The 56,400-nt window shown below is 69.9% G+C and carries 51 protein-coding genes (1 of these 51 running past the window's edge); 21 read left to right on the top strand and 30 right to left on the bottom strand.

The annotated features are described in order from the left end of the window. Positions 1-47 precede the first annotated feature (47 nt). Positions 48-746 carry a YceI family protein gene (locus tag AC07NB_RS13070; protein WP_494571380.1) on the top strand — a complete coding sequence of 233 codons (699 nt, stop codon included), beginning with the start codon at positions 48-50 and terminating at the stop codon, positions 744-746. 105 nt (positions 747-851) lie between these two features. Continuing rightward, a complete protein-coding gene (locus AC07NB_RS13065; RefSeq protein WP_494571381.1) occupies positions 852-2,228 on the top strand; it encodes a cytochrome b/b6 domain-containing protein in 1,377 nt (458 codons plus the stop codon). Here the strand turns inward: AC07NB_RS13065 and AC07NB_RS13060 are convergent. The 4 genes from AC07NB_RS13060 to AC07NB_RS13045 form a co-directional block, all read right to left on the bottom strand. Then, complete coding sequence (locus AC07NB_RS13060) at positions 2,225-3,091, bottom strand: nucleotidyl transferase AbiEii/AbiGii toxin family protein (RefSeq protein WP_494571382.1); 867 nt, start codon at positions 3,089-3,091, stop codon at positions 2,225-2,227. The genes AC07NB_RS13065 and AC07NB_RS13060 overlap by 4 nt on opposite strands. After that, positions 3,085-4,164, bottom strand: a complete 1,080-nt coding sequence (locus AC07NB_RS13055) for a helix-turn-helix domain-containing protein (protein ID WP_494571383.1) — start codon at positions 4,162-4,164, stop codon at positions 3,085-3,087. The genes AC07NB_RS13060 and AC07NB_RS13055 overlap by 7 nt, the downstream gene beginning before the upstream one ends. 80 nt (positions 4,165-4,244) lie before the next feature. Further along, positions 4,245-4,970: a hypothetical protein gene (locus AC07NB_RS13050; protein ID WP_494571384.1), complete on the bottom strand. Its 726-nt coding sequence runs from the start codon at positions 4,968-4,970 to the stop codon at positions 4,245-4,247. Beyond that, positions 4,967-5,476 carry an RNA polymerase sigma factor gene (locus AC07NB_RS13045; protein WP_291840686.1) on the bottom strand — a complete coding sequence of 170 codons (510 nt, stop codon included), beginning with the start codon at positions 5,474-5,476 and terminating at the stop codon, positions 4,967-4,969. Before AC07NB_RS13045 ends, AC07NB_RS13050 begins: the two co-directional genes overlap by 4 nt. A gap of 98 nt (positions 5,477-5,574) precedes the next feature. Between AC07NB_RS13045 and AC07NB_RS13040 the strand changes: the two genes are divergently transcribed. Further along, a complete protein-coding gene (locus AC07NB_RS13040) occupies positions 5,575-6,882 on the top strand; it encodes a S8 family serine peptidase (protein ID WP_494571386.1) in 1,308 nt (435 codons plus the stop codon). 92 nt (positions 6,883-6,974) lie between these two features. Further along, complete coding sequence (locus tag AC07NB_RS13035; RefSeq protein ID WP_494571387.1) at positions 6,975-7,616, top strand: hypothetical protein; 642 nt, start codon at positions 6,975-6,977, stop codon at positions 7,614-7,616. Between the two features lie 74 nt (positions 7,617-7,690). On the opposite strand, the gene AC07NB_RS13030 is transcribed toward AC07NB_RS13035, so the two are convergent. Next, entirely contained in the window at positions 7,691-8,698 is a 1,008-nt protein-coding gene (locus AC07NB_RS13030) for a helix-turn-helix domain-containing protein (protein ID WP_494571388.1), read from the bottom strand. Between the two features lie 181 nt (positions 8,699-8,879). Between AC07NB_RS13030 and AC07NB_RS13025 the strand changes: the two genes are divergently transcribed. Continuing rightward, on the top strand, positions 8,880-9,704 hold the full coding sequence (locus tag AC07NB_RS13025) for a DUF2306 domain-containing protein (protein ID WP_494571389.1): 825 nt from the start codon (positions 8,880-8,882) through the stop codon (positions 9,702-9,704). A 7-nt stretch (positions 9,705-9,711) separates the two neighbouring features. On the opposite strand, the gene AC07NB_RS13020 is transcribed toward AC07NB_RS13025, so the two are convergent. Then, positions 9,712-10,599 (bottom strand): hypothetical protein, encoded by an 888-nt coding sequence (locus AC07NB_RS13020; protein WP_494571390.1) that lies wholly within the window; start codon positions 10,597-10,599, stop codon positions 9,712-9,714. A 150-nt stretch (positions 10,600-10,749) separates the two neighbouring features. On the opposite strand from AC07NB_RS13020, the gene AC07NB_RS13015 reads away from it, so the two are divergent. Continuing rightward, complete coding sequence (locus AC07NB_RS13015) at positions 10,750-13,098, top strand: GH92 family glycosyl hydrolase (protein ID WP_494571391.1); 2,349 nt, start codon at positions 10,750-10,752, stop codon at positions 13,096-13,098. Positions 13,099-13,194: 96 nt separating this feature from the next. Then, positions 13,195-14,817 carry a sensor histidine kinase gene (locus AC07NB_RS13010; RefSeq protein WP_494571392.1) on the top strand — a complete coding sequence of 541 codons (1,623 nt, stop codon included), beginning with the start codon at positions 13,195-13,197 and terminating at the stop codon, positions 14,815-14,817. Here AC07NB_RS13010 and AC07NB_RS13005 read toward each other — a convergent pair. Further along, positions 14,814-16,217 carry a glycoside hydrolase family 47 protein gene (locus AC07NB_RS13005; protein WP_494571393.1) on the bottom strand — a complete coding sequence of 468 codons (1,404 nt, stop codon included), beginning with the start codon at positions 16,215-16,217 and terminating at the stop codon, positions 14,814-14,816. The two genes, AC07NB_RS13010 and AC07NB_RS13005, sit on opposite strands and share 4 nt — an antisense overlap. A gap of 37 nt (positions 16,218-16,254) precedes the next feature. Then, positions 16,255-16,713: an acyl-CoA thioesterase gene (locus tag AC07NB_RS13000; protein WP_494571394.1), complete on the bottom strand. Its 459-nt coding sequence runs from the start codon at positions 16,711-16,713 to the stop codon at positions 16,255-16,257. A gap of 225 nt (positions 16,714-16,938) precedes the next feature. Here AC07NB_RS13000 and AC07NB_RS12995 point away from each other — a divergent pair, with 225 nt between their 5' ends. Beyond that, entirely contained in the window at positions 16,939-17,199 is a 261-nt protein-coding gene (locus AC07NB_RS12995) for a DUF2798 domain-containing protein (RefSeq protein WP_494571395.1), read from the top strand. Here the strand turns inward: AC07NB_RS12995 and AC07NB_RS12990 are convergent. The 4 genes from AC07NB_RS12990 to AC07NB_RS12975 form a co-directional block, all read right to left on the bottom strand. After that, positions 17,196-17,945 carry a proteasome-type protease gene (locus AC07NB_RS12990; RefSeq protein WP_291833375.1) on the bottom strand — a complete coding sequence of 250 codons (750 nt, stop codon included), beginning with the start codon at positions 17,943-17,945 and terminating at the stop codon, positions 17,196-17,198. The two genes, AC07NB_RS12995 and AC07NB_RS12990, sit on opposite strands and share 4 nt — an antisense overlap. A gap of 73 nt (positions 17,946-18,018) precedes the next feature. Next, the gene (locus AC07NB_RS12985; RefSeq protein WP_291833378.1) at positions 18,019-18,843 is read right to left on the bottom strand and encodes a transglutaminase family protein; all 825 of its coding nucleotides are present in this window, start codon (positions 18,841-18,843) and stop codon (positions 18,019-18,021) included. Beyond that, a complete protein-coding gene (locus AC07NB_RS12980) occupies positions 18,843-19,775 on the bottom strand; it encodes an alpha-E domain-containing protein (protein ID WP_291833381.1) in 933 nt (310 codons plus the stop codon). The genes AC07NB_RS12985 and AC07NB_RS12980 overlap by 1 nt, the downstream gene beginning before the upstream one ends. After that, positions 19,775-21,187 carry a circularly permuted type 2 ATP-grasp protein gene (locus AC07NB_RS12975; RefSeq protein WP_494571396.1) on the bottom strand — a complete coding sequence of 471 codons (1,413 nt, stop codon included), beginning with the start codon at positions 21,185-21,187 and terminating at the stop codon, positions 19,775-19,777. The genes AC07NB_RS12980 and AC07NB_RS12975 overlap by 1 nt, the downstream gene beginning before the upstream one ends. 247 nt (positions 21,188-21,434) lie before the next feature. On the opposite strand from AC07NB_RS12975, the gene AC07NB_RS12970 reads away from it, so the two are divergent. Beyond that, on the top strand, positions 21,435-23,948 hold the full coding sequence (locus AC07NB_RS12970) for a TonB-dependent receptor (RefSeq protein ID WP_494571397.1): 2,514 nt from the start codon (positions 21,435-21,437) through the stop codon (positions 23,946-23,948). Between the two features lie 10 nt (positions 23,949-23,958). Further along, the gene (locus AC07NB_RS12965; RefSeq protein ID WP_494571398.1) at positions 23,959-25,635 is read left to right on the top strand and encodes an alkaline phosphatase D family protein; all 1,677 of its coding nucleotides are present in this window, start codon (positions 23,959-23,961) and stop codon (positions 25,633-25,635) included. Positions 25,636-25,639: 4 nt separating this feature from the next. Here the strand turns inward: AC07NB_RS12965 and AC07NB_RS12960 are convergent, their stop codons facing one another. Continuing rightward, the gene (locus AC07NB_RS12960) at positions 25,640-26,536 is read right to left on the bottom strand and encodes an AraC family transcriptional regulator (RefSeq protein ID WP_492312632.1); all 897 of its coding nucleotides are present in this window, start codon (positions 26,534-26,536) and stop codon (positions 25,640-25,642) included. A gap of 94 nt (positions 26,537-26,630) precedes the next feature. On the opposite strand from AC07NB_RS12960, the gene AC07NB_RS12955 reads away from it, so the two are divergent. Next, positions 26,631-27,371 (top strand): SDR family oxidoreductase, encoded by a 741-nt coding sequence (locus AC07NB_RS12955; protein WP_492312631.1) that lies wholly within the window; start codon positions 26,631-26,633, stop codon positions 27,369-27,371. Positions 27,372-27,511: 140 nt separating this feature from the next. On the opposite strand, the gene AC07NB_RS12950 is transcribed toward AC07NB_RS12955, so the two are convergent. From AC07NB_RS12950 to AC07NB_RS12920, 7 genes are all read right to left on the bottom strand, one after another. Continuing rightward, positions 27,512-29,965 (bottom strand): alpha/beta hydrolase family protein, encoded by a 2,454-nt coding sequence (locus AC07NB_RS12950; RefSeq protein ID WP_494571399.1) that lies wholly within the window; start codon positions 29,963-29,965, stop codon positions 27,512-27,514. A gap of 76 nt (positions 29,966-30,041) precedes the next feature. Continuing rightward, positions 30,042-30,560, bottom strand: coding sequence for a hypothetical protein (locus AC07NB_RS12945; protein WP_494571400.1), 519 nt, complete (start codon positions 30,558-30,560; stop codon positions 30,042-30,044). A 15-nt stretch (positions 30,561-30,575) separates the two neighbouring features. After that, entirely contained in the window at positions 30,576-31,991 is a 1,416-nt protein-coding gene (locus tag AC07NB_RS12940) for an MBOAT family O-acyltransferase (RefSeq protein WP_494571401.1), read from the bottom strand. Further along, complete coding sequence (locus AC07NB_RS12935) at positions 31,991-33,253, bottom strand: GDSL-type esterase/lipase family protein (protein ID WP_494571402.1); 1,263 nt, start codon at positions 33,251-33,253, stop codon at positions 31,991-31,993. The genes AC07NB_RS12940 and AC07NB_RS12935 overlap by 1 nt, the downstream gene beginning before the upstream one ends. A gap of 2 nt (positions 33,254-33,255) precedes the next feature. Beyond that, positions 33,256-34,134 carry an SGNH/GDSL hydrolase family protein gene (locus AC07NB_RS12930; RefSeq protein ID WP_494571403.1) on the bottom strand — a complete coding sequence of 293 codons (879 nt, stop codon included), beginning with the start codon at positions 34,132-34,134 and terminating at the stop codon, positions 33,256-33,258. 108 nt (positions 34,135-34,242) lie between these two features. Further along, positions 34,243-34,656 (bottom strand): DUF2177 family protein, encoded by a 414-nt coding sequence (locus AC07NB_RS12925; RefSeq protein WP_291840520.1) that lies wholly within the window; start codon positions 34,654-34,656, stop codon positions 34,243-34,245. Positions 34,657-34,669: 13 nt separating this feature from the next. Further along, positions 34,670-35,695, bottom strand: a complete 1,026-nt coding sequence (locus AC07NB_RS12920) for an SAM-dependent methyltransferase (protein WP_494571404.1) — start codon at positions 35,693-35,695, stop codon at positions 34,670-34,672. Positions 35,696-36,311: 616 nt separating this feature from the next. On the opposite strand from AC07NB_RS12920, the gene AC07NB_RS12915 reads away from it, so the two are divergent. The 4 genes from AC07NB_RS12915 to AC07NB_RS12900 are packed head-to-tail and all read left to right on the top strand — an operon-like array spanning position 36,312 to position 39,018. Continuing rightward, the gene (locus AC07NB_RS12915; RefSeq protein WP_291840513.1) at positions 36,312-37,016 is read left to right on the top strand and encodes a CoA transferase subunit A; all 705 of its coding nucleotides are present in this window, start codon (positions 36,312-36,314) and stop codon (positions 37,014-37,016) included. 29 nt (positions 37,017-37,045) lie between these two features. Next, entirely contained in the window at positions 37,046-37,420 is a 375-nt protein-coding gene (locus AC07NB_RS12910) for a four helix bundle protein (RefSeq protein WP_291840511.1), read from the top strand. 47 nt (positions 37,421-37,467) lie between these two features. After that, positions 37,468-38,121, top strand: coding sequence for a 3-oxoacid CoA-transferase subunit B (locus AC07NB_RS12905; RefSeq protein ID WP_494571405.1), 654 nt, complete (start codon positions 37,468-37,470; stop codon positions 38,119-38,121). 51 nt (positions 38,122-38,172) lie between these two features. After that, entirely contained in the window at positions 38,173-39,018 is an 846-nt protein-coding gene (locus AC07NB_RS12900; RefSeq protein WP_494571406.1) for a hypothetical protein, read from the top strand. Here the strand turns inward: AC07NB_RS12900 and AC07NB_RS12895 are convergent. Both AC07NB_RS12895 and AC07NB_RS12890 read right to left on the bottom strand, forming a co-directional pair. After that, positions 39,015-39,371: a VOC family protein gene (locus tag AC07NB_RS12895; RefSeq protein WP_291838432.1), complete on the bottom strand. Its 357-nt coding sequence runs from the start codon at positions 39,369-39,371 to the stop codon at positions 39,015-39,017. The two genes, AC07NB_RS12900 and AC07NB_RS12895, sit on opposite strands and share 4 nt — an antisense overlap. Continuing rightward, entirely contained in the window at positions 39,368-39,997 is a 630-nt protein-coding gene (locus AC07NB_RS12890) for a hypothetical protein (protein WP_494571407.1), read from the bottom strand. The genes AC07NB_RS12895 and AC07NB_RS12890 overlap by 4 nt, the downstream gene beginning before the upstream one ends. Positions 39,998-40,147: 150 nt before the next feature. On the opposite strand from AC07NB_RS12890, the gene AC07NB_RS12885 reads away from it, so the two are divergent. Next, on the top strand, positions 40,148-40,666 hold the full coding sequence (locus AC07NB_RS12885) for a TetR/AcrR family transcriptional regulator (protein WP_492312619.1): 519 nt from the start codon (positions 40,148-40,150) through the stop codon (positions 40,664-40,666). Here the strand turns inward: AC07NB_RS12885 and AC07NB_RS12880 are convergent. The 8 genes from AC07NB_RS12880 to flgK form a co-directional block, all read right to left on the bottom strand. Beyond that, positions 40,663-41,283 carry an ABC-type transport auxiliary lipoprotein family protein gene (locus AC07NB_RS12880; protein WP_494571408.1) on the bottom strand — a complete coding sequence of 207 codons (621 nt, stop codon included), beginning with the start codon at positions 41,281-41,283 and terminating at the stop codon, positions 40,663-40,665. The two genes, AC07NB_RS12885 and AC07NB_RS12880, sit on opposite strands and share 4 nt — an antisense overlap. Further along, positions 41,280-42,218, bottom strand: a complete 939-nt coding sequence (locus AC07NB_RS12875; protein WP_291838421.1) for an MlaD family protein — start codon at positions 42,216-42,218, stop codon at positions 41,280-41,282. The genes AC07NB_RS12880 and AC07NB_RS12875 overlap by 4 nt, the downstream gene beginning before the upstream one ends. Before the next feature lie 13 nt (positions 42,219-42,231). Then, positions 42,232-43,017, bottom strand: coding sequence for an ABC transporter ATP-binding protein (locus AC07NB_RS12870; RefSeq protein ID WP_291838419.1), 786 nt, complete (start codon positions 43,015-43,017; stop codon positions 42,232-42,234). Then, the gene (locus AC07NB_RS12865; protein ID WP_291838416.1) at positions 43,014-44,129 is read right to left on the bottom strand and encodes an ABC transporter permease; all 1,116 of its coding nucleotides are present in this window, start codon (positions 44,127-44,129) and stop codon (positions 43,014-43,016) included. Before AC07NB_RS12865 ends, AC07NB_RS12870 begins: the two co-directional genes overlap by 4 nt. 118 nt (positions 44,130-44,247) lie before the next feature. Continuing rightward, on the bottom strand, positions 44,248-45,681 hold the full coding sequence (locus tag AC07NB_RS12860; RefSeq protein ID WP_494571409.1) for a UdgX family uracil-DNA binding protein: 1,434 nt from the start codon (positions 45,679-45,681) through the stop codon (positions 44,248-44,250). Further along, a complete protein-coding gene (locus AC07NB_RS12855; RefSeq protein WP_494571410.1) occupies positions 45,681-46,922 on the bottom strand; it encodes a putative DNA modification/repair radical SAM protein in 1,242 nt (413 codons plus the stop codon). The genes AC07NB_RS12860 and AC07NB_RS12855 overlap by 1 nt, the downstream gene beginning before the upstream one ends. A gap of 64 nt (positions 46,923-46,986) precedes the next feature. Continuing rightward, positions 46,987-47,913, bottom strand: a complete 927-nt coding sequence (locus tag AC07NB_RS12850) for a flagellin (RefSeq protein WP_291838958.1) — start codon at positions 47,911-47,913, stop codon at positions 46,987-46,989. After that, positions 47,913-50,030: a flagellar hook-associated protein FlgK gene (gene flgK / locus AC07NB_RS12845; RefSeq protein ID WP_291838961.1), complete on the bottom strand. Its 2,118-nt coding sequence runs from the start codon at positions 50,028-50,030 to the stop codon at positions 47,913-47,915. The genes AC07NB_RS12850 and flgK overlap by 1 nt, the downstream gene beginning before the upstream one ends. A 392-nt stretch (positions 50,031-50,422) precedes the next feature. On the opposite strand from flgK, the gene AC07NB_RS12840 reads away from it, so the two are divergent. From AC07NB_RS12840 to mnmA, 5 genes are all read left to right on the top strand, one after another. After that, positions 50,423-52,372 carry a flagellar hook-length control protein FliK gene (locus tag AC07NB_RS12840; RefSeq protein WP_494571411.1) on the top strand — a complete coding sequence of 650 codons (1,950 nt, stop codon included), beginning with the start codon at positions 50,423-50,425 and terminating at the stop codon, positions 52,370-52,372. A 3-nt stretch (positions 52,373-52,375) separates the two neighbouring features. Further along, on the top strand, positions 52,376-53,098 hold the full coding sequence (locus tag AC07NB_RS12835) for a flagellar hook assembly protein FlgD (protein WP_291838966.1): 723 nt from the start codon (positions 52,376-52,378) through the stop codon (positions 53,096-53,098). A 47-nt stretch (positions 53,099-53,145) separates the two neighbouring features. After that, positions 53,146-54,924 carry a flagellar hook protein FlgE gene (gene flgE / locus AC07NB_RS12830; RefSeq protein ID WP_494571412.1) on the top strand — a complete coding sequence of 593 codons (1,779 nt, stop codon included), beginning with the start codon at positions 53,146-53,148 and terminating at the stop codon, positions 54,922-54,924. 163 nt (positions 54,925-55,087) lie between these two features. Next, entirely contained in the window at positions 55,088-55,372 is a 285-nt protein-coding gene (gene sciP, locus AC07NB_RS12825; RefSeq protein ID WP_291840167.1) for a CtrA inhibitor SciP, read from the top strand. Positions 55,373-55,480: 108 nt separating this feature from the next. After that, positions 55,481-56,400, top strand: the 5' portion of a protein-coding gene (mnmA, locus tag AC07NB_RS12820) for a tRNA 2-thiouridine(34) synthase MnmA (RefSeq protein WP_494572581.1). 295 nt of this gene lie beyond the right edge of the window; the window shows 920 of its 1,215 coding nt (coding positions 1-920); the start codon lies at positions 55,481-55,483; its stop codon lies off the right edge, out of view.

Below are 56,400 nucleotides of genomic sequence, written 5' to 3'. Positions count from 1 at the left end.
TTTCAGAGCCGGTCCCGGCCGAGCCGCTTTCCGAGGTCTCCTCCCCCATGAAGATCCAACACCTGCTGGCCATTTCGGCCTTCGCCCTGCTGGCGGCCTGCGGCCAGGCCGCCGCCCCCGCCGCGGACGCCGTCGACGCCGCCGCCACGGCGCCGGTCGAGCTGAAGGTCCCCGCCGGAGTCTACGCCCTGGACCCGACCCACGCCTCGCTGGAATGGTCGATCACCCACATGGGCCTGTCGAACTACACGGCCCGGTTCAACACCCTGGACGCCCGGCTGACCCTGGATCCGGCCAACCTGGCCAACTCCAGCGTGACGGCGACCATCGATCCGACCTCGGTCGACGCCCACTACGCGGGCGATTATCGCGCCACCCACGCCCAGACGGGCTTCCGCAGCTGGAGCGAGGACATCGCGCGCAACGCCGCCTTCCTGAACGCCGACGTCCACAAGGACATCCGCTTCAGCTCGACCAAGGTCGAGCCCACCGGGCCGCGCACGGCGAATGTGACCGGCGACCTGTCCTTCCTGGGCCAGACCAGGCCGGTGACGCTGAAGGTCACCTTCGTCGGCGACCTGGCGCGCCATCCGATGGCCGGCCGTCCGGCGATCGGCTTCGCCGCCGAGGGCGTGTTCAAGCGTTCGGACTTCGGCATGGCGACCGGACCGCTGGGCGACGACGCCACGATCCGCTTCAACGGAGAGTTCCTCCAGGAAGCGCCCGCCGCCGCTCCGGCGCAGTAGGCCGCGGACGACAGCCGGGGCGGGTTCCGACGGGACCCGCCCCTTCTTCCATCACCTCCATCGCCCATCACCCGCGCCGTCGTTCGCGCCTGGGGACCCTTCGCCATGACCGCCCGCTACACGACCGTCGCCATCGCGCTGCACTGGCTGACCGCGCTCGCCATCCTGGCCATGATCCCCATGGGATGGTGGATGAGCGAGGCGATCGCCCATCCGGACAGCCAGGCGACGGCCTATCGCGTCTTCCAGCTGCACAAGTCGATCGGCTTCACGATCCTGGCGCTGACCTTGGTCCGTATCGTCTGGCGGCTGACCCACCGGACGCCGCCGCTGCCCGAGGGGATGAAGGGCTGGGAAGCCTTCCTGGCGCGGTCGACCCAGTTCGCCTTCTACGGCCTGCTGCTGGCCCTGCCGCTGACCGGCTGGCTCTACGTCTCGACGGGATGGGCCGTGGGCCTGGACCGGGCGCTCAACGTGGCGACGTCCTGGTTCGGCCTGCTGCCCGTGGCGCACCTGCCCGGCGTCGAGGCGCTGGCGGAGGGCGCACGCCGGACGCTGGCCTTCCAGGCCATGGGGGCGCACAGCCTGATGGCCTGGGGCGCCGTCGTTCTCGTCGCCCTGCACGCGGGCGCGGCGCTGAAGCATCATTTCGTCGACCGCGATCACGTCCTGCGCGACATGCTGCCCCGCTGGCGGGACCGCGCCGCCCGGACCGAACCGGTCGGGCCGGATGAGGCGGCGATCCCGGTCGAACCCGACGCGGCGGAGAACCCGTTGGTCGAAGAGGCGCCGGCGCCTGTCACGCCGCCCAAGCGGCGCGGCGGCGTCGGCGCGCCGATGATCGCCGGCCTGGCGCTGGCGGCGGCGATCGGCGTCGTCGGCTGGACCTCCGCCCGGCCGGCGCCGATGACCGCCACGGCTCCCGCCGAGACGGCGGCGGCCAGGGCGGCGGCGCCCGATGCGGCGATCATCCCGGGGACGGCCCAGACCTGGACGCTCGATCGGGCGGACTCGTCCATTCGGTTCGGCGGGACCCATGCCGGAGCGGCCTTCAACGGACGCTTCGAGGATTGGGAGGGCCGGATCTGGTTCGATCCCGCTGACCTGGCCGGATCCCGCGCGGTGGTCACGGTGCGCACCGGCTCGGCGCGTACGGGCGACGCGACGCAGGAAGGATCGCTGCAGGACGCTGAATGGTTCGACCCGGCCGGCTTCCCCACGGCGCGGTTCGAGGCGACCGTCTTCCGGGCCTTGGGCGGCGACCGCTACGAGGCGCAGGGAACGCTGCGCATCAAGGACCGGGCCGTGCCGACGATCCTGCCGTTCACCTTCCGGGAAACGGCCGGTCGGGCCGTCGTCGAAGGGACCCTGACGCTGGACCGCACGGCCTTCGACCTGGGCCTGGCCTCGGACGCCGCCGGCGACTGGGTGTCCAAGGCGATCACGGTGACGGTCTCGGTCCACGCCCGACGCGAGGACTAGCGCAACCCGATCGCCTTCAGGAAAGCCGCGACCTGCCCGAAGGCGTCCGTCTGCCACTCGTCCTCGTCGCGGTCGTCGAGAATCCCCTCCTCCGCCGCGAACCGTCGGACAGCGTAGGGGCCGGTATACTCCCGGCTCTGAAACTTCGCCGCGATGCCCGCGAAGCCTTTCAACGCTGTCTCGCTCGACATCAGCGGCCGGCAAGCGGTGGCGAGTGCATCGATGCCGCCGGGGTAGTGCCGGATGCAATAATAGATGTCGTAGGCGTCCTTGTCCTTGTCCCGCCCGACCAGGGCGTAGCCCTTCATCGCAAGCAGGGCCGGGATGGACGCCACGGCGAGCTCGACTTGATTCAGCCCTCCTCTCGGCATCTCCGCCTCAAGCAGAATCTTGTCGGCGAACTTCAACGCGAGATCGCCGCCGCTGGCGGGAATGACCGCGAACTCCGGAACCAGCTGCGGCCGGTTCTTTTTGACGACCGCGTGTTCGGGCATCAGGAAGTCGATCAGAATCCTGACCGGCGGGCCGCCGTCCTGTGAGGGGACGTCCCGCGCCAGCTGATACACCTCGCCGTCGGCCGGTTGCTGATAGCCGGCGGCCAACAGCGTATCGATCAGCCCCTTGTACTGGCCGCCGGCCAGCGCTTCGGCGTCAAGCGCCAGGTCGATGTCGATGGAGCCGATGTGCGCCGTCACGGGGTCGGGGATCTGGAGCCAGGGTACGTTGCCGCCGACGACCACGAACTTGCCGCGATAATCGCCGAGCACCTGACCCAGTTCCACCAGGACCCGTTTCACCGCCTCGGTCGTGCGCGAGCCATAGAGGTGGGGCGCCGGCTTGGCGGCCGTGACGCCGTTCACCACGGCAGGATCTCCCTGCGCAGATGGTCGGCGGCCTCGCGATCTCGCTCCCCGCCCCTGGAAAGGTCGAGGTAGGTCTGAAGCGGACTGGTCGCGCGAACGCCCAGGCGAACCTCTTCGGCGTCCAGAAGCGGGCCGCTCTCGTCAAGCACGGTGATCCAGACGTTGCCCCCCTTGGCGGCGGGCTGGAGGTCCAGCGCGTCAACCAGGATCGGCAAGGCGACAGGGTCGGCGTAGAGCTCCACATTCGAGGCCCGCAGCCAGGGCGCCCACCAGTTCGCCGCTGAACGCCCGCACAGCGCCGCCGCCGGGCCCGCCCTCTCGACGGCAAGCTCCACCGCCCGTTCGAGCGCGCCGTCATGGAGTACGGTGTAGAAGCCTTGCCGACGTCCCTGCGGGGGCTCGTTGGCGGAAAGCCAGGCGTCCACAAGAAGATCGGGATGGCGAACCACGAATCCGTCCGGCGTCTCTTCGATCCAGTCACGCTCCATCAGGGCGGTCTTCAGCTTGTGGACCTGACCGATGCTGACCTGGGTCGCCTCGGCGATCTCGCTCAGACGGCGCGCCGTCTGATCTCGTTTCAACAGATAGCGCAGCACCCGCGCGGATTTCGGCTTGAACAGGGATTTCAGATCCCGGGTCTCGGCTTGCGGCGTCGTCGCCACCTGGCGATCGACGTAGAGGCCGGGAAGGACCAGCCGGCAGTTGCCGAGCAGATCGACGTAGTTGACGTCATAGTCCCTGCACATCTCCCGAACCTGTGGCGAAACGTAGGGGGCGACGAAGACCAGCGCCTCGAACCGATCTTGCCCGCGCCCATGACGACTTTGGTAGCTGATCAGCTGATGAATCGCCTGGTTGGCCGATTTCGGCGTGCCGGAGCTCTTGACCTCGCAGAGCAGACGATAGGGCTGAGCGTCCTTCTCGAAGCGCACCACGAAATCGATGCCGCGATCCCGCGACAGGGGCTCGCGCTCGATGTCCCGGATATCGAGATCCGGAATCTGCTGGAGGAGAAGACTGACGGCGCCGATGCCGTCCTCTTCCATTTTCACAAGATCGACCTCTTTCAACATACGGTGAAAGTATATTTTCTAGTGAAAATGTCAAGGCGTTTTCACTCAATGGCCGACTTTCACCAATCAGTGAAAGCAGCTCAGCGCCAGCCGGCGTCGCGGGCCTCGGCCTCGGCCACAGCGTCCAGGACGTCTCCGGCCAGGCTGGCGTCGACAGCGGCGAGGACCGCGGCGGGCGTGTCGGCCCCGGCGGTCCTGATCTCGCCGGACCCGGCCGCCGAGGGCGCCAGCGCGCGGATCGACCAGGCGTCGTTCGCGCGGCAGGCCAGGCCCGCCACGCCGGCGTCACCGGCCCGGAAGGTGCGGCACCAGCGGCCGTCCCCGTCGCGGAAGGTCAGGACGACGGCGCGCCCCTCGCCGTCGGCGCCTTCCGACGCCAGCCGGCGATCCAGCACCCGGACCAGGCCCGCGTCGGCGATTTCTCCGCCGGGCGCGAGCACGAAGCCGTCGTTCCGGCCGTCCAGCAGCGGGCCGATCATCAGGCCGCCGATGAAGGTCGCCGCGGCCAGCCCGCCCCACAGCGCCGCCCGCCGTGGCGCGAAGGCCTCGCCGATGGCGCGGGTGAACCGCGTCCAGGGCGCCGTCACAGGCTCAGAGCCCGCGATCAGCCGCGCCAGCGCCTGATCGCGAGGATCCGGCTGGACGGCGAAGGCCTCTCGCGCCGCCGCCCTCAGGGCGCGCATGCGGGCTAGCCGCGCCGCCAGTTCGGGGTCGTTCAGGGCCTCGGCGTCGATCCGCTCGCCCGCCTCAACGCTCAGCTCCCCGTCGATGCGCCGCATCAGGATTTCGTCGTCATAGCGGGTCATCCCGTCACTCCTTGCGCGGACAGGGTCTGGATCAGGGCCTGCCGCCCGCGCACCAGGCGGCTGGTCAGGGTGCCGGCGGGCACGCCCAGGACCTCGGCCGCCTCGGCGTAGGACAGGCCTTCGACGAGGACCAGGGCCACGGCGTGTTTCTGGTCGTCGGGCAGGGCGTGGATCGCGTCGCGGACCGCTAGGGCGTCGACGCGCAGGCTTTCGTCCGCCAGGGCGGCGTCCGGGACGCGCGCGGTGGCGTCGTCCTCCGGCGTGACCACGCGGCCCCACCGCAGGTTCGAGCGGCCCTCGTCGATGGCGATCCGTCTCATGATGGTGAAGGTCCAGCTGTCGAGTCGGGTCCCGACCCGGAATTTCGACCGCGCCGCCAGCGCGCGCTCGACGGTCTGCTGGACGAGATCCTGCGCGTCCGCATCACGGGGCCGCAACACCCGCGCAAATCGGCGCAGGCGCGGAAGAAGCTCAACCAGCCCCGTCTGAAAGTCGTCCAAATGCATTCCTCGTCCATACGGGATGAAACGACCGGACCCAGACGTTTCATCCATGCCATACACAAGGCGGATCACCGTCGGATGCAAGAACGGAGTGGTTGTCGGTGTCGCTGAGAACGATCCTCGCAGGATGGACGGCGCTGCTGATCCTGGCGGTCGGCACGCCCGCCGCCGCCCAGCTCGGCCCGCTGCAGGCGCCCCAGCTGCCGGGCCTCCCCTCGCCGCTCGGCGACCGGCTGCCGGGGGTCGCGGACGTGGACGCCCTGGGGCGACAGGCGATCGACCGGGCGCTGCAGGCGCCGTCGCGGCTGGCCGACCTGGTGCGGCGTTCGGACGGCGCCCTTCAGACCGATCCCCAGGGCTGGCCGGTGGTGGCGGCGCAGATCGTCGCCGTCGACCTGTCCGATGCGGCCCGGGCCGAGGCGGTGCGCGCCGGTTTCACCGTGATCCGGGAGGACCGTCTGGAGGCGCTGGATCTGTCGGTCGTCGTTCTGGCTCCGCCCGCGCGATGGCCGCTGGCCCGCGCCGTGGCCCGGCTGCGAGCGCTGGCCCCCGACGCGGACGTGAGCTTCAACCACATCTATTCGCCCGCCGGGAGCGAGACGGCTGCGCCGGGGTCGAACGCCCCCGCGCCGCCCGGTCCGCAGGCGGGCGGGGCCAGGCTGGGCCTGATCGACACGGGGGTGGAGGCGACCCATCCGGCCCTCGCCGGATCGCGGATCAGCCAGCGCGGCTTCGCCGGCCCGCCCCGGCTGGGCGCGCACGGCACGGCGGTGGCGTCCCTGATGGTGGGGCGCAGCGGCGCATTCTCCGGGGCCGATCCCGGCGCCGACCTGCTGGTGGCGGACATCTATGGCGGTCAGGCGGCGGGCGGGTCTTCCACGGGGCTCGCCCAGGCGCTCGCCTGGATGGTCGAGCAGCGCGCGCAGGTCGTGAACGTCAGCCTCGTCGGCCCGCGCAATGCACTGGTCGAACGCGCGGTCGCGCGCGCCCAGGCGCGAGGCGTGACGATCGTCGCCGCCGCCGGGAACGACGGACCGGCCGCCGCCGCCCTCTATCCAGCCGCCTATGACGGCGTGGTCGGGGTCGGGGCGGTCAGCGGCCGGAACCGGATCCTGCCCGAGACCGGCCGGGGTCCGCAGGTCGATTTCGTCGCGCCCGGCGCCGACATGGCCGCCGCCGGCCCGGCGGGCGGCTGGACCAGGGTGCGCGGATCGTCGTTCGCCGCGCCCCTGGTGGCGGGACTGCTGGCGCGCCGGGGCGGAGGGTCCTCGGCGGTCGAGGCCCTGGCGCGGTCGGCGACCGACATGGGCGCTCCGGGCCGCGACCCGGTCTACGGCCATGGTCTGGTCGGCGCGGATCTGCGGGTCGCGCCCGGCGCGGTCGGCGCGCGCGGACAGCTCAGCCGCTAGAAGTTTTTTGAAACGCCCGGGATGAAACCGGCCGGCCCTGTCGTTGGACCCTGCGAGGGCGATCACGCCCGCGATCTGCAGGAGATACGATCATGAAGAAGACCCTGATGATGGCGACCGTCGCGTTCGGCCTGGCCCTGGCCGGCGCATCGCAGGCCCAGGTCCTGGGCGGTTCCGGCGGTCTGACCGGCGGTCTGGGCGGCCAGGTTGGAGGCCTGGGCGGCTCGCTGGGCGGCCAGGGGTCGCTGACGGGCGGCCTGGGCGGCTCTCTCGACAGCGGAATGGTTCGCGACCGCGCGACCGACACCCTGTCGCGGACGGAACGCCGCGCCGAACGGGCCAGGGCCCGCGCCGACGCCGCCGCAGAGCGGACTCGCGCCCGCGCCGCGGCCGCCGCCGACCGCACCCGTGATACGGCGTCCGGCGCCGTCGGAACCGTGGGGTCTACCGCGGCCGGCGCCTATGGCTCGGCCCAAAGCACGACCCAGGGCGCGGCGTCCGGCGCCGCCGGATCGGCGCAGGGACAGGGCTCCGGCATGCTGGGCGGCGCCGCGTCCGCCCGCGACGGCTCCGTGAACGGATCGGCGTCCGGTTCGGCCGACGGTTCGGCCCGCCCCGCTCGTCGCCGCGCCGACGGCGCCGCCGGCGTGAGCGGATCGGTTTCGGCGAACCGCAACGGGGCCTCGGCTTCGGTCGGCGCCAACGCCGGCGGCGGCGCGGGCCGCGACGACTGATCTGCTCTTCGCCGGAAGCCGCTGAACCCCGTCGGCCCTCGGCCGGCGGGGTTTCGTTCGCCTGCTGACAGCCCTCAGGCCTGCGCGCCCGCGGCCTCTTCGTTCGACTTGCGGAAAGCGCGGGGCGTCATCCCGACCTCGTCCCGGAAGGCGCGATTGAAGGGGCCCAGCGAGCCGAACCCGCAGTCGAAGGCGATTTCGAGGATCGATCCCCGATAGGCGGGGTCGGCGAGCAGGGCCTTCGCCCGCCGGATCCGGTGATGGTTGATCAGCCGGTTGAAGTTGGGAAAGCCCAGGCCGGCGATGCACTGGGACACCCGGTATTCCGGCTCCCCCAGCCGCGCCGCGACGGCGGCGATCCGGAGGTCCGGCTCGGTGTGCAGCTCTTCCTCGCGGAGCAGGCGCTGAAGGCGTTCGGCCAGCCGCAGGTCCTCGGTCGTCGCGACCCGCCGGGCGGTTCGCCCGTGGCTGTCCCGCTCCAGCGGATGGGTCAGCCGGAACCAGACCGCGGCTCCGCACGCCCACAGTCCGGCGAAAGCGCAGGCGGCCTTGATCAGCTCGATCCGGTCGGCCTCCGCTTGGCCGCCCCCCGCGCTGCGCAGCCCCAGGATCGAGACGGCGACCAGCAGGGTGTAGACCGCCAGGAAGACGATCCGGAACCGCGTCTCGGACGTCGGAAGCCCGGGCCGGCGGCGGCTGAACGGCTCGACGAAGGTCAGCAGCAGGGCGGCGGACCCGCACAGCACATAGCCGTTCTCGGCGATCCCGGCGGCGGCGCTCCCGTTCGGCAGGAGGATGGCCGCCGCGCCGGAAAGCTGGATGATCACGGCCACCACCCGCGGCCAGCGGGCGTCGTGCGGCTCGGCATCGAACAGGGCGCGCGTCAGCAGCCAGGCCCATCCGCAGGCCCCCACGCCGCCGACGGCAAAGACCGTCCCGGCGCCGCCGTCGAACAGCCGGCCCAGCACATAGCTCACGAAGGACAGGGCCGTGATCACGGCGTGGACGTGAAGCCGGTCCAGCGACCGCCACGACGACAGCAACCTGCCCCCCGGCGCGCTCTGCACTGTCAGCGTGGACATCCCGGCCCTTCCGAAACTCGCGGGATTGATGACCTGAAGCGACGGCCCCGTCCAGCGGCTCTGTCCAGCGGGGCCGGTCCCGACGAAACAGGTTCTGGCCGAATTCCAAATCGGCGAGACGCCGTCCGCCCACGCCGCGAGCCTGCCGACGACCTCATGCGAGGCGTCATCGGGAGAGCCTATGTCGAACACCCCTTCATCCACGCCGGTCCGGAACGCGGCCGCGAAACTGCTGCGCTGGTCCGGCGCCCTCTGGTTCCTGGTCGCCGCCGTCGGTCAGATCGCCTTCATCGGCTTCATCCTGGTCTTCTACGGCGTCCGCACCGCGACCGGGAATTTCGCGGGCTGGAACGACAAGCCCCTGATCGACGGCTATGTCGAGGGCGACCACACCGGCAATCTCGTCTTCGCCGCCCACGTCCTGCTGGCCTCCGTCGTGACGCTCGCCGGCCTGATGCAACTGGTCCCGCAGATCCGCAGCCGCCTCCCGGCCCTGCACCGCTGGACCGGGCGGTGCTTCCTGGTGATCGGCGGCTTCATGGCCCTGAGCGGCGTCTGGCTGGCGGTCGTGCGCGGCACCTATCTGTCGACCATTTCCGCCGTCGCCATCCTGATCAACGGCCTGCTGATCCTGGTGTTCGGGGCCGTGGCCTGGCGTCACGCCGTCAAGCGGCGCTTCGAGACGCACCGCCGCTGGGCCATGCGCACCTTCATGGTGGTCAGCGGGGTCTGGTTCCTGCGAGTCGGGCTGATGGGCTGGGTCGTGGTCAACAAGGGGCCCGTCGGCATGACCAAGGACATGTCCGGCCCCGCCGACATCGTGCTCACCTTCGGCAGCTACCTGATCCCGCTGGCCCTGCTGGAGATCTATTTCGCCGCCTCCCGGACCGCCAATCCGGTCATGAAGACAGCCGCCGCCCTGCTGCTGGTCGCCGCCACGGCCTATACGGCGATCGGCGTTTTCGGCGCGATCGCCTTCATGTGGGCGCCCTATATGACCGGCTGAGCCGCCGTCACTCCGGCCGGGCCGCGGCCTGCTGGTCCCGCAACATCAGCTGGCCCACCTCGCCCGTCTGCTGGTTCAGCAGCTTGCGGTTCAGCTCGGCGTCATAGAGCGACTTCAGATAGGAGGCGTCCCATCCGGTCAGGCCCTCGACCTGACGGCCCGGTTCGAACAGGTTCAGCACGGTGTCGAAGGCTGCCGTCTCCGCCTCCGGATCAATCTGGGCCATCGCCACCATGCCGATGTAGTCGCCCAATTGCTGGAAGTTGAGGCCGGACGCGCGCGGCAGATCGACCACGATGAAGGCGCTGCGCAGATTATTGCGCAGGGTGGTCCGCAACCGGCTGTTCTCCTGCGGAATGACCGGCGCCCCGGGGTCCCCCGGCATTCGCACGGCGATCTGTCCGTCATCCGTCACCGGGATGCTGACGTGCCACCAGCGCACCGGCGCGCCCCCCTCCTGAAAGCGTTGCAGTTGGAACCCGCTTCGCGAGGCGCCGGCGTATCCGGGGCGGAAGGCCAGCGGGGCCGCCTCCACGAGGGCGCGCGCCATGGCGTCGCCGTCGTCGCTGGCCACGACCAGGATATTGGCCTTGCAGCCGGGCTCCCCGACCTCCAGCCCCGCCTCAAGCGCGACCGCCGACACCCGGTCGACGATGATCTGCGCCGCGTCGCGCCGAAGATTGGCGACCCCGACGCAGACCTTCCTGTGCCACCGGGCCGGCGCCCGACCGATCGGCGCAGCGATGACGCCTTCGACGAAGCTGTCGACCGTCTCCCGCAGGGTCCGGCTCTCGACGACGACCTCGTCTAGGGTCGTGGCCGGAGGATCCTGGACCGCGTCCTGCGGCGGCAGGCCCAGGGCCAGCGCGGCGGCGAAGGCGGTGACGAAGGCCATGTTCGGTGTCCAGCGTTCAGCGAGCGAGAATTTGGCAGTAAACAACCGGCGCGATCATCACGCCAGTCCTCTCGCGCACGCCCGCATCCGCCTTCCCTCGCCCGGCCAACCTGCCTAGGTTCGGCGGATCACTGGGCGGAGGGCTTCGGCATGAGATGGATCGGTCATCACACCATCCTGGCGGCGGTGTTCGCGACCCTGGCCCTGTCCGGCTGCGCCACCGCGCAGGAGGCGCCGACCGCGCCGCCGACGGCCTATGAGGCGGTCGATCCCTTCATCGGAACGGCGGGCAAGGGCCATACCTTCCCCGGCGCCGTCGCACCGTTCGGCATGGTGCAGCTGAGCCCGGACACCGACTTCCGGCCCTTCCGCCAGTCCTACGACTGGGCCGCGGGCTACCGCTACGACGACCCGACCATCCTCGGTTTCTCGCACACCCATTTCTCGGGCACCGGCCACTCGGATCTCGGCGACGTGCTGCTCACCCCGATCTCGGGCGAGGTGCGCTGGGATGCGGGCGATCCGGCCCAGCCCGGCTCGGGCTACCGCTCGCGCTACAACAAGGCCTCCGAAGTCGCCGACCCCGGCTACTACGCCGTCAGCCTGACCGATTCCGGCGTCCGCGCCGAGCTGACCGCCGGCGTCCGCGTCGGCCTGCACCGCTACAGCTTCCCGCGCGCCCAGCCGGCCCGCATCCTGCTCGACTTCCGCCCGTCCATCTACGACTACCCGGGCAAGGTGCTGTGGTCGCGCATCCGGGTGCGTCCGGACGGCACGGTCACCGGCTTCCGCGAGACGCGCGGCTGGGCCCCCGGCCGCCAGCTCTATTTCGCCATGCGCTTCTCGCGCCCCATGGTCGGCTACCAGCTGCAGAACCGCGAGGAGAACATCCCCTACAACGGCTTCCGCCAGCCGGGCCGCGCCATGGACGACCGCGCCCAGGTCCAGGGCCGCGCGCTGGAGGCCGCCTTCGACTTCGGCTCCATCGCCGGACCGCTGCTGGTCAAGGTCGCGGTCTCCTCGGTCGATGAAGACGGCGCCATCCGCAACCTCGACAGCGAGGGCGGCGACTTCGACTTCAACGGCGTTCGCGCCCGCACCCGCACCGCCTGGGAAGAGGCGCTGGGCGCCGTCGACATCGAGGCCGCGCCCGAGATGCGCGCCAGCCTCTACACCGCCCTCTACCACTCGCTGATCGCGCCGTCGGTGCACGGCGACGCCGACGGCCGCTGGCGGGGGCCGGACAACGCCGTCCACCAGTCCGAATTCACCGTCCACTCGACCTTCAGCCTGTGGGACACCTTCCGCGCCCAGCACCCGCTGCTGACCCTGGTCCAGCCCGACACCCGCAACGCGGCCATGATCAACTCCCTGATCGCGGCGCAGAAGGTCAGCCCCTACGGCATCCTGCCGGTCTGGTCGTTCGCGGGCCAGGAGACCTGGACCATGATCGGCTACCACGCCGTCCCGGTCATCGCCGACGCCTACCTGAAGGGCGTCGAGGGCGTCGACGGAGAGGCGGCGCTGAACGCCATGGTGGCCAGCGCCAGCTACCGGCCCTACGGCGGGCTGGGCGACTACATGGACCTGGGCTGGGTGCCCATCGACCGCGAGCCCGAGGCGGCGTCCAAGACGGTCGAATACGCCTATGACGACTGGACCATCGCCCGCATGGCCGAGCGCCTCGGCCGCACGGATGTCCAGCGGACGTTCGACCGCCGCGCCGGCTTCTGGCGCAACACCTTCGACGCCGAGACGGGCTTCGTCCGCGCCCGTCTGGCCGACGGCAGCTTCCGCACGCCCTTCGACCCGACCGCCATCAACTACGGCTCGGACTACACCGAGGGCAACGCCTGGCAGTATTCGTGGTTCGTGCCGCAGGACATGGCCGGACTGGTCACCGCCCTGGGCGGCGATCAGGCGGCGATCACCCGGCTGGACGCCATGTTCGACCACGACAACACCGGGCTGGACTACTCCCACGCAGAGGACATCGCCGGCCTGATCGGCCAGTACATCCACGGCAACGAGCCCAGCCACCACTCGGCCTACGCCTATGTCTTCGCCGGCGCTCCCTGGCGGACGCAGGCGCGGCTCAAGCAGATCATCGACAGCCAGTACCACTCGCGGCCCGACGGCCTGGCGGGCAATGACGACGTGGGCCAGATGTCGGCCTGGCTGATGTTCACGGCGCTGGGCTTCTATCCGGTCACCCCGGCCTCGGGCCAGTACGTCATCGGCCGCCCCTTCGTGTCGCGCGCCGCCCTCAACCTGCCCAACGGTCGCCGCTTCGTCATCTCGACCGAGGGCCTCTCGGACGAGAACCTCTACGTCCAGTCGGTCAGCCTGAACGGCCGCCCGCTGGACCGCACCTGGATCGGCCACGACGAGATCCAGGCCGGAGGCGAGCTCCACTTCGTCATGGGGACCGAGCCGAACCTGACATGGGGGACGACGGCGTCGGAGCGGCCGTATTCGATGAGCGCCCCCGGACGCTGATCCGTCACACAGGGCTAACCCCGCGTTCACCCTCGCCGTTCATAACGCCGCCGTCGATGGTCGCGCGTACAGGCGGCCAGGTGTGGAGTGTGCCTGTTGCGTAGCCGGACGTGGACGACCTTTCGGGTCGCGATCCTCCTTGTGGCCCTGGCCAGTCTGGGGATGCTGGCGGTGCTGGCCGTGGTCGGTTCGGCCATCGACGCCCACCAGCGCGAGAAGGAACAGCATCTGGTCGAGCTGAGGGTCGCCGGCGCGCTGAAGGGCGTCACCGCCGACCTGACCGCCGGCACCATCTGGGACGAGGCGGTCCTGCGTCTGGTCGCCCATGACGCGGACTGGATCGACCATCACCTCGGCGCCTTCTTCGCGGTCCAGAGCGGCCACGCCGCGACCGTGGCCTATGACGACAAGGGCCGCCTGATCCGCGTCAGCCTCGCGGGCAAGGCGGCGGGCGCCGACCCGGCCCAGCCCTTCGCCCACGCCGCCGCGCCCCTCGTCACTGACGTCCGTAACCGCGCGGCCGTCCGGGACCGGTCCGCCGTGGACATGAAGGCCGTCCGCCTGCGCAGCGGCGTGATCGGCGTCGAGGGCCGGACCTGGCTCGCCGCGGCCTCGACCGTCGTGCGCCATACCGACGGGGGCCCGGTCCCCGCCGCGGATCCCATCATCGTCTCCTTCAAGCCCTTCGAGACGGTGGTGGAGCCGCTGGGAACCGAACTCGGCCTCAAGCAGGCCGCCTATCGCCCCGGCGCCGGCGCCCCGGCCCTGCGCGGCCACCAGACCGCCGTGGCGATCCGCGACATCGAGGGCCGGACCCTGGGCTGGATCGTCTGGACGCACGAGGCGCCGGGCGCCCGCATCCTGCGCGAGGCCGGCCCCCTGATGCTGATCCTGCTGGTCGCCACCCTGCTGGCCGCCGCCCTGCTGTTCCGCCGCGTCGCCGACGACGTGCGTCGCCTCAGCGAGAGCGAACAGGCCCTCGCTCAGGCTCTGGAGAAGGCCGAGGCGGGCAGCGCCGCCAAGTCCCGCTTCCTGTCCAACATCAGCCACGAGCTGCGCACGCCGCTGAACGGCGTTCTGGGCATGGCGCAGGTGATCGAGGACGACCTGCTGACCCCGCAGCAGCGCGACCGCATGGCCGTGCTCAAGGAGGCGGGCAAGGCCCAGCTGCGGCTGATCGAGAACCTGCTGGTCGCCATGCGGCTGCAGAACGAGGCGGTGGCCCTGCACCCCCGCCCCTTCAGTCCCGACCAGCTGCTGCGCCAGATGGCCACGGACTATCGCGGCGGCGCGACCGCCAAGGGGCTGAAGTTCAGGATCGAGGCCAAGGCTCCGACGTCCCGGCTCGGCGACGAGGGCCAGATCGCCCGCCTGGTCGAACCGCTCATCGACAACGCGGTCCGCTTCACCACCGACGGAACCGTCACCGTTCGCGCCCGCGAAACCCACAACGCCCTGATCTTTGAGATCGAAGACACCGGCCCCGGCATGGCGCCCGAGGTCGTCGCCGACCTGTTCACCGCCTTCAGCCAGGCCGACGAGTCCTCCACCCGCTCCACCGACGGCGCCGGCCTCGGCCTGGCCATCAGCCACGGCCTGACCACCGTCATGGGCGGCCGCCTTCAGGTCGAGAGCGAGCCCGGCAAGGGCAGCCTGTTCCGGGTCACCCTGCCGCTGCCGCATGCGGACGAGGCGGCGAACGACGAGGCGCAGGCCTAGGCCTTCACAAACCCGCGCAGCACGTTCGCCTCGGTGCTCAGCTGCAGCCGGTTCAGGTCCACCCGCTTCGGCTCGGCGAACAGGATGAAGTAGTATTTCATCTGCTCGGACCACCAGTAGCCGGGGCAGTTGTCGCCCTGCTCCATCGGCCGCGTCGTGATGTCCTTCAGCGAGGTGTAGCCATAGGCCGCCTTCGAGGTGGCCTTCATGTTGCGGTAGTGGATGGCCGTCAGCGCGCGGTAACGGTCGTCCCGGTCGCCCAGCCACAGGTTCAGGCAGGCGTCGGCGAACTCGGGCCGCAGGCCGGTGCCCTTGCCGCGCGGCGTGCGGGTGCGGACATCCGTCGATTCCGGGATGATGACGTACTGCTCCTGCATCTCGGTGTAGGTGGCCAGGAAGTCGTCCCCCGCCGCCTTCTGACCCACCTGCCCCAGCAGCCCGGCCAGATAGGCGCCCAGCACCGTCTGCGAATACGCGGTCGTCTCGGCGGTCTCATAGTCCACCATCGGGAACCACAGGCGGCCATCGAACCGCTTGCCCTGGTGGGCGACCATGGCCCCCATGCACTCCTCGGCCCAGCGCTTCATGTCTGTGTCGCCGAACAGCTCCCAGCTGTCCCACAGGTATTCGTAGAAACTGTCCGCATAGACGTCGATCGAGGCGTTGCGGCTGATGAACAGCCCCGTCTCGGCGTGGATGTTGGCGGCCATCAGCCCCTTGTCGGAACGCATGTCCAGCGCGTGCTTCATCGCCCGCTTGGCCGCCGCATAGTAGCGGCTGTCGCCGGTCAGCTGGCTGAGAACCCCGAACTCGGTCGCATAGGTTCCGATCTCGGCCAGGTTGGTCTCCGGGTCGCGCACCGCCCCGGTCTTCAGGTTCACATAGCGGTACGGCAGGCCGTGCGGCGAGGCGTCGAAGGCCTTCATCAGCCGGTCGGCCAGGTCCTTGGCCTTGTCCAGCAGCACCGGATCGCCGCACGCCAGGTAGGCCGACACCAGCCCCCCGACCAGACGGATGTTGGTCTCGAACACCTGCGAATAGTCATCGATGTCGAAGTTCAGGCTCGCCTTCACCCAGTCGACGCCGGCCTGGAACTCCTCGTCCAGTTCCATGATCCACAGGGTGTCCAGCGCCTCGACCAGCGACAGGCCCAGGTCATGGCCCTCGATGAAGAAGGACCGCGCCGTGCCGGAAACCGGATTGATCTCGTCCCGGCCCCACGCCTTGTCGACATAGTGGTCCCAGGCCCATTTGAACTCGGCCTTCACATCGGCGCCCAGGGCGGCCCAGTCCTCGGACCGCCATCCGGATTGCGCGTTCGCGGGCAGGCCGCTCAGGCCGGCCAGGGCGGAGCCGCCCATCAGGGTCAGGGCGTAACGGCGATTCAGCGACTGGATCATGCCCCACCCTATCGCGGGCGGCGGGCGTCGCAACCGCTCAGCCGCGGAGGATCCGCCCCTCCAGGCCCCGCACCGCCGCGATGAAGGCCTCCGGGACGGGCACGGCCTTACGCGACCCGTCCAGCGCCACGCACACATAGGTCAGGCCGACATCGGCCAGCAGTTCGTCGTCCCGGAAGATCCCCACCCGCGGCTGGAACGAGCTGCGTCCGAACCGCTCGATCCGCGCGCCCAGCCGCAGCATCTCGTCGCAACGGGCCGACGCCCGGAAGTCCAGCTTCGCCCCGGCCGCGAACATGTCGATCCCCAGCCCCGTCGTCCCCTCATGCCCCGGCAGGCCGATCGCCCGGAAATACTCGGCCATCGCGACGTCGGCGTAGACGAGGTAGTTCGGATTGAAGACCACCCCCTGCATGTCCACCTCTGCCCAGCGCACGCGCAGGGGCTCGAAGAAGACGAAATCGGCGGGAGTCGAGGGGGTGTCGAAGGCGGGCATGGCGACAGGCTAGGCGGCTTCAGACCGTTAACGCAAGCAGGCCGCGCCGGACTCCGCCGCCGCCACTTGCGATTCGTTCGCACATACTCTAGACACCGCCCCGTTGCCTCCGGGCGGCCGTAAGCGTCTCACGTCAGACAACGCATCCCTCCCGGTCGCGGCCGGGGCAGCCGGACCTCCGGCGGATGCGACATGGCCGACGACCCTTTCCAACAGAGACGCTCAATGCACCCTTCCATCATCGTCTTCCGCCACCTGCCGGCGCGCTACAACGCTGTCGTCCAGCCCCTGGTCCTGTCGGTCATCATGAGCGGCGTGGTCTCGGCCATAACGACACTGCGCGGCCTCGGCCTGTCGCCGGCGTTCCCGGCGACATGGCTGCCCTCGTGGGGCCTGTCCTGGGTCGTGGCCTTCCCGGTCCTGCTGGCCATCCTGCCGGTCGTTCGCCGCATCGTCGGCTTGATGGTCGAACCCGGCGGCCGCTAGGGATTCGCGGCCATCATCCACGGCGGTTCCGGCATGGCCGCGCGGGCCTGGGCCTGGGCCCGGGTCCAGCGGTCATGCAGATCCTCGAAATAGGGATCGTCCACCTCGATCCGGCGCTCGTCGCCGCTGATCATGCCGCGGCGCAGGGTCAGCATGTCGAAGGGCGCGCCGACGCCGACATTGCTGCGCATCGTGGTCGAGAACGAGATCAGCCCCAGCTTCACCGCCTCGGCCAGCGGCGTGCTCCCGCGCAGGCCGCTGACCAGGATGGGCTTGCCGTATTTGGCCTCGCCGATCTGCATGAAGGGGGTGTCGGGCCCGCACTCGATGAAATTGCCCTGGCTGTAGATCAGATACAGCTGCATCGGCCCGCCGGCGATCTGGCCGCCCAGCAGCATCGAGGCCGAGGTGTTCAGGCTGTCCGCCTCCAGCGCCGGGGCGATCGACTGACGCACGTTGCGCAGCGCGTGGCCCAGCAGTTGGGCGCAGCGGAACAGCGACGGGGCGTTCTCCAGCGTCTCGGGCTCTTCGCCGACGTTCAGGTGGACGCCCTCGCGGACCATGGCCAGCGCCGTCTGGGTCACCGACAGATTGCCCGCCGTGGCCACGGCCAGCACGCGCTCGCCCGGATGATCGACGACATGCAGCTTGCGATAGGACGAGATGTTGTCGACGCCCGCATTGGTGCGGGTGTCGGCGATCATCGCCAGCCCCTCATCAACCAGCAGGCCCACGCAGTAGGTCATTGGACGTGTCGTATCCCGCGAACGTCAGAATTCGCCTGACCGTAACAGATTCCCGCGACGTACGACCCCACGGCTACGCCTGCTGTTGGCCCTGTTGCATGTCCGCATCACGTACGGTCAGGCGGACCGCAAGCGTCTCTCCGCTCCCGCCGTAGCTGGCCCCGCGCACCGGGGCGGCGCCCAGATAGTCCAGGCCGGTGGCGATGCGGACGTAGCGCTCGGTCGGGCAGACGCCGTTGGCCGGATCGAAGCCGACCCAGCCCAGCCCCTCGATCCAGGCCTCGGCCCAGGCGTGGGCGGCCTCCTGATCGGCCCGGTCGCGCCGCGCCAGATGGCCCGAGACATAGCGGGCGGGCACGCCCATCTGGCGGGCGCAGGCGATGAAGACGTGGGCGTGGTCCTGGCAGACCCCCCGCCCCAGGGCCAGGACCTCGCTGGCGGTGTTCGTCGGCGTGGTCACTCCGACCTCGAACGCCACCGATCCATTGATGGCGGCCATCAGCCGGTGCATCCGGTCCAGCGGCGGATGGGCCTGGAACTCGGACGCGAAGACCGAGATCAGCTTGTCCCGTTTCGTCAGGTCCGTATCGCGCAGGAAGACCAGCGGCGACAGCCTCTCCTGGTCCGGCGGGATCACGCCCGCCGTGTCGCTGGTCACCACCTCGCCGGTCACCCGGATCGTCAGGCTCTTGGTCGGCTGCTCGGTATAGAGGGCGTGGACGATGTTGCCGAAGGCGTCCTCGGAGCGGCGCAGGCGGGCGTCCACGTCCGTCTCCACCTGCCAGTCGCGCACCGTCTGCGCCTCGCTGGAGCGCGGCGTCAGGCGCAGGGTCTGGATGATGAACCGGGCCGCCCGGTCGTAGGCGTAGGTCGTGGCGTGGTCGATCCGGATGCGCATCAGCTCAGGTACTGTTCGGTGATGGCCTGCCCCAGCCGACCGTTCTCGGCGAGGAAGCTCTGGATGTATTCGTGCAGGCCGGCCTGGAAGATGGTCTCGATCTTCGAGGTCTCGAAGGCCCGCATCCGCTCCGCCGCCAGCCGCTGGGCCGGACCGCGCCGGCCGTAGTCGCTGGCCAGCCGTTCGAGATAGCGCACGATCGAGGTCTGGCAGCTGGCCAGCGAACGCGGCATCTGCCGGTTCAGCACCAGCAGGTCGGCCACCAGCCACGGCTTGACCGAGTCCCGGTAGACCCAGCGATAGGCCGTCAGCGCCGACACCTCGCGCAGCAGGGTCGTCCACTGGAAGTAATCCAGCTGCCCGCCCACCCGTTCGCCCTCGGGCAGCAGCAGGTGGTATTTCACGTCCAGCAGGCGGGCGGTGTTGTCGGCCCGCTCGATCGCCGCGCCCAGGCGCAGGAAATAGTAGCCGTCGTTGCGCAGCATGGTCCGCGAGGCCGCGCCCTCGACCGACAGGGTGACCGTCTTCACCCATTCCAGGAAGTGGCCGAAGTCGTCGCGGCGGGTCGGCTGGCCCTGCTCGGCCAGGCCGTTCCAGGCGCCGTTGATCGCCTCCCACAGCTCGACCGTCAGGGCGGTGCGCACCGAGCGCGCATTGGTCCGCGCCCGGGTGATGCAGGCGGTGATCGACGAGGCGTTGTCCGGCGCGAAGGCCAGGTACTCGCGCACCGACTTCTCCGTCGGCGACCGGCCCAGCGCCTTGGGCGCCCCCGCCGAGGCCAGCGCGCTGGCCCACACCGTCTCGGCGTCGCCGTCGCCCCGGGTCGGAATGGCGGCCAGCCGGATCGTGGCCTCCAGGATGCGGGCGAGGAAGTCCGCCCGCTCGATATAGCGGCCGGTCCAGTACAGGCTGTCTGCGGTTCTCGAAAGCATCAGACGTCCAGCACCCAGGTGTCCTTGGTCCCGCCGCCCTGGCTGGAGTTGACCACCAGCGAGCCGGGCTTCAGCGCCACCCGCGTCAGGCCGCCGGGGGCCACCTTCACCCCCTCGGGGCTGGACAGCACGAACGGCCGCAGATCGACGTGCCGCCCGTGCAGCTCGCCCTTATCCAGCGTCGGCGCGGTCGACAGGGCCAGCGTCGGCTGGGCGATGAAGTCGTCGGGATCGTTGATCAGCTTCTTGCGGAAGGCCTCGATCTCCGTCTTCGACGCGGCCGGTCCGACCAGCATGCCGTAGCCGCCGGAACCGCCGACCTCCTTGACCACCAGATCGCCCAGGTTGGCCAGCACGTGCTTCAGCGCCTCAGGCTCGCGGCACCGCCAGGTCGGCACATTCTTCAGGATCGGCTCCTCGCCGGTGAAGAAGCGGATGATCTCCGGCATGTAGGTGTAGACGGCCTTGTCGTCGGCCACGCCGGTGCCGACCGCGTTGGCCAGGGTCACCGTCCCCGCCTCATAGGCGGTCATCAGCCCGGGCACGCCCAGCGCCGAGTCCGGGCGGAAGGTCAGCGGATCCAGGAAGGCGTCGTCGATGCGGCGATAGACGACGTCGACCTGCTTGCGGCCCTCGGTCGTGCGCATGAAGACCCGGCCATCGTCGACGAACAGGTCGCGGCCCTCGACCAGCTCCACCCCCAGCTTGTCGGCCAGGAAGCTGTGCTCGTAATAGGCCGAGTTGAACGGTCCGGGCGTCAGCACCACGATGGTCGGGTCCGCCCCCGCCGCCTCGGGCGCGCAGGCCCGCAGGGACGCCAGCAGCATGTCGGCATAGGTCTCGACCGGCCGCACCGGATAGTCGGCGAACAGGTCGGGGAACAGCCGCATCATCATCTCGCGGTTCTCCAGCATGTAGGAGACCCCCGACGGCGTGCGACAGTTGTCTTCCAGCACGTAGAAGCCGTCCTCGCCCGTCCGCACCAGGTCGACGCCGGCGATCTGCACCCAGATGTCGCGCGGCGGGCGGCGGCCCTGCATCTCGGGCGCGTACTGCGGATTGGTCAGGATCAGCTCGGCCGGGACGATCCCCGCCTTGATGCACTCCTGAGCGCCATAGATGTCGGCCAGGAAGGCGTTGATCGCCGACACCCGCTGGATCAGCCCCTTCTCCAGCCCGGCCCATTCGGTCGCGCCGATGATCCGCGGCACCACATCGAAGGGGATCAGCCGTTCGCTGGACTCGGCGTCGCCGTAGACCGCGAAGGTGACCCCCATCCGCCGGAAGAACAGTTCCGCCTGGCGCGAGCGCGCCTGCAGCAGGCCCTCCGGCGCGTCCGCCAGCCAGCGCGCCAGCCCGCGATAGCTTTCGCGGACGTCTCCACCGTCACCGGACATCTCGTCGAAGGCCATGCCGCTCCCACCGCAATGAATTTGCAGCGTGACCCGACAAGCGACGCTGGCGCAACAGTAATGTTGCGCTGCGGCAAAGGTTCAGCCGTGGCGGGCTCTTCCGAAGCGGCCTGGCGCGCGCGGGTCCACCGTCCACGGAGCGAAGGTCACGCGGACGACGCGCCAGCTTCACCTCCCGGTCGTCGCACCGTCGCTTCGACGGCATACAGCCCCGCTAGGTCGGGCTCCTCACCTCGGGGGCCCCGTCATGATTCATCGCGTTCAACGTCCGTCCATCCTGCTCGGCGCCAGCGCCCTGGGCGTCGTCTGGGCCCTGGCCGGAACCGCTTCGGCCCAGGAGGCCGCCGCCGCCCAGCTGGACGAGGTCGTCGTCACCGCCCAGCTGCGTCAGCAGAGCGCCGTCGAGGTGCCCTTCGCCCTGACCGCCTACTCCGGCGAGCGCCTCGAGAGCCTCGGCGTGCAGGACTTCGAGGAGCTGTCGGCCTTCACCCCCGGCTTCCTGGTGCAGAACCAGTCGCCCAACAACCCGGGCTTCGTGATGCGCGGCATCACCTCGGACTCGGGCGCCGCCACCGCTGAACCGCGCGTCTCGGTCTTCCAGGACGGCGTCTCCATCTCCAAGTCGCGCGGCTCCTATGTCGAGCTGTTCGACATCGAGCGCGTCGAGGTGGCCAAGGGCCCGCAGTCGACCCTCTACGGCCGCGGCGCCCTGATCGGCGCGGTCAACGTCATCCAGAACAAGGCCGTGATCGGCGAGTGGGCCGCCTCGGGCCGCATCGGCCTGGGCGACTATTCCTACGCCATCGGCGACCTGGTGGTGAACGCGCCCATCGGCGACACCGCCGCCATCCGCTTCGCCGTCCGCCGCAAGACCCGCGACGGCTACATCCAGAACCTGCTCGGCGGCGAAAACTACAACAGCTTCGACACCCAGGCCCTGCGCCTGTCGGGCGCCTTCCGCCCCGCCGAAGGCCTGCGCATCGACGTGATCGCCAACTATCAGACCGACGACTCGGCCGGCACCGCGTTCAAGTCGCTGGCCTTCACGCCGCAGGATCCGACCACCGGCGCCGTCCTCGGCACGCGCGAGCCCTGGACGGGCGCGGCCCTGACGCCCTCGGCCCTGTTCGACGGCGGCAAGCAACTGGGCCTCGACCGCGACGTCTGGGGCGTGACGGGCATCGTGTCCTGGGATCTGTCGGACAGCCTGACCCTGACCTCGACCACCGCCTACCGCGAGTTCAACTCGTACGAGACCTTCGACGCCGACGGCGTGTCGCTGCCGATCCTGACCGCCGCCGAAGAGGCCCATGGCGAGCAGACCAGCCAGGAGTTCCGCCTCAACTACGACAACGGCGGCCGCTTCTCCGGCTTCGTCGGCGCCGGCTACTTCTCCGAGGACGGCTATCAGCGCACCCCGACCCAGTTCGACGAGCGCATGGCCCTGGCCCAGCTGTCGGGCGTGCTGGACGGCAATCCCGCCGCCGTCGGCCAGAACACCCTGCCGGCCGCGGCCTATCCGACGGTCGCGCAAGGCGTGATCACCCAGCTGCTGACCCCGCTGGGCGCCGGCGCCCTGGCCCCGGCGATCGCCGCCAACCTGAAGGCCGCCCATATCGAGACGCCGATCAACGCCTCGGAGCTGACGTCGTTCGACGTGTTCGCGGACGCGACCTACGCCGTCACCGACCGCTTCGAGGTGGCCGCCGGCATCCGCTTCACACGCGATGAGAAGACCACCGGCTACGCCTCCAGCGTCCAGAGCCGCTCGATCCTCGGCGGCCTGCTGGCGATCCAGACCGGCGCCGTTCCGCCGGCCCAGATCCCGGCGCTGCTCGGCGGCCTGGCGACCCCGGGCGCCGTCAACCTGCCGGCCGGCGTCCTGCCCCTGTTCGGCCTGACCGCCCAGCCGACCGCCAACAACGGCGACTTCAGCTACGGCGATCTGGAAGACGACGGCGTCACCTGGCGTCTGACGGCGCGCTACGCCCTGTCGGACGACGCCAACCTCTACGCCAACTACGCCCGCGGCCGCCGTCCCAAGGTGCTGGCCCAGGCCGGTCCGTCGGCCCCCGGCGGCGCGGTGACCTTCAAGGAAGTCGACGCCGAAAGCGTCGACAGCTTCGAGATCGGCGCCAAGGCCGCCCTGATGGACCACACCCTGCGCCTCGACGGCGCTCTCTACCTCTACAACTACGAGAATTTCCAGACGACCGTTCAGGACGGCGTCCAGTTCGTCGTCACCAACGCCGGCAAGGCCGAGGCCTACGGCTTCGAAGGCCAGGCGGTGTGGGCCGTTGGCGATCAGGTCGAGGTGTTCGGGACCTACAGCTACAACCACTCGCGCTTCAAGGCGGGCATCTACGACGGCAACCGCCTGCGCCTGTCGCCGGACCACCGCGCCTCGATCGGCGTGAACTGGACCCTGCCGGTCGCCGGCGGCTCCCTCCGGATCCAGCCGACCTACAGCTGGCAGTCCGAGGTCTTCTTCGACGACGACAACGACCGCATCGACCTGCAGGCCCGCAACCTGGTCCCCGACCTGATCGTGGACGAGGTTCAGGACAGCTACGGCCTGCTGAACCTGCGCCTGCGCTACACGCCCAACGCCGGTGACTGGTCGGTCGAGGTCTTCGCCGACAACCTGCTGGACGAAAAGTTCATCAAGGACGCCGGCAACACCGGCGACGCGCTGGGCATGCCGACCTTCATCGCCGGCGAGCCGCGCACCGTCGGCGTCGTCTTCGGCGTCAAGTACTGAGGCCCGGCGCATGACCCTTCACCGTCGCGGCCTTCTCGGTCTCATCGGCGCCGGCGCGGCGGGCGCGGGCCTGCCCGCCGCCGCCCGTTCCGCCCAGGCGGTCGCCTTCCAGCACGGGGTCGCTTCCGGCGATCCCCGCGCCGACGGCGCCGTCATCTGGACGCGGGTGACCCCGTCCGATCCGTCGGCGCGCGGCATCCGCGTGGACTGGTCGGTCTGGCGCGACGGCGACGCCTCCGCCGCCGTCGCGGGCGGCACGGTCGAGACCGGGCCGGAGCGCGACTTCACGGTGAAGATCCCCGTCACGGGCCTGCAGCCCGGCGTCGAGTACCGCTACGCCTTCACCTCGGGCGAGACGCGCTCGCCGCAGGGCCGGGTCCGCACCCTGCCCGTCGGCGCCAATCCCGAGACCGTTCTGGCCGTCGTCTCGTGCCAGCTCTACCCGGGCGGCCTGTTCAACGCCTACGACGCCATCTCGAAGCTGGAACGCCTCGACGCGGTCGTCCACCTCGGCGACTACATCTACGAATACGGGGCCGAGCCCGGCGACTACGGCATGGACCACGGCGCGGCCCTGAACCGCGCCCCGGTTCCCGCCCACGAGATCGTCAGCCTGGCCGACTACCGCCAGCGGCACGCCCAGTACAAGACCGACCCCGACCTGCAGGCCGCCCACTCCCGCGCCGCCTTCATCTGCGTCTGGGACGACCACGAGGTCGCCAATGACACCTGGACCATGGGCGCCGAGAACCACACCCCCGCCACCGAAGGCGACTTCGGCGCCCGCAAGGCCGCGGCGCTGAAGGCCTATTTCGAGTGGATGCCGATCCGTGAACCGGAAGGCGGCCTGACCGAAGAGGCCATCTACCGCAGCTTCGACTTCGGCGACCTGGCCAGCCTGCTGATGGTCGAGACCCGCCTGACGGCGCGCAACGAACAGCTGACCTACGCCGCCGACATGCCGATGACCGCCGCCGGTCCCGACCTCGCCGCCTTCGAGGCCAGGCGCAACGACCCGGCCCGAGACCTGCTGGGCGACCGCCAGCGCGACTGGATCAAGACCACCCTGCAGGCTTCCAGGGCCGCCGGCCGGCCTTGGCAGGTGCTGGGCAACCAGGTCGTCATGGCCCGCGTGCAGGGGCCGGACATCTCCAAACTGGCCTCTCGCCTGGAGATCATGGCCCTGATGGCCAGCCTCAAGCCCGAGATCCGGGCCCAGGTCCAGCAGGCCCAGCAGCTGTTCAGCCTCGGCGTGCCCTTCAACCTCGACAGCTGGGACGGCTATCCCGCCGGCCGCGAGCGCCTCTACGCCGCCTTCGCCGAGGCCGGGGTCGAGCCCATCGTCCTGGCCGGCGACAGCCACGCCTTCTGGGTCAATGACCTCAAGGACGCCGCCGGTCGCCGCGCCGCCGTCGAGTTCGGGACCAGCTCGATCTCCAGCCCCTCCCCCGGCGACCACGTCCCCGGCGTGCCGCTCGGCGCGGCCCTCAACGCCGCCAACCCCGAGGTCGTCCTGTGCGACCAGACGGCCAAGGGCTTCGTCCTGCTGACCCTGACCCCGCAACAGGCCAAGGCCGAACTGCGCACCGTCTCGACCATCGTGGCCAAGCCCTATCGCGAACGGACGCTCAAGACCTTCACCGTGGCGAAGACGGCGACGGGCCTGGGTCCGCTGGTCGAGGCCTGATCCGTCAGCCCGCCGCCCGCGCATAGCGTCCGGGCGGCTGGCCGACGTAGCGGCTGAAGGCGGTGCTGAAGGTGCTGGCCGAGCCGTAGCCGACGCGCTGCGCCACCTCGTCCAAGGCCAGGTCTCGGGCGCGCAGCAGGGTCTTGGCCAGCGCCATCCGCCACGCCAGCAGATACTCCATCGGGGCCATGCCCACGGCGCGGGTGAACCGGTCGAAGAAGGCGGATCGCGACAGCGCCGCCGTCCGCGCCAGCTGCTCCACGGTCCAGGCCCGCGACGGTTCGCCGTGCATCCCGCGCATCGCCGCCGCCAGACGGGCGTCCGCCAGTCCGCGCAGCAGGCCCGGCGGCGTCCCCTCCCCCGGCGCCGACCGCAGCGACTCGACCAGCAGCACCTCCACCAGTCGGGCCAGGATCAGCTCCCGCCCGGGCCGGTCGGCGCGGGCCTCGTCGGCGACCAGCTCGACCAGGGCCGACAGCCGCCCCGGCCCCCGCACATGGATCAGCGCCGGCAGCAGCGACACCAGCAGGGCGGCGTCGGGCGCGTCGAACGCGAAATAGCCGCCCAGCAGCCGCACGTCGGCCGGTCCGTCCGGCGTCCCATGCCGCAACTCCCCGCCCGGCGCGGCCTCGTCCGGATCCATCAGCCGGGGCGTCGCCGGCTCAAACCCCGACAGCACGAAGCCGGGTGTCGCGGGCAGCAGGATGAAGTCCCCCGCCTCCAGCACGACCGGCTCCTGCCCCGCGACCTCCAGCCGGCACCGGCCCTCCAGCACGGTGCAGAAACTCGGATGGCCGAACTCGGCGTAGCGAACCGCCCACCGCCCGGCCCCGCTGATGCCCTTGGCGAACACCGTCCGGGGCCTCAGCAGGCCGATGATTTCAGAGAGGGGGTCGCTCATTCTGGACGATTACAAATAAAATCCGGACTCCAGATCGTATAACGTCCTGATACGGCCCGCTAGCCTGATGAGGTCAAACACAAGGATCACCCCCATGAAGACCGTGCTCATCACCGGCTGCTCCAGCGGCTACGGCCTCGAAACCGCGCTCCACTTCCTCGACCGGGGCTGGACCGTCATCGCCACCATGCGCACCCCGCGCCCGGATCTCTTCCCCGCCTCGGACCGCCTGCGCCTGCTGCCGCTCGACGTGACCCGCCCCGACAGCATCGCCGCCCTGGTCCAGGCCGCCGGACCGATCGACGTGCTGGTCAACAATGCGGGCATCGGCCTGCTCGGCGCCTTCGAGGCCACGCCGATGGCGACCGTCCGCGAGGTGTTCGAGACCAACACCTTCGGAACCATGGCCGTGACCCAGGCCTTCCTGCCCGACATGCGCGAGCGCGGTTCTGGGGTGATCGTCAATGTGACGTCCAGCGTGACCCTGGCCCCCATGCCGCTGGTGGCGGGCTATACGGCCAGCAAGACCGCGGTCCAGGGCTTCACCGCCTCCCTCGCCCATGAACTTGAGGGCTTCGGCGTGCGCGTGAAGCTGGTCGAACCGGGCTACGGCCCCTCGACGCGCTTCACCGACAACTCGGGCGACCGAATGAACGGCCTGATCCCGCCGGCCTACGCCCCGTTCGCCGAGACGGTCTTCGCGGGCTTCCGGCCGGCCATCGTGACCGTCCCGGCGGACGTGGCGAGCGCCGTCTGGCAGGCCGCCACCGACGGTTCGGATCGCCTCAGCTATCCCGCCGGTCCGGACGCGGTGGCTCTCGCCCGGCAGGACTGATCGCAGACCTTCTCCCTCCCCTTCATGGGGAGGGATGTCGGCGCGCAGCGCCGACAGGGTGGGGTCCGTATCCGAGCGCGCCGCTCCCCACCCGTACCGCTACGCGGTCCACCCTCCCCAGGAGGGGAGGGAGAACGGAGCTACTGGCCGCCCGCCGCTCGCGGCCCCGCGTTCTTCACATACTGGTCCAGCCAGCGGGTCATCTCCCACAGCGTATGGCCGACCGACTCCCGCGCCCGGTAGCCGTGGGCCTCCAGCGGCAGGACGACGTACCGCACCTGCGCGCCGGTGCCCTTCAGCGCGGCGTAGAACCGTTCCGACTGGACCGGGAAGGTGCCCGAGTTGTCGTCCGCCTCGCCGTGGATCAGCAGGATCGGCTCATTGACCTTGTCGGCGTAGGCGAAGGGCGACATCGCATTGTAGGTCTCCGGCGCCTCCCAATAGGTCCGCTGCTCGGACTGGAAGCCGAACGGCGTCAGGGTCCGGTTATAGGCGCCCGAGCGCGCGATGCCGGTCCGGAACAGGTCGGTGTGGGCCAACAGGTTTGCGGTCATGAAGGCGCCGTAGCTGTGCCCGCCGACGGCGATCCGGTCCCGGTCCGCCACGCCCAGCGCCACCACCGCGTCCACGGCGGCTTGGGCATCGGCGGTCAGTTGCGCGATATAGGTGTCGTTCGGCTCGGCCCCGTCCTTGCCGATGATCGGGAAGGACGGATCGTCCAGCACCGCATAGCCCTGGGTCAGCAGGAACAGATGGCTCGACCCGCCCGGGCGCACGAAGCGGTTGGCGGTGTCCACCACCTGGCCGGCCACGGCGGCGTCGGTGAACTCGGCCGGGTAGGCCCACATCACCAGCGGCAGCGGGCCGTCTCGGTCCTTGTCGTAGCCGGCGGGCAGATACAGCGTCCCCGACAGCTGCACCCCGTCGGCGCGGGCGTAGGTGATGGTCTGGCGCGACACGCCGGCCAGCTGCGGCGCCGGATCGGGGAAGGCCGTCAGGGCGTCAGCCGCGGCGCCGTCCAGGTTGCGGACATACAGGTTCGGCGGATCGTTGCGCGTCTCGCGCCGCGTCACCAGCCGCCGCGCCCCGTCGTCCAGCACGCCGACGATGCTCTCATAGTCGCCGCTGGCCGAGGTCCACAGCCGCTCCGACTGGCCGGTGTTCAGGTCCATGGCCGCCAGGAAGGGATATTCCCCCTCCCGCGTCGCGCCGGCGCCGGTCATCAGCAGGCGGCCGTCGGCGGTGAAGCGGGCGACGTTGAAGCCCTGGGCGTTCGGCTCGGTGATCGGCGAGCCCGGATCGTCGTAGCGGGCCTGATAGTTCCGCTCCAGCAGCACCCGGCCGGTCCCCGGACGCGAGGGATCGACGACATAGCGGGTCTCGTGCCGGGTGTTGAACCAGCGGCTGTTGACCAGCGCCGTGTCCGCATCGCCCCAGGTGACGCCGCCGTAGCGCTCCTTCAGGTCGATCAGGGTCGTCGGCTGGGCGCTGAACGGCGCGGCCAGCATGAAGACCCGGTCGCGGATCTCGGCGGCGGTGCGGGGGTCGCCCCCGTCCTGGGCCTCGACCCAGACCAGGGTCGACGGCGCGTCGGCGCGCCACTGCACCGAGCGCGGACCCGGAGCCACGGCGTCGAACGGGGTGGGGATGTTGTCGCGCAGCGGCAGGTCCGAAACCTGATGCACCGTGCGGCCCTGCAGGTCGATGACCCGGGTCTGCGACGGGAACAGGTTGGCCGGCACCACATAGCTGTAGGGCCGCTTGACCGTGGTGATCAGGATGTAGCGCCCGTCCGGCGAGGTGCTGGCGCCCAGATAGACCGCCGGTTCGCCCAGGGCCCGCGCGCCCCGCCCGTTCAGGGGCACATAGGTCAGCTGCGAGGTGAAGTAGTGATCGAACAGGGCCTCGTCGCCCGCGTCGGTCAGCAGGTCCTGATAGGTCCGCGCCGGGGCCACCCGGCCCATGCTCTCGGCCACGATGGGCCCGGCGGGCGGAGGGGTCACGTCCGGCGCCGCGCCGCGGCCCTCGGGCGTCAGCCGCACCACAAGGCCGGCGCTGTCCGGCGTCCAGTCGAAGGCGGCGCCCGCGGCGGCGTTGACCCGCGCCTCGGTCAGCTTGCGCGACCGGCCCGAGGCCACGTCCACGACCCACAGCTCCAGGCCCGTCGGCGCGTCCATCAGCAGGGCCACCGACTTGCCGTCCGGCGCCCACGACGGCGACACGAAGCGGGCGCCGACGGGCAGCTGCACCGTCCGCGCCGCGCCGCCCGCGACCGGCTGGAAGCTCAGGCCCGTCAGCCAGGTCGTGCGGCTGTTGGCCTGGCCGTTGTTGCGCGGATTGATGCGGTAGCCGCCCAGCCGCAGCATCGGCTCGGCCAGTTCGGCGATCGGCGGCAGGTTCGAGCGGTCGTACAGCGCCAGCGTCGTCCGGTCGGGCGACAGGCTCGAGCTCGGCGTCGGCTTGGTGTCGAGAATCTCCGCGATCGGCGACGGCGGCTGCTGGTAGGCTAGCGGTTCTTGCGCCGCCACCGGTCCCGCGAGGGCGGCCAGAAGCACGAAGGCGGGCAGGGCCCGGCCAAGCAGACGATGACGCATGAGATAGCCCCTAAGCCCCCGCCACATGCGGGCGGCCGCACGCTAGGGGCGCGGCGAGGCTTCGGTCAAGCTACTGTTACAGTGTATCGGCTCGAGGCGGCGCCGGGTCCTGCCCCACGAAGCGGGCGTCCTTGGCCGTGAACCAGGCGTCGCGCAGCCCCTGACGCGGCATGTCCACGCCCAGCAGGGCCAGCTGCCCGACCCAGGCCTCGGACACCTTCTCCACAGTCTCGGACACCCAGCCCGGCGCCTGCTGGTGCGACCAGTTCAGCGGCGAGACGGCGTTGAAGACCAGCAGGAAGGCCGTCGCGATCACCAGCGTCCGGCTGGTCCAGCGCATGTCGCGCGCGGCCACGCCCTCGTCGTCCAGCGGCGGGGCAGGCGGAAAGGCGAACCGGCCCAGCGCCGCCAGCCGGTTTTCGCGGGTCGGCAGGTCATGGGCGTCGGCGCTCTGGATCCAGTCGCTGGGCGGATCGGCCGGGGTCTGCGCGGGCAGGCTCTCGTACAGCGGCGGGAAGGGCGATTCCGGCCGGTGTGTCGGGAAGGGCTCCAGCGGAACCCCGCCCTCTCCCGTCTTGTCCCTCTCGTCGGTCATCGCTGCTCCAACGCCTCAGAACTGGAAATAGATGAAGGGCGCCACGCCCTCGGGCCGCACCGCCTCGACCAGCAGGATGGCGATCCCGATCAGCAGGCCGAGCGTGATCGACGGCGCCGTCTTCAGCCGCTCGGCCACGCCCTCGATGGCGCGCGGCGGCAGCCAGTGCATGGCCAGTCCGCCCACGATCAGCGTCAGCAGCAGCGGCGTCAGCATCGTCACCGGCCCGATCCGGCCCAGTCCCGCCAGCATGGCCATGGCCAGCTCGAAGGTCTCGGCCCGGAACAGGATCCAGCCCAGGCAGACGATGTGGAAGGTGATCAGCACGCCCAGCACCGTCGGCATCACCTTGCGGTCGCCGAACACCGCCCGGCCCAGCCGCTCGATCACCTGCACCCCGCCATGCAGCGCGCCCCACGCCAGGAAGGTCCACGCCGCCCCGTGCCACAGCCCGCCCAGCACCATGGTGATGAAGACGTTGATGCAGGACGAGACCAGCCCCTTCCGCCCGCCCCCCAGCGGCACATACAGATAGTCGCGCAGCCAGCTGGACAGGCTGATGTGCCACCGCCGCCAGAAGCTCTGCATCGAGTTCGCACGGTACGGCTGGTCGAAATTGCGCGGGAAGGAATAGCCCAGCAGGGCCGCGATCCCGATCGCCATGTCCGAATAGGCCGAGAAGTCGCAGTAGATCTGCACCGCATAGCCGTAGACCGCCGCCGCGATGTCGATGGCCGAATGCGCCGACGGGTCGAAGAACACAGGATCGACCAGGTTCACCGACAGCTCGGACGCGATCACCGTCTTCTTGAACAGGCCCCAGCAAATCAGCAGCAGGCCGTGCGTCGCCATCTCCCGCGTCAGCCGCGGCGCCCGTTCGAACTGCGGCAGCAGGTCCGACGCCCGCACGATGGGCCCCGCCACCAGATGCGGGAAGAAGCTCATCAGCAGCATGACGTCGAGCAGCGACTTGGCCGGCGGCGTCTTCCCGCGATGCACGTCCACGACGTAGCTGATGCCCTGGAAGGTGAAGAAGGAAATCCCCACCGGCAGCACGATCTGCAGCAGCGGCAGGTCCCGCTCCCAGCCGAAACGGGCCAAGAGGTCGCCGGCCTGTTCGACGAAGAAGCCGTAGTATTTGAAGAAGCCCAGGATGATCAGGTTGACCGCGACGCCTAGGCCCACCAGCCAGGCCCGCCGCGCCTCCGGCCCGTCCCGCTCCATTTTACGTGCGATCAGCGCCGCCACGCCCCAGTTCAGCACGGCCGACAGGATCAGCAGGCCGACGAACCGCCAGTCCCACTGGGCGTAGAAGAACCAGCTGGCCAGCAGCAGGAACAGCTTGCGCCGCCCGTTCTCGCGATCCAGCGACCAGGTGGTGAAATAGACGAACAGGAAGAAGACGCCGAAGGCGAGCGTGGGGAACAGCACTACTCCGCCCCCCCTCTGTCGGCCTTCCAGCGGTCATAGGCGCCCATCAGGTCGCCGGTCAGGACGCCGCCGATCCAGTCGGCCCCCGCGCTCGTGAAATGGACCCGGTCGCCGCGCATCAAGGGCTCCGCCCTCAGCGCCAGACGATCGGCCGAACAGTCTCCCCCCATTCGTCCGTGCCAGTCCCAGAACGCGACGCCCAGATCGGCGGCGACCCGGCGTTGCACGTCCCGGACCACCGCCAGCTTGGGCGGCGGCGCCCGCGTCCCGTCGGCGCTGCACCCGTTCGTCGCCCCGCCGCGCAGCGCATCCGGCGCCCCCAGCAGCATCAGCGACGCCCCCGGCGCCAGCCGCCGCATCCGCGCGATCTGCACCCGCAGCAGGGTCTCGTACGCCCCCGCGTCCAGCCCGTCGTCGAAGCCCTCATTGGTCCCGAACGCGATCACGATCAGGTCCGGCCGCCACGCCGCCAGCTCCGCCGAGACGATCCCCTCCTCCCGTGCCGCCAGATCGCGCAGCGTCGCCCCGACCCGTCCCAGATTGGACACCGTCACGCCCCGCGCCGCGCCGCCCAGCCAGACAGAGTCGATCACCGCGCCTTCGCCCGCCGGCATCACCCGCACGGAAGAGACCGGCGCAGGGAAGGTCAGGGTGCGACAGACCTCGGTCACCCCGTCTCCCAGACCGACCTCCAGTCCGACGCCGCCCGCCTCGATCCTGACGCCGCCGCCGTCCACCGAGGACCGGCCGCAGACGCCGAACGCCGTCGCCTCGCTGCCGGGCTCGGGCTCGAACCCCATGACCGCATCCCGCAGCCCGACGGCCCGCACGCCCGACACGCCCATCCGCTGAAACATCGACCCGTTGGGGGGCGCCAGCGGCGCGGTCTCCATCAGCCAGCCGCGCTGGGCGACCGTCACCTGATACGGAGCATAGCCGTCCCACGGCACGCCCGGCGGCATCACCCCGCGCCCGGACCGACCAAAACGGCTTTGCAGGTCGACCCTCAGCTTGCCGGTGATCCGGTCGCCCGCCGTGTGGCTGTCGCCGATCTGCAGGATATGGACGGGCCGGTCCAGCGTTCCCGCCTCGGTCGCCGCCAACGCCTCGAATACGCCGGTCAGGGCCTCGGGTTGGCACAGGCCGCCCGGGCAGACGCCCAGTCCCGGCTCCGGTGCCGGCGTGGCGACATAGGCGGTCTGGGCCACGGCGGGCGCGGCCATCAGGAACAGGGCGATCAGCGCGCCGAGCGCCGCTCTCACGGTCAGGCCGCGGGCGAGGGCGCGGTCAGACCCGCGTCGCGCTTCAGCCGCTCGGCCACCGGCGCGCTCATCCGCAGGTATCCGGCCATCGACATGTGGATGCCGTCGTTGGCCCGCATCAGGGTGCGCTTGCCCGCGGCGTTCGGCAGATAGGCCTCATAGCCGCCGTTTGTGTTCGAGGTCAGGGCCGTCGTCTCGATATAGGGCACGCCCAGCGCCCGCATCCGCTCGGACACCACGCCGTTGATCAGGGCCATCCGCCCGTCGAAGCTCTCGCGCTTCATGCGCGGCAGGCCGACCCAGTAGACCGCCACATCGCGGCTGCGCAGCAGGGCCACCAGGTCGTCGACCCGCTTGGCGTACGCCGCCTTCCAGCCGTCCGTGCCGAAGGCGTGGATCTGGCCGTCCAGTTCGATGCCCTGGGCGTCGTTGGTGCCGAACAGGATCACGGCCGCGTCGATCGGCTGGGCGTCCAGCTGGCCGCGCGTCTTGGCCTGGATATCCACGAAGTCGTAGCGGCTCAGCCCGGTCGAGACCTGCGAGAATTTGGTCACCGAGACATTCGGCGTGTGCTGCAGGTCCCGGTACAGGCCCGCGTACAGGCCGTCGGCCATGGAGTCGCCGAACACCCCGATCCGCAGCGCCCCCTGGGCCAGGCGGGCGCTCAGCGGCGTGACCGCCACGGCGGCGGGCGCGGGTGCGGGCGGCGCGACGACGGGGGCGGTCTCGGCCTCGGCCGACGGCGGCGCCGAGGCCGACGCCTGTCCGCCCAGCAGCAGGGTCGGACGGCGCATCCATTCGCGGCCGTCAGGCGTCAGCGCCAGGCCGGCGACCACGCCGACCACGAACACCGCCGTCAGTGCATTGATGCCGACCTTCAACGCGTCGTCCCCCGGAACTCCGTTTCGCCAGCCTTTTACCCTATCGGCGGCGGCCCGCCACCACGCGCCCGCGTGGCGCGAAGAAAAAGGTTAACCGGCGCCCCGAACTCAGCCCCAGCGCCCCTCCGCCCACCGCGCCACGAAATAGCCGACCGTGGCGCAGGTCGCCGTCAGCACCGTCCCCCAGGCCAGGTCGATCAGGGTCAGCTTCATCGACCAATTGGCCAGCGTCGCCTGATTGGTCAGGTCGTAGGTGGCGTAGCAGACGAACCCCAGCACAGCGCCGTTGATCAGGGCCCGCGTCCAGTTCCCCTCCTTCAGCGCCGGGGCGACGGCAAGGAACACCGTCGCGCCGATGGAAATCAGATAGAAGGCCACCGCCGCCTTCATGTCCGGCTTGTCGGCCAGGATCGGCCCCAGAACGGGCTTGTAAAGCCGGTCCGTCATCGTCGTCAGCCAGACCGCGTCGATCGCCGCGAACGTCAGCCCCGCGCCCAGATAGGCGAACACATATTTCAGCATCGCATCTCTCCAATCAGGCCGGCTTCAGGCGGTAATGGCTGACCGCCCAGGTCTCGCCGCCGTCGTTTCCGAACAGGCCCGCCGTGGCCATGTAGAACCGCCGCCAGCGCCGCTTCCACAGCGCGGCGTCCGCGCCATAGGTCTCGCGCATCAGCGCCATCACCCGCTCGGGCTGGGCGTCCATGTTCTTCAGCCAGTCGTCGGCGGTGCGCTGGTAGTTCGCCCCGTTCCAGGTCCACTCCTGCTCGACCTCGAACAGGTCCGGGAACTGCCGCATCAGGCCCCGGCTGGGCATCACCCCGCCGGTGAAGAAATGCTGGGCGATGAAGTCGCCGCTGTCGGTGTGGTCGAACCGGTAAGGCGCGTCGCGATGGGTGAAGATGTGCACGAACATCCGCCCGTCCGCCTTCAGCCAGCCCCTCGCCCGCGTCAGCAGCGCCCGCCAGTTGGCCATGTGCTCGAACATCTCGACCGAGACGATGCGGTCGAACAGGCCGTCGGTCTGGAAGTCGTTCATGTCGCAGGTGATGACCGTCAGATTGGTCAGCCCGCGCGCCCGCGCCTCCGCTTCGATATGACCGCGCTGGCCGTGACTGTTCGATACCGCCGTGATCCGGCTGTTCGGATAGCGCTCGGCCATCCACAGGCTCAGCGAGCCCCAGCCGCAGCCCAGCTCCAGCACCGCCTGCCCGTCCTCCAGCCCGGCGTGCGCGCAGGTCTGCGACAGCGCCAGTTCCTCGGCCTGATCCAGCGTCGTCGTTGCGTCCGGATACAGGCAGCACGAGTATTTCAGCCGCTTGCCCAGACAGATCTGAAAGAACTCCGGCGGCAGCTCATAGTGCTGATCGTTGGCCGCGTCCGCGTGCTCGGCGATGGCGCGGGCGGCCATGTCGCGCGCGAACGCGGCCTCGTCATGCGGCCCCTCCCGATCCAGTCGCCGGCGCGCCTCGCTGACCAGGCTGTCGATGGCCGGCCGCGTCACGAAGTCCGGAAACGGCGCGTCCTGCAGGTGACGAATGGCGGCGTTGGCGATGTTCATGCACGGGATACGCCGGTCGGCGAAGTTTGGATGCGGGTGCGGAGGGTACGTCCATCCTTGACGCATGGCCGTGTCATCCTGCGGGCCATGATCCACCATCTCCTCCCCGACGACGGCCCCCGGGACCTGCGCACGATCCATCGCGTCGCCGCGGCCCGGGTCTCCGCCGCCGTCCGCGGCGGCCGTGTTCGGGACGCCGTCCGTTGGGGCCGGGCCGTGAAGCGCGCCTTGCGGGCGCTCAGATTCGCCGCGCGCATCAGGGCCGGCACGGTCCGGAACTGGGTCCTGGACGACAGCGTGCGCACGGACTGTCCGCACGCTTCGCACTCGACTTTTTCTGAACCGGCGGAAAAAGTTCTCGAACCGGCCGAGCCGACTTCCGTGCGCGATTCCGACGGCCGCCGGACCTTCCGCGAGGGCCGAAGGCGACGATGAAGCGGCGTCTGGCCCGGCATTCTCATGGCTATCGTCATCCCGGGGCGCGCAGCGAGCTCCGGGTCCCACGGGCTCGCGTCTCGCGCCGCGCGGTTCGGCGCCCTTGCCCCGCCCCTCCCCCCGCGTTAGGGACGACCAAAGGCTGTCGATATTCATCAGACAGTGAAAACATGAGGAAGCGATGCGGAAGATCTTCCCCGACGCCAACGCCGCGCTTGCGGGCCTGACGTTCGACGGCATGACCGTCATGTCCGGCGGTTTCGGCCTGTGCGGTATTCCCGAGAAGCTGATCGCCGGCCTGCGCGACAGCGGCGTGAAGGGGATCACCGTCATCTCCAACAACGCCGGCGTCGACGGCTTCGGCCTGGGCCAGCTGCTGGAAACCAAGCAGATCGCCAAGATGATCTCGTCCTACGTCGGCGAGAACAAGGAGTTCGAGCGCCAGTACCTCGCCGGCGAGCTCCAGTTGGAGTTCAACCCCCAGGGCACCCTGGCCGAGCGCATTCGCGCGGGCGGCGCGGGCATCCCCGCCTTCTTCACCGCCACCGGCGTCGGCACCCTGGTCGCCGAGGGCAAGGAAGTCCGCGAGTTCGACGGCCGTGACTACGTCATGGAAACCGGCCTCGTCGCCGACCTGGCCATCGTCAAGGCGTGGAAGGCCGACGAGCGCGGCAACCTCGTCTTCCGCAAGACGGCCCGCAACTTCAACCCGATGATGGCCACGGCCGGCAAGGTCACCGTCGTCGAGGTCGAGGAAATCGTCCCCGTCGGCTCGATCGATCCCGACCACATCCACACCCCGGGCATCTACGTCGACCGCATCGTCCAGACCGTGTCCGAGAAGCGCATCGAACAGCGCACGGTTCGGCAGAGGGAGAGCGTTTAGAAGAGGGTGTGGGGTGTGGGGTAAAGGGTGTGACCGAGAGGCTTTCCTCCTACCGTGAGCTAACTGTCTGGCGCGACGGGATCGCGCTGGTGAAGGCCTGCTACCTCATCACCCGCGCCTTTCCGAAGGACGAGCTGTTTGGCCTGACGTCACAGATCAGGCGCTCGGCGGTCTCCGTTCCCGCCAATGTCGCCGAGGGTTACGGTCGGGGTACTCGCAAGGATTACGTCAGGCACCTTATGATCGCGCAGGGATCGCTGAAGGAGTTGGAGACACACTTGATCATCGCCGCCGAAGTCGACTGTGCAGCGAAGAGTGACATCGAGCCGGTCCTGGGCCGCTGTGATCAACTCGGGCGCGGCCTCGGAGCACTGATCCGCTCTCTCAGAGCAAAAGACGACTGACGCTTCCCCCACACCCCACACCCCATCCCCCACACCCGGATCCCCCAATGCCCCGCACCCGCGAACAACTCGCCGAACGCGCCGCGCTCGAGCTGCAGGACGGCTTCTACGTCAACCTGGGCATCGGCATCCCGACCCTGGTCGCCAACTACATCCCCGAGGGGATGGAAGTGACCCTGCAGTCCGAGAACGGCATGCTCGGCATGGGGCCCTTCCCCTATGATGACGAGGTCGACGCCGACCTGATCAACGCCGGCAAGCAGACCATCACCGAGATCCCCGAGAGCAGCTATTTCAGCTCCTCGGACAGCTTCGCCATGATCCGAGGCGGCCACATCAACCTGTCCATCCTCGGCGCCATGGAAGTGGCCGAGAACGGCGACATCGCCAACTGGATGATCCCGGGCAAGCTGGTGAAGGGCATGGGCGGCGCCATGGACCTGGTCGCGGGCGTCAAGCGGGTGGTCGTGGTCATGGACCACGCCAACAAGCACGGCCAGTCCAAGGTCCTGAAGGCCTGCACCCTGCCGCTCACGGGCACGGGCGTGGTCAGCCGCATCATCACCGACCTGTGCGTCTTCGACGTCAAGCCGGAGGGCAAGGGCCTTGAACTGATCGAACTGGCCGACGGCGTCACCCTCGAGGAAGTCGCGTCGAAGACCGAGGCCAGCTACACCGTTGCCGCAGGCCTGAAGTCGTAGTTAACCTTTCACCCAGGCGGACACAGAACCGCTTGGGGTGGGAGTAAGCTTATGGCGGACGGGGCCTATCGCTGGCTGGGCAATGCGCCCGCGCCGGACGCCGCGCGGGTGGATGCGATCCACGACGCCTTCGACGAGGCGCAGGCCCACGTCTTCGCCGAGCCCAGCCGCGCCGCCGCCGTCGAGAAGATCGAGCGCGCCCTGGCCGCCGCCCGCACCGGCGACCTGACCGAGGCCCACGCCCGGCTGACCCATGCCCGCTCGGTGCTGGCGGACCTGCGGCCCGAGGCGCTGGAGCCGCGCCGCGGACTGGCCGGCCTGTTCGACAGCCGGGGCGGCCGCCTGAAGCGCTTCCGCGCCGCCTACGCCCGCACCGCCGCCTCCGTCGACGACGTGGCCCGCGACCTGACCGGCTGGATCGAGGGCGTCGGCCGTCGCTCGAGCGCCCTGGACGGCGTCTGGGCCGACGTGCGGGACGCGGTCGTGGACCTGGACGTCCACCTCGCCGCCGCCGCCCGCCGCCTGACCGGCCAGGCGCCGGCGGAAGGCGACGCCGCCCATCCGCTGGCCGAGCGCAAGGCCGCGCTGGAGGCCTGCCGGGGCGCCGCCGTCGCCGCCCTGCCCCTGCTCCGCAACGCCCAGAACGCCGACGCCCGCTTCGCCGACCTTCTGAAGCCCTGCGCCGAGGGCGCCGCCGCCTGGCGGGATGACTGGAAGGAGGCCCTGGGCCTGTCCGGCCGCCGCCCGAAGAAGGTCCGCCCCGACCGCGACAGCCTGCTGCGGCCCCGCGACGACCTGCTGGCCCGCATCGACCGCGCCCTCTCCGGCATCACCGCCGCCCGCGCCCGCCGCGCCGAGGTCGAAGGCCGGCTGGCGGGACTAAGGCAGGGGCTCTAGTCCGCCACGCGTCCGATCCGGACCAGGGTCCCGCTCGGGTCGCTGACCGCGAACTCATAGGTCCCCCACGGCTTCAGCCGGGGCTGGTCGTCGTTCAGGATCAGCTCGCGCACCCGCTCGGCCACCGCGTCCACGTCCTCGACGTACAGATACAGCCCCAGGGCGTTGTCCTCGACCCGCGCCGGCCACCCCGGCGTCTCGTTCAGGTGCAGGCGCCAGCCCCTGCCGTCCGACAGCAGCCGGTAGTCGCCGTAGTCGCTGACGACCTCCAGCCCGAGCCGCCGGTAGAAGGCCGTGCTGGCCTCCAGGTCGCGGCACGGCACGATGGCCGCCACATGGTGCTCGTCGGTCATGCGCTCGGCTCCGAAGGACCGCGCAGCAGGCCGGCGGCGGTCAGCGCCGACCATGCCGCAAACACCCCCGCCGCGACAGTCGCCGGAACCAGGCCGAAGGCCCCGCCGCCATGGACCAGCCAGCCGGCCGCCAGCCCCGCCGCCGCCAGTCCGACGCCTCCGGCGACCTTCGCGATCAGGTCCAGCCGCAGCATCCTGACGGCCCACAGCGCCATCGCCGCCGCGACCAGCAGCATGCCGAACACCGCCAACGTCTGGTTCAGCGCGGCCAGCACCGGAAACTGGATGCCCGACGCCGCCTGCCCCGCCAGCCGCTCCGCCGCGAAGCCGTTGACCAGGGCCGCGGCGATCAGGGCCGAGATCCCGCCCGTGAACGCCATCCGCCCCGCCCGCGTCGACAGATGCGTCTCGCCCAACCAGCGCGGCACAGTCGATCCGCCCAGGCCGATCAGCATCAGGCAGACGATCATCCCCCCGTGCACCCCGGCGTTGCTCCAGTCCCCCAGCAGCAGGCCGTCATCGGGACCTCGCAGCGATGTCGGGTGGTGCAGCATCAGCATCACCGACGCCCCCGTCCCCGCCAGCATCAGCGTCCCCGCCTGCCGCGCCTCGCGTTTCATATCCATTCCGCCCTCCCGTTCGACGCCTCAGGTCTGGGCAAGGCGATCCGGGAAGGCGAGAGACGAACCCGCCCCGATGTCCGCTTCCGGACGATCAGGCCGGATTGTCCGCCATCGCCGCCGTGACCCGGGGTCCGTCCGTGGCTATCGTCGGTCATGGATCAGCCATCGCCCCGCGATCTCGACCGCCGCATCCAGCGGACCCGCAAGGCGATCTCCGACGCCTTCGTCGGCCTGCTGTTCAGCCGCCGCTACGGCGCGATCCGCACCGCCGACGTCATCGAGGCGGCCGGCGTCGGCCGCTCGACCTTCTATGAGCATTTCCGCAACAAGGACGAGGTCCTCGTCGCGGTCATCGAACCCCTGTTCAATCCGCTGGCCGACGCAGCGACAGGCCGGGGCAACCTGGGCTCCGTCCGCTTTATGCTGGATCATGTCTGGGAACAGCGCGCGGCGGGCCGGATGCTGTTCGAGCCGCCGCTGGCGATCAAGCTGCAGCGCAAGCTGGCCGCCATGATCGAGGCCCGTCTGCCGGGCGACGACGCGGATGCGCCGCCCCGGGCGCTGGTCGCCATGGGCGCGGCCGCCGGCGCGCTGGCCATGCTGCGGATGTGGCTGGCGGGTGAGGTCGCGTGCTCGTCGGAGATGCTCGCCCGCCGGCTTCTCGGGCGTTAGGCCGCCGCCCGCGCGTTCCGGTCCGTCCACTCGACGACCTGGGTGTTGAAGTCCCGCGCCGCCGTGTCGAACGCGGCGACGATGGCGCCGATGCGGTTCTCTCCGGCCGGTTGCTCGATGGTGAAGACACGCTCCGCCGCCACGGTCCGCTCCTGGGTGTTCAGCAGGCGCACCCGCGCGATGATGGTCACCACGGGCGCGGCGCCAGGCGTGTGGTAGCGGGCCTCGAAGGTGCGCACGTCGATGTCCAGCGCCTGCGAGGCGCGGGTCAGTTCACGTGGCCCGACCAGCCGCACCCGCGTGGCCTGCGCCGCGAAGGCGCTCTCCAGCGAGTCGCTGAACAGGATGTCGGCCGAGCTGACCCAGCGCGCGCCCTTGATGTAGGCCGCCTCGGTGCCGGTGACGCCGAGGATGCGGTCCTCGCGCACCGCCTGGGCGAACTCGGGCCGGCGCATGGCCACCTGCACGGCCGAGGCCGGGCTCTCCTGCTCGTTCACGCCCGAGGGCAGGTTGCCGAAGCGGTACAGCTGGGCCGGTTCCGGCGTCGACAGCAGGGAGCAGCCGCCCAGCGCGGCGACGGCGGCCAGGGCGGCGGCGCCTTTCAGGAGACGGATCACGGCTGAACCTCCAGTTCACGGGATTGCGGACGCGAGATGAACTCGCGCGGGCTGGCCCGCACGTCGTCGATCAGGGCCTGAAGCGAGCGGGTCGCCTCGTCGAGCTGCTGGATCGACTGCTGCAGTTGCGGCAGGCCGGTGGTGGCGAAGTCGCCCAGCGGCCGTTCCAGGCTGGTCGCGGAACGGTTGATCGAAGCCACGGCCTCGCGGGCCTCCTCGGCGGCGGCGTTGACGTTGGCCACGGCCTTCGCCCCATCGCCCTCGACGACCCGGCGGGTGCTGATGGCCAGTTGCTCGTACTCGCCGACGGCGGCGTTGGCGCGGGTCAGCGCCTGCTCCAGCTGCTCCAGCATGCCCTTGCGGGCTTCCAGTTCGGTGGTCAGGGACTCGATGTTCTTCAGGCTGGTCGAGAAGCTGCGCACATTGTCGTCGGACAGCACGCGGTTGATCCGGTTCAGCGCGTCCACCGTCTGGGCCAGCACCGTGCCCGAGCCGCTCAGCAGCTCGGCGATCGGCGACGGCTGGCTCTGGATCACCGGCACCGAATTGGCCGCGTACTGTTCCTTCAGCTTGGCGCTGTTGGGGTCGCCCGCCGTGATCTGGATATAGTTCAGCCCGGTGATGCCCTGCGGCTCCAGCTGGGCGCGGCTGGTCACGCGCACCGGGGTGGTGGCGTCCACCCGGATGCGGGCGATGACCTGGTCGCCCTTGTTCGGGTCCAGCTTCAGGTCGGTGACCTCGCCGACGCGGATGCCGTTGAAATGCACCTCGCCGCCCTCCGACAGCCCACGCACGGGGCCGTAGAAGACGATGTCATAGAGATCATAGTCGCTGTTGAACTGCAGGCGGGCCAGCCAGATCGTGAACACGGCCAGCGCCGCCAGAAGGGCGATGGTGGCGATGCCGACGGCGGCGTAATGAGCGTCTCTTTCCATATTCCCGCTCTCCTCAAGCGGCCCTGTCGGCCGCGCGACCGCGCGGCCCCAGGAAGTATTCCCTGATCCAGGGATGGTCGGATTTCTCCAACTCCTGGACCGTGGCCTTGGCGACCACATGTTTGTCGGCGAGCACCGCAACCTTGTCGGTGATGGCGTAGAGGCTGTCGAGGTCGTGGGTGATCATGAACACCGTCAGCCCCAGATCGTTCGACAGCTGGCGGATCAGATCGTCGAAGGCGGCGGCGCCGATGGGGTCCAGCCCGGCCGTCGGCTCGTCCAGGAACAGCAGCTCCGGGTCCAGCGCCAGCGCGCGGGCCAGGCCGACCCGCTTGCGCATGCCGCCCGACAGCTCGGCGGGCTTCAGATGGTGCGATTCCGGCCCCAGCCCGACCATGGCGATCTTCATCTCAGCCAGTTCGCGGATCACCTCGCGCGACAGGTGGGTGTGCTCGACCAGGGGCGAGGCCACGTTGTCCAGCACGCTGAGCGACGAGAACAGGGCCCCCTGCTGAAACAGGATGCCGGTGCGGCGCTCGACGTCGGCCTCCTGCGCCTTGGTCAGCGTCGCGCGGTCGTGGCCCAGGATGCTGACCGTGCCGCCCTCGGGCTCCTTCAGGCCGATGATGGTGTTCAGCAGCACCGTCTTGCCGGTGCCCGAGCCGCCGACCACGCCCAGGACCTCGCCCCGCTCCACGTCGAGGTCGAGGTTCTCGTGGATCGTGCGGTCGCCGAACTGGCTCAGCAGTCCGCGCACCTCGATGAGCTTTTCCGGCGCGCCGGTCTGGGAAGCCGTCACAGGTTCAGCTCCAGGAAGATCAGGGCGAAGACGGCGTCCAGCGAGATGATGGCGAAGATGGCCTGCACCACCGCCGCGGTCACCCGGCGGCCGAGGCTTTCGACATCGCCCGCCACGGCCATGCCCTGCCGGCAGCCGATGGCCGCGATGACGATGGCGAAGACCGGCGCCTTGACCATGCCGACCATCAGATGGGTGCCCATCATCGGATCCTCGCTGATGCGCTGGACGAAGAAGGCCGGGCCGTAGCTGAGCTGGCTCCACGTCACCAGCAGGCCGCCAAGGAGGCCCGCGAGCATGCCGACGAAGGTCAGGATGGGCAGCATCACGATCATTGAGGCCAGACGCGGAATGACCAGCGCCTGGAAGGGGTTCACCCCCATCACCTGCATGGCATCGACCTCCTGGTTCATCCGCATCGAGCCGATCTCGGCCGCGAAGGAGGAGGCGGAGCGGCCCGCCAGCAGGATGGCCGTGATCAGCACCGCCAGTTCGCGCAGGGTCGCCACCGCGACCAGCTGGACCGTGAACACCCCGGCCCCGAACTGGGTCAGCAGGTTGGCGCCGAGGAAGGCGATGACGGCGCCGATGAAGAAGTTGGTGACCGCCACGATCGGGATGGCGTCCAGCCCGGCGCGCTCGCCCTGGCTGAACCAGGCGGGCCAGCGGATCTTGTCCCAGTGCTTGGCCGTCGAACCCGTGGCGGTGACCAGCCGTCCGAGGAAGGCCATCGAAAGGGTCGCCTCGGCCAGGATGTCGTGCATCCCGCGCCCGATCTTGGCGAAGGTCCGGATCCAGCCCGGCGACCGCTTCGGCGGCCCGGCGCTGTCGCGCTCCAGCTTCTCGACCATGGCGTAGGTGCGCCCGACCTCCGGACGCTCGGCCCAAGCCGATGCGGGCAGTTGGGCATGCCCGGCCTGAATGATCGCCAGCGCCCCGGCGGTGTCGAACCGGCCCAGATCCGTCAGGTCCACTGACGTGATCTCGCGGCCCTTCAGCCCGTCGTCCAGCCGGCGCGAGATGCGGCCCAGCTCGGTCGCCGTCCAGTCGCCGGTCAGACGCAGGGTCAGACCCGGTCCGCCGTCGTCGATCTGGAAATCCGCTGCGGCCATGCCCCTACCTAAATCGCCCCGTGGCGCTTGCCTATGCCTGCTCTACGGCAAAGCTGCGGCGCCCATCATAACGCCACGCGGCCGTATTCGTTCAGCCACGCTTTCAAACGTTTACGCCTCAGAGCAGGCCGCGGACCTTTTTCAGGTCGGCCACGAAGCGCTCCCGCTCCTTCGCCACCGCCTCGCGGTCGGGAATCCGCAGCAGATAGGAAGGGTGGACCGTCAGAAGAGCGGTCGCGTCGTGCAGCGGCATAGGCCGCCCCCGCTCCGTGGTCACGGCCACCTTTCGGCCCAGCACGCCCAGCGCCGCCGTCCCGCCCAGCGTCAGGATCACCCTGGGCCTCACCAGCCGCCGCTCGGCGTCCAGCCACCACCGGCAGGCGCTCACCTCGCTGACCGCCGGCGTCTTGTGGATGCGCCGCTTGCCGCGGGGCTCGTGCTTGAAATGCTTCACGGCGTTGGTGACGAAGACGTCGTCGCGATCAATCCCCGCCTCCTCCAGCGCGGCGTCCAGCACCTGCCCCGCCGGGCCGACGAAGGGCCGCCCGGCCAGGTCCTCCTGATCCCCCGGCTGTTCGCCCACGATCATCAGCTTCGCCCGCTTCGGCCCCTGCCCGCACACCCCCTGCGTCGCATCCCGCCACAGCGGACAACGGCGGCAGGCCTGCACTGCATGGCCCAGCTCTTCGAGATCGGACGGGACGAAGCCCTCCTCGAAGGCATGATCTCGGTTCATCCGCGACAGCGTCTTGGCCAGGCGGACGTTGGGTTCGGGAGCGGGCGCGGCGACCATGGCGTCTGTCCGAACCGACGCCGCGGCCACCAGTTCCGGGATCAGCGCCGCCTCCGGCAGATTGGCCCAGTACCGCTTGGGCATCTCCCCCTGCATGGTCCTGGTCTTCAGCCGCGCCGGATTGAAGGTCGAGGCGTAGTAGGTCTTCCAGAACTCCTCGACCTCGTCCTCGGCCGGCGCCATGTCCCGGGTGGCGGGCGGACCATAGGTCAGGGCCTGCGTATCCCAGAAGGCCGAGCCGTCGGGCGTCAGTATCGACCAGCGCATGGACGAGAAGCGCCGGGCGAAGAAGGGCGCGGTCTTCTCCACCACCCGATGCGCCGGCTCAAACCAGGCGACCCAGGCCTCTCCCCGGTCGTCCTCGGCCAGCCGGAAGCGGACGAAGGCCTTCATCTTGTGGCTGGCCCGGCTGACGTTCTTGGCCCGCTCGAAGGCGTCGGCGACGTCGCGGTCGCTGACCACCTTCATCAGGTCCGGTTCGCGCTCCAGCCGCCACAGCAGCCGGTACAGCAGATCGAACCGGTCGGCGGACCGATGCAGGATGACGTTCCCGGCCAGATCGACGAAGGCGCGGGGAACCACAAATTCCCGCTCATCCCGAAGAAAGCCGGGATGAGCGGGAGCAAAAAGATCAGCCTGCGCCGCCCCGGTCACCTCGAACCGCGCATCCTCGGGCCGCACGCCCGCCGCGCGGAACGCCCGCGCCGCCTTGCGCCATCCCTCGAAGTCCGTCTCGCCCGCCAGGGCCGCGACGCGCATCAGAACAGGCTCATCTGCACGGGCTGCCGATCCGGCGCGATCCGGGCGCGCAGGTCGGCGGCGTCGGTCAGCCCGCCCGGCGTCCAGTCCAGGGTCACGATAAAGGGCCGCACCTTGTCGATGCCTCGACAGAGGCGCGCCACGTCTTCCAGCCGCAGGGTCCTGTAACGCCGTACCGAGATCATCCGGTCCACCGACTTCACCCCCAGGCCCGGCACGCGCAGCAGGCTCTCGCGGGGAGCGGTGTTCACATCGACCGGGAACTGCTCACGCCGGTTCAGGGCCCAGGCCAGTTTCGGATCGATGGCCAGGTCCAGCATCCCGTCCGTCGTCGCCTCTCCGATCTCGGGCGGCGAGAAGCCGTAGAACCGCATCAGCCAGTCGGCCTGGTACAGCCGGTGCTCGCGCATCAACGGCGGCTTCGACAGCGGCAGGCTGGAAGACGCGTCCGGAATCGGGCTGAAGGCGGAATAGTAGACCCGGCGCAGGCCGTAGCCGCCGTAGAGCGACGCCGACCGGTCGATGATCTCCGTGTCCGGCGCGCCGTCAGCGCCGATGATCAGCTGGGTCGACTGGCCCGCCGGCGCGAACTTCGGCGCCTTGACCCGCTCGCGCCGGCTTGGCTTGGCGGCTTCCACGCCCAGCCGCACCTGCCCCATCGCCTTCTTGATGACGCCGACGTCCTTCTGAGGCGCCAGCCGCCGCAGGGCCTCGTCGCGCGGCAGCTCGATATTGGCCGACAGCCGGTCGGCGTACAGCGCCGCCTCGGCGATCAGCCGCTCGTCCGCCTCGGGGATCAGCTTCAGGTGGATGTAGCCGCGGAAGTCGTGTTCCTCCCTCAGCGTCTTCGCCACCAGGACCAGCTGCTCCATCGTATAGTCGCCCGATCGAATGATGCCGGACGACAGGAACAGGCCCTCGATGTAGTTCCGCCGGTAGAAGCTCAGCGTCAGGTCCACGACCTCCCGCACATCGAACCGCGCCCGAGGCACGTTCGAGCTCGCCCGGTTGATGCAGTAGGCGCAGTCGTAGATGCAGAAATTGGTCAGCAGGATCTTGAGCAGGGACACGCACCGCCCGTCCGGGGTGTAGGCGTGACAGATGCCCATGCCCTCGGTCGAGCCGATCCCCTTGCCGCCGACGGAGTCGCGCTTCGACGTGCCCGAGGACGCGCAACTGGCGTCATACTTGGCCGCGTCGGCGAGGATGGAGAGCTTCTTACGGAGATCAAGTTGAGCCATTTGTTCACTCTATGTTCCATAGAGTGAACACCTGTCCAGCGTCGCCGTTGCGTAATTTTCCGCGTCAGCTCAGATAGTTGAGCAGCGAGACCTGCCGCAGCTGGCTGATCACCTGGGCCGAGGCCTGGATGGCGATCTGCGACAGCTGCAGGTCGGTCACCGCCTTGGCCATGTCGGCGTCGGTGCGGTTCGAGACCAGCTCATCCAGCGAGTCCAGCTGGGCCTTGTGGCTCTTCTCGACATTCTCGACCTGATTGGCCAGAGAACCGGTGGTCGCGGTCTTGTCGATCACGCCCTTGCTGGCCTGCTCAAGCCGCGCCAGCTGGGTCGTCAGGAACGTCTTCTGCGGCTCGGTGAGCTTGCCCGTCAGCGGTCCGGCGGCGCTGGTGTGATAGTTCTGGATGTCGCGCAGGATGCTCATGGCGTCGGTCCCGACCTCATTGGCCAGGAAGCCGGTCTCCAGGGTCGTGCCCTCGGCGACGCGGCTGGCGGTCTTCAGGCTGTCGTTGTGGAAGATCGAGGCCACGCTGGGCGCCGCGGCCAATTCCGACAGATTCGATACGTCCACCGGCGGGGTGTTCACCTGCGTCCCGGCGAACAGATAGCCGCCCTGGTGGCGCATGTTCAGCCCGCCGCGGATGGTCTGGAACTGGCCCTCCATCTCCAGCATCAGCGAGGTCGATGAGTCCGACGACAGGGCGTTGCCGATCGCCGTGCGCAAGGCGTCGACGCCGTCGCCGATCTGGGTCAGGGCGAGATCCTGGGTCGTCAGGCGGGCCGTCACCGCCTCGGCCGTGTCCATGAAGCCCTGGATGCGGCTCTGGGCGCCCTTGAGCGCCGTCAGGGTCTCGGACTGGCGGCCAAAGCCGGTCAGGTCAGTGGCGTTCTTCTGGGTCGAAACCCGCTCCTGGGCCTCGGCGGACCGAGTCTGGGCCGTCATCAGGTTCAGAAGGGCCGACTGGTAGTTTCCGAAGGTGGCGACGCGGGTCATCAGATCATCCCCAGAAGCGTATCGTACATGTCCTTGGCCGCCTGGATCAGGCGGGCCGAAGCGTTGAAGGCCTGCTGGTAGGTCGTCATCAGCACCAGCTCCTCATCCAGATTGACCCCCTCGTGGGCCGTCTGGCGTCCGACGGCCTCGGCGTAGAGCGCGCCCGACGAATCCTTGCGGTTCTTGGCGGCCGTGGCCTTGCCGCCGATATCGCCGGCCAGCTCCGAGGCGTAGCGCGAGACCGAGACCTGGCCGCCCGAGGAGCCGCCAGCCGGCTGGAAGTTGGCGGTCCGCTCGCCGGCGTCGGCCAGCAACAGCGCGCCGCGGCCGTCGCCCGCGCTGAGCGCCGGCGTCCCGGCCGCCGCGGACAGGTTCAGCTGCCCCAGCGCCAGCTTGGCGGGCCCCTGCCGGATGTCCGACCGCAGGGAGAAGCTGTCGGCGCGCGAGGTGCGGACGCCGGCGCCGATGCCGAACATCTCGGTCGCCGTGATCCCGGACGGAACCTGGCTGGTGTTGTCGTTCAGCACGCTCATCTTCAGCGGCGGATTGCCGACGGGCGTGAAGCTCATCGCGCCGTCCGCGCCGAGCGAGAACTTGCCGTAGGCGCCCACGCCCGTCGCGGGATCGTTGAGCGCATTGATCAGGTCGCCGACCGTGCCGCCGGGCGGCACCGCCACCTGGATGTCCCGGATCCGGGCGCCGGCCTCGTTGGCGAACCGGAAGGTCATCGTCTCGCCGGCGGTGAAGCCGTGCGGAGAGGCCGCGGTCATGCCGGTGTCGTACAGAGCCGGACGATCCGCCGAGATCAGGTCGTTCAGGCCGAAGTAGTGGGAGAAGCCCCGGCCGGCCTTGCTCGACGGCGTCGTCGGATCGTCGGCGATGGCGACGCCGTTGGCGGCGTTGCTGGCCACGATCGACAGCTTGCCGTCGATGAACTGGGCCGAGGCGGCGCCGCCCAGCTGGGTGTTCAGGGTCGCCAGGAAGGTTGTCGGATCGGCGGCGACGCCGTTCACCGTCATGGTCGCACCGCTGAAGACGATGTCGACCCGCTGCTGGATCACTCCGGCGGCGTTGGTGACGGCGATGGTCGTCCGCCCGTTGAAGCCGGCGATGGCGCTTTCGAGCGACTGGCCCACATTGCGGCCGTCCAGCCGGTTCGGCGGCGGCATGGCCGTGTTGGCGTTGTGGGCGCGGTTCAGCTCGTCGGCGACATGGGTGATCAGCTCGGCCAGCCGACTGGCGGCGGCGGGTGCCTCGACGTCGCGCAGTTCGACCAGGCCCTTGATTTCGCCCGAGGTCACATTGTCCAGCAGCGACTGCTTGCTTCCGCCCGGCTCGGTGATCCAGATGTCGTTGAAATTGGTCTCGCCGGTCACCGTGCCCGCGCGCGTGTAGGAAAGGGTCGCCGCGCCCTCCCCGGCCAGCATGGCGCCGCTGCCGGTCCGGATCGACACGCCGCCGATGGTGCGCGCCGTGACGCGAACGTCCATGACCTCGGCCAGCTGGCCGATCAGGGCCGCCTGCGCGGTCTCCGCGCCCGAGGCGTCGCCGTTGACGACCTTCGCCCGGGTGATCTCGACGTTCAGCGCCTCGATCTGCTGGAGCAGGTTGTTGGCGTTCTCGACCGCGCTCTGGATGCGGCCGTCCGCGTCTTCCCGGACCGCCTGGATCTGCTTGGCGATCCGCGTGGCCTCGTCGAACAGCGCCTGGGTCTTGAACAGGGCGTCCTGGCGGCGGGGCGAGGAGGTCGGATCCTCGGCGCTGGAGGCGAAGGCGGCGAAGACGCCGTCCACCTGGCCGAAGAAGCTGCTCTTCCCGCCCGGGTCGCCGAACATCGACTGGATGCGGTCGTACAGTTCGTACTTCACGCCCTGACGCGCCGCCTCGGCGCCGGCGCTGAGGCTGGCCGCCTGCAGGAAGCGGTCGGTGGCCAGGCGGATGCGCGTGACTTCCACGCCGCTGCCGACGCCCTGGCTGGACCGGGAGACCTGGTCGGCGATCTTGCGGACATAGCCGGGCGTGTTGACGTTCGAAACGTTGTCCGAGACCACCCGCAGCTGGGTCTGGGCGGCGATCAGACCCGAATTGGCGTTGTTCAGGATGCTGGTCACCGACATGCGCGGACCTCCATCGAACGGGCGCCCGGCAAGGTCTGCCAGCCGCCGCGCCCTTTTTGCCCGGCAGCGCATTCGCGCACCCCGGCCAACTCATTGAATTTACGCAGCATCGCGTTTCGCGTCTGTGTCATGACGTTCGGGAGGCGCAAACAGCGGGCCATCGCGATCCAGCTCCGGGAGCGGCTGGCGGCGCTGGGCAAGATTGGTCGGCACGCGGCAAGTTTGGACCGCTCTCACGGCGCCGCCGACGCAGGGCGGCGCGACCACAGTTCAATAAAATCAGCTACTTATTGCCGATTTCACGATGGCCCGCGATTTGCGCCTGAGGTTTCGAATGTTCGGCGCAGCAGGCGCCCCCGCCATCCACCTCGGCCACCGCCGCCCCGGACCCCATGTCGACTGCATCCGCACTGCTGTCCATGATCGCGCCCGCCGCGCCGACGACCTCGCAAGGGTCGGCGGCCGTCGACGCGTCGGCGTTCGAGGGCCTGCTGGCGTCGATGCTGGGCGGGGACGTAGATGAAGGTCTGGCCGAGACGCCGCCGGCGCCCGAACAACCCGACCCCGCGGCTTCGGCCCTGGCGGGCTCGTCGGGTGTTCCGATGCCCTCGCCCCCGCAGCCCCTGCTGCAGATCAATGCGGCGGCCTTGTCGGTCGTCGCGAGCGAGCCCGCGATCGAGGCGGCTGAAGGCGACACGGCTCCCGCCGCGCCCGCCCCCGTCGCCACTGAAGACGCCCTCCCGGCGGTCGAACCCGTGTCCGCCGAACCGGCCATCGAGGCGCCCGCGGCGGACGCCCCCACGACGGAAGCTTCCGTCATCGCGGCCCCGCTCCCCGCTGCGGCCATGCCCGCGCCCGTGGTTGACGCGTCTCCGGACGCCGAGGCGGCCCCAATCCCGGCTCCGGCTCCGATCCCGGCTCAGGCCGCCGCTCAGCCGATCGCGGTCGAGGCCCCGCCCGTTGCCGAGCCTGTCGCTGATCCCCTCGCGCCGCTCGCTCCCGCCGCACCGGCGCCGAAGGCCGAGGCTTCGCCGGCGACCACGCCCCTGCCTGTCGAAAAGACTCCGACCACCAAGGCGGCCGAGGCCGGTCCGCAGGTCCGTCCCGCGGTGAAGGCCGATCAATCCGACGCGCCTGAGGTCCGGCCGCCCGCTCCGGCCCAGCCGGAAACCAAGACGGCGACGACGCAACCGCTGACCCAGCCTCCGGCGCCGCCGGTCACGGCCGGTCAGACGCCGTCGGTCATGACGCCGGTCCGTCGCCCGGTCAGCGACATGGAACAGGCGCGGCTGGACGACAGCGCGATGGTCGAGGTCGCCCGCCCGCAGGGCGAGACGCCGTCCCGCACGATCTCCGCCACGCCGACACCGGACGTCTCGCAGCCCGCGCCGACGGCAGCCGGCAAGGCGACCCCGGAGCCGCTAACGCAGCCTGTGGCCTCCGCCTCCGCCTCGACCCAGGATGAGGTCGCGGCGCCCGCCGAAACCGCGAAGCCGTCCGGCGTGACGGATGCGGCTGACGTCGCGCAGCCGCCGGTTCCGGACGCCGAGCCCAAGAGCGCCGAGACGCCGCGCCCGGTCGAGACGCCGTCCCCGCGTCCGCAGACCGAGCGAGCTTCGCGGTCGGTGGAAACCAACGCCGCCGTGGACACCGCCGCTCCGTCCACGCCTGTGACGACCACGCCGCAGGCCTCCGCCGCGGCCACGCCGAACCCGGCCGTCGCGCCGGCGTCCGCCTCGGCCGCGTCGAAGACGATCGAAGCGCCCGCGATCGAGAAGGCCGAAGGCAACGCCGCCGCCGAGGTTCCGGTCGATGCGACCGCTCCCGAAGCCGCGCCGTCGGCCCAGACCGCCCATGCCGCCCGCGAGGCCCTGGGGTCGAGCCTGTCACGCGCGGCGATCGAAGCCACCGCCCAGATCGCCGCCCAGATTCAGAGGAAACTGGACGGACGTTCGACCCGTTTCGAGATGTCGCTGACGCCCGATGAGCTGGGCCGGGTCGACATCAAGCTGGACATCGACGCCGAGGGCCGTCTGGCCGCGCGTCTGGCCTTCGACAACCCGGCCGCCGCCACGGACCTGAGGGGCCGGGTCGACGACCTGCGCCGTCAGCTGGAGCAGCAGGGCTTCCACCTGGCGGACGACGCCTTTGAGTTCACCCAGCGCGACAGCGGCTCCAGCTTCTTTGATCGCGGACAGGATGCCTCCCAGGGCCAGGACCGGGGTCAATCCCGCGCCTTCGCCGCCGCCGCCCGCCTGAACACCGAAGCCGACGCCGTCGCCCAGCCCCCTCGCTGGCAGGCGCTGTCTCTCACGCCCGCGGGCGTGGATATGAAGGTCTGATCGATGGTTGACTCCGTCTCCGCTCCCGACGCCTCCGGCCGGATCAACTCCGGCTCGAAGAGCCTGGCCTCGAACTTCGAGACCTTCCTGACCCTGCTGACCACGCAGCTACGCAATCAGGACCCGCTGTCGCCGGTCGACTCCAACGAGTTCACCGCCCAGCTGACGCAGATGGCCGGGGTGGAGCAGCAACTGCTGACCAACGACCTGCTGACCAGCCTGCTGAAGGCCCAGTCCGCGGGCGGCCTGGACAACGCCTCCAACTACATCGGCAAGCAGGTCACCGCCGCCTGGTCCGCCACTTCGCTGGAAGACGGCAAGGCGACCTGGTCCTACGAGCTGGGCGGCACGGCCGCGGACGTGAAGCTGCAGGTGCTCGACAAGAACGGCAAGGTCGTCTGGGAAGGCAAGGCGCCCGAGAAGGGCATCGGCGTCCACGACTTCACCTGGGACGGCAAGATGACCGGCGGCGACACCGCCGAAAACGGCGGCGTCTACACGCTGAAGGTCACCGCCACCAACGCCAACGGCGGCAAGGTCGACAGCCAGACCCTGATCCGCGGCCGCGTCACCGGCGTCGAGATGTACGACGGCGCGCCGTACCTGGTGATCGGCGACTCCATCCTTCCGCTTTCGACCGTGATCTCGCTGAACGAGATCCGCGCACAAGCTGACAACGACGATGCGGAGAATCCGCCCGTCCCTGACGAGGAGGTGGCCGCATGACGCGCTCCGCCGCCTTCCCGAAAACTTCCCTTCAAGGAGCGTAATCCATGAGCCTGAACAGCGCTATGCTGGCCGGCGTGTCCGGCCTCGCCGCCAACTCCACCGCCCTGGCCGCGATTTCCCAGAACATCGCGAACGTCAACACCGTCGGCTACAAGCGGACGAACGCCGAGTTCCAGACCCTGGTCAACAGCCAGACCCGCGCCGGCGGCAGCTATTCGGCCGGCGGCGTGATGGCCAACGCCCGTTCGTTCATCAGCCAAGAAGGTCAGCTGCAACGCACGACCGAGGCGACCGACCTGTCCATCAACGGCCAGGGCTTCTTCGTCACCACCACCCAGGCCGAGGGCGTCGGCGCCACCGACACCCGCCTGTTCACCCGCGCCGGCGCCTTCCGCGTCGACAACATGGGCTACCTGAAGAACAGCGCCGGCCTGTACCTGCAAGGCTGGCCGGTGGATTCGAACGGCGAGATCGCCACCGATCCTTCGGACCTGTCGCGCCTGCGCTCGATCAACATCGGTTCGGTCGGCGGCACGGCCGAGCCGACCACCCGCGTCCAGATCAACGCCAACCTGCGTTCGACCCAGGACGTGTCGTCGGCCGCCGGCGCCAACGCCTACCCCAACGTCCAGGACGCCGCGGTGCCGCCGGTCGGCCACAACATGTCGGTCTCCTACAAGCGGACCGGCGCCGGCACCTATGACGTGACCATTAAGACCGGCATCACCAACATCACCGGCACGGCGACCTATAACGCCGCGGGCGTCCTGACCGGCTTCACGCCGACGGCCGGCGCCAACGGCTCGGCCACCGCCAACGCCACGGCGGTGACCATCACCCCAACCAGCGGCACGCCTCCGGTCGCCGGCACGCCCTTCGCCATCAACTTCGCCGACATCGGCATGGCCAACGACGGCATCGCCAAGACCAAGTACGACCCGTCCGTCAACTCGATGGCGATGTATAACGCGGACGACGACAACCCCGTCGGCGTGAAGCCCGACTTCAAGATGAACATCCCGGTTTCGGACTCCAAGGGCGGCCAGCGCAATCTGGAAATCCGCTTCCTGAAGAGCGCCGAGCCGAACCAGTGGTACGCCGAAGTCGTCTCGGTCCCGGCCGGCGACGTCGTCACCGGCGCCCCCTTCTCGAACGGTCAGATCAAGACCGGCCTGATCGCCTTCACCCCCTCGGGCCGCCTCGACGTCGAGACGATGCAGGGCTGGCCGGCGGGCAAGGGTCTGTTCGACGACCCGACCCAGGCCTCGCTCAGCTTCCTGGAATCGGACCCGAACAACACGATCGATCCGAACGACCCGCTGGACAACGGCAAGGTCAAATGGGCCGACGGCCTGGGCATCGCCGCCCAGACGGTGACTCTGGACCTGAACACCTCGGCCGGCGGCCTCAGCCAGCTGAACACCGCCTCGGTGGTGCAATCGACCGTCACCAACGGCACGGCCTTCGGCAATCTGAGCGAAATCACCATCGATGAAGGCGGCTTCGTCACCGCCATCTTCGACAACGGCGTCATGCGCCGGATCGCCCAGGTCGCGGTCGCCACCTTCCCGAGCCCCGACAGCCTGAAGGAAGTCAGCGGCAACGCCTACTCCGTCAGCCTGGAGTCCGGCACCTTCAACCTGAAGGCCGCGGGCACGGGCGGCGCGGGCACCCTGGCGTCCCAGCAGCTGGAATCCTCGACCGTCGATCTGTCGGCCGAGTTCACCGGCCTGATCACCACCCAGCGCGCCTACTCCGCCTCGTCCAAGATCATCACGACCGCGGATGAGATGCTCGCCGAGTTGATCAACATCAAACGCTGATACGCAGGTAACTGACGGTTAGTCTCAATGAAGACTTCGTTGAATATTGGGGGGGTGGGCGGAAGGGATTTTATCCTTTCCTTCACCACGACGCTTAAACGGCCCTTAGCGGCCGCGCGCTACCTTGCACGCTCAATGGTGGTGGTGAATGAGGCATAAGCCCATGTTGCAAGAGCGACGCCTTAATAATCGAGGCGAACAATACGTGGTCGGACCGACCGGCACGCCGCTTACGCTGCGTGACCTGCCGCCGGCCAATACGGATCGCTGGGTGATCCGTCGCAAGGCCGAGGTCGTCGCCGCCGTACGCGGGGGTCTGATCAGCCTTGAGGACGCGCTGGCCCGCTATCGTCTCACGGCGGAAGAGTTCATCGCCTGGCAGAAGGCGATCGACAAATGGGGCATGCAAGGTCTGCGGACCACGCGCATCCAGCACTATCGCGGATAAGACGTCTCCCCGCGTAACGCCTGCAGCGGCCGCCCCGGAAACGGGGCGGTCGTTGTCGTTTCAGGCCCCGGCCTCGAAATTGCACCCCTCATGTACTATCTGGCGCCCATGAGTTTCGCCGAGGACATCTGCCCCGTTCCGAACATCGCCCCCATGGCCTCGCCGCAGGACATGGACGCGGCGATCGAGAGCGCGCGCCTGGCGGTCGGCCTGCCGGTCGGATCGCGCGTGGTGGCGGCCATGTCTGGCGGCGTGGATTCCACCGTTGTCGCGGGCCTCCTGCACAAGGCGGGCTATGACGTCGTCGGCGTGACGCTGCAGCTCTACGACCACGGCGCGGCCCTGAAGAAGAAGGGCGCCTGCTGCGCGGGTCAGGACATCCACGACGCCCGGCTGGCGGCCGAGACCCTGGGCATCCCCCACTACGTCCTCGACTACGAGAGCCGTTTCCGCGACGCCGTGATCGACCAGTTCGCCGACTCCTATCTGGCGGGCCAGACGCCGGTGCCGTGCATCCGCTGCAATCAGACGGTCAAGTTCCGCGACCTGCTGGACGTCGCCCGCGACCTGGGCGCCGAGGCCATGGCCACCGGCCACTATGTCCGCCGCGCCGTCGGCGCCGACGGCCGGGCGCAGATGCGCAAGGCCATCGACCACTCGCGCGACCAGTCCTACTTCCTGTTCGCCACCACGCCTCAGCAGCTCGACTATCTGCGCTTCCCCCTGGCCGATCTGGAAAAGCCCCAGGTCCGGGGCGTCGCCCTGGAGCTCGGCCTGCGCATCGCCGCCAAGCCGGACAGCCAGGACATCTGCTTCGTCCCCAACGGCGACTACCGCACCCTCATCGACAAGCTGCGCCCGCAGGGCCGCGAGGCCGGCGAGATCGTGCACATGGACGGCCGCGTGCTGGGGAACCACTCGGGCATCACCGACTACACCATCGGTCAACGCCGCGGCCTGAACGTCGCCGTGGGCGAGCCCCTGTTCGTGACCAAGCTGGATCCGGCCAAGCGCCACGTCATCGTCGG

This window comes from Brevundimonas sp. GW821-FHT09G01 (assembly GCF_059416065.1).
Note: the sequence above shows the minus strand (reverse complement) of the source record. Positions and strands in the feature narration are given on the sequence as shown.

What these genes read in the sequence shown, in the direction of transcription:
- AC07NB_RS13025 (WP_494571389.1), top strand. Translation starts at nt 8,880, where the DNA reads ATGTCGAACACCCCTTCATCCACGCCGGTCCGGAACGCGGCCGCGAAA.
- AC07NB_RS12995 (WP_494571395.1), top strand. Translation starts at nt 16,939, where the DNA reads ATGCACCCTTCCATCATCGTCTTCCGCCACCTGCCGGCGCGCTACAAC.
- AC07NB_RS13005 (WP_494571393.1), bottom strand. Translation starts at nt 16,217, where the DNA reads ATGATCCAGTCGCTGAATCGCCGTTACGCCCTGACCCTGATGGGCGGC.
- AC07NB_RS13000 (WP_494571394.1), bottom strand. Translation starts at nt 16,713, where the DNA reads ATGCCCGCCTTCGACACCCCCTCGACTCCCGCCGATTTCGTCTTCTTC.
- AC07NB_RS12925 (WP_291840520.1), bottom strand. Translation starts at nt 34,656, where the DNA reads ATGCTGAAATATGTGTTCGCCTATCTGGGCGCGGGGCTGACGTTCGCG.
- AC07NB_RS13055 (WP_494571383.1), bottom strand. Translation starts at nt 4,164, where the DNA reads ATGTTGAAAGAGGTCGATCTTGTGAAAATGGAAGAGGACGGCATCGGC.
- AC07NB_RS12885 (WP_492312619.1), top strand. Translation starts at nt 40,148, where the DNA reads ATGGATCAGCCATCGCCCCGCGATCTCGACCGCCGCATCCAGCGGACC.
- flgK (WP_291838961.1), bottom strand. Translation starts at nt 50,030, where the DNA reads ATGTCGGTGACCAGCATCCTGAACAACGCCAATTCGGGTCTGATCGCC.
- AC07NB_RS13045 (WP_291840686.1), bottom strand. Translation starts at nt 5,476, where the DNA reads ATGCATTTGGACGACTTTCAGACGGGGCTGGTTGAGCTTCTTCCGCGC.
- AC07NB_RS12975 (WP_494571396.1), bottom strand. Translation starts at nt 21,187, where the DNA reads ATGGCCTTCGACGAGATGTCCGGTGACGGTGGAGACGTCCGCGAAAGC.
- AC07NB_RS12840 (WP_494571411.1), top strand. Translation starts at nt 50,423, where the DNA reads ATGTCGACTGCATCCGCACTGCTGTCCATGATCGCGCCCGCCGCGCCG.
- AC07NB_RS12895 (WP_291838432.1), bottom strand. Translation starts at nt 39,371, where the DNA reads ATGACCGACGAGCACCATGTGGCGGCCATCGTGCCGTGCCGCGACCTG.
- AC07NB_RS12860 (WP_494571409.1), bottom strand. Translation starts at nt 45,681, where the DNA reads ATGCGCGTCGCGGCCCTGGCGGGCGAGACGGACTTCGAGGGATGGCGC.
- AC07NB_RS13035 (WP_494571387.1), top strand. Translation starts at nt 6,975, where the DNA reads ATGAAGAAGACCCTGATGATGGCGACCGTCGCGTTCGGCCTGGCCCTG.
- AC07NB_RS12950 (WP_494571399.1), bottom strand. Translation starts at nt 29,965, where the DNA reads ATGCGTCATCGTCTGCTTGGCCGGGCCCTGCCCGCCTTCGTGCTTCTG.
- AC07NB_RS13050 (WP_494571384.1), bottom strand. Translation starts at nt 4,970, where the DNA reads ATGACCCGCTATGACGACGAAATCCTGATGCGGCGCATCGACGGGGAG.
- AC07NB_RS12850 (WP_291838958.1), bottom strand. Translation starts at nt 47,913, where the DNA reads ATGACCCGCGTCGCCACCTTCGGAAACTACCAGTCGGCCCTTCTGAAC.
- AC07NB_RS12985 (WP_291833378.1), bottom strand. Translation starts at nt 18,843, where the DNA reads ATGCGCATCCGGATCGACCACGCCACGACCTACGCCTACGACCGGGCG.
- AC07NB_RS13070 (WP_494571380.1), top strand. Translation starts at nt 48, where the DNA reads ATGAAGATCCAACACCTGCTGGCCATTTCGGCCTTCGCCCTGCTGGCG.
- AC07NB_RS12855 (WP_494571410.1), bottom strand. Translation starts at nt 46,922, where the DNA reads ATGGCTCAACTTGATCTCCGTAAGAAGCTCTCCATCCTCGCCGACGCG.
- flgE (WP_494571412.1), top strand. Translation starts at nt 53,146, where the DNA reads ATGAGCCTGAACAGCGCTATGCTGGCCGGCGTGTCCGGCCTCGCCGCC.
- AC07NB_RS13065 (WP_494571381.1), top strand. Translation starts at nt 852, where the DNA reads ATGACCGCCCGCTACACGACCGTCGCCATCGCGCTGCACTGGCTGACC.
- AC07NB_RS12905 (WP_494571405.1), top strand. Translation starts at nt 37,468, where the DNA reads ATGCCCCGCACCCGCGAACAACTCGCCGAACGCGCCGCGCTCGAGCTG.
- AC07NB_RS12875 (WP_291838421.1), bottom strand. Translation starts at nt 42,218, where the DNA reads ATGGAAAGAGACGCTCATTACGCCGCCGTCGGCATCGCCACCATCGCC.
- AC07NB_RS12900 (WP_494571406.1), top strand. Translation starts at nt 38,173, where the DNA reads ATGGCGGACGGGGCCTATCGCTGGCTGGGCAATGCGCCCGCGCCGGAC.
- AC07NB_RS12865 (WP_291838416.1), bottom strand. Translation starts at nt 44,129, where the DNA reads ATGGCCGCAGCGGATTTCCAGATCGACGACGGCGGACCGGGTCTGACC.
- AC07NB_RS13030 (WP_494571388.1), bottom strand. Translation starts at nt 8,698, where the DNA reads ATGTCCACGCTGACAGTGCAGAGCGCGCCGGGGGGCAGGTTGCTGTCG.
- sciP (WP_291840167.1), top strand. Translation starts at nt 55,088, where the DNA reads ATGTTGCAAGAGCGACGCCTTAATAATCGAGGCGAACAATACGTGGTC.
- AC07NB_RS13020 (WP_494571390.1), bottom strand. Translation starts at nt 10,599, where the DNA reads ATGGCCTTCGTCACCGCCTTCGCCGCCGCGCTGGCCCTGGGCCTGCCG.
- AC07NB_RS12980 (WP_291833381.1), bottom strand. Translation starts at nt 19,775, where the DNA reads ATGCTTTCGAGAACCGCAGACAGCCTGTACTGGACCGGCCGCTATATC.
- AC07NB_RS12970 (WP_494571397.1), top strand. Translation starts at nt 21,435, where the DNA reads ATGATTCATCGCGTTCAACGTCCGTCCATCCTGCTCGGCGCCAGCGCC.
- AC07NB_RS12965 (WP_494571398.1), top strand. Translation starts at nt 23,959, where the DNA reads ATGACCCTTCACCGTCGCGGCCTTCTCGGTCTCATCGGCGCCGGCGCG.
- AC07NB_RS12990 (WP_291833375.1), bottom strand. Translation starts at nt 17,945, where the DNA reads ATGACCTACTGCGTGGGCCTGCTGGTTGATGAGGGGCTGGCGATGATC.
- AC07NB_RS12890 (WP_494571407.1), bottom strand. Translation starts at nt 39,997, where the DNA reads ATGGATATGAAACGCGAGGCGCGGCAGGCGGGGACGCTGATGCTGGCG.
- AC07NB_RS12945 (WP_494571400.1), bottom strand. Translation starts at nt 30,560, where the DNA reads ATGACCGACGAGAGGGACAAGACGGGAGAGGGCGGGGTTCCGCTGGAG.
- AC07NB_RS12960 (WP_492312632.1), bottom strand. Translation starts at nt 26,536, where the DNA reads ATGAGCGACCCCCTCTCTGAAATCATCGGCCTGCTGAGGCCCCGGACG.
- AC07NB_RS12915 (WP_291840513.1), top strand. Translation starts at nt 36,312, where the DNA reads ATGCGGAAGATCTTCCCCGACGCCAACGCCGCGCTTGCGGGCCTGACG.
- AC07NB_RS12920 (WP_494571404.1), bottom strand. Translation starts at nt 35,695, where the DNA reads ATGAACATCGCCAACGCCGCCATTCGTCACCTGCAGGACGCGCCGTTT.
- AC07NB_RS13015 (WP_494571391.1), top strand. Translation starts at nt 10,750, where the DNA reads ATGAGATGGATCGGTCATCACACCATCCTGGCGGCGGTGTTCGCGACC.
- AC07NB_RS12835 (WP_291838966.1), top strand. Translation starts at nt 52,376, where the DNA reads ATGGTTGACTCCGTCTCCGCTCCCGACGCCTCCGGCCGGATCAACTCC.
- AC07NB_RS12955 (WP_492312631.1), top strand. Translation starts at nt 26,631, where the DNA reads ATGAAGACCGTGCTCATCACCGGCTGCTCCAGCGGCTACGGCCTCGAA.